Consider the following 55749-nt stretch of genomic DNA (forward strand, 5'->3'; position numbering starts at 1 on the left):
CCCCAACCTGCTCGCCCAGCTCACTGGCCAGCCGCTCGGCCGCAGCCCGCGCAGCCAGGCGCCGAGGCTCGAGCATGAGGATGGTCTGCCCGGCCAGCCACGGTTCGTGCAGCAGCGCCAGTGGTACGCGGGTGGTCTTGCCAGCGCCGGGCGGCGCTTCAAGCACCACTTCGTGACGGTTATCCAGAGCCTGGCGCAGGGCGGGCAAGGCAGCATCAATGGGTAATGAAATCATGGTGGTCCTCGAACAGTGTCGCGAGTATAACGGCGAACCCAGCCTGCTCTATCATGGTCTTAACATCAGGTGCAGGCGCTTCGCTTGTCCTGCTGAACACCTTCTCGGAGATTTACATGCGCATCTCGACCCGCGTCATCGGTGGCGCCCTCATTGCCACCCTGCTGACTCAACTGACGGCCTGCGGCACCATTTTTTACCCGGACCGGCGCGGCCAGATCGGCGGCAAGATCGACCCTGTGGTTGCTGCAATGGATGCCATCGGTATCCTGTTCTACGTGATCCCGGGGCTCATTGCCTTCGGCATCGACTTTGCCACCGGCGCCATTTACTACCCAGGTGGCCACACCGCCCAGGTCGACCCCGCCAAGCTGCAAGAAGCCGTCAGCCCAGATGGCAAGGTCGACAACCTGAAGCTGCAGGCCATTCTGGAAAGCGAACTGGGCCAGCGCCTGCCACTTAACGACCCACGGCTGATCCAGCACCGCGGCAGCATCGAACAACTGGCCAGCCTGGGCCTGGTCCCGGCAGCCTGAGCCACAAGGACACTGACCACGGATGATCACTACCCCGGCTGAACACCAGCGCCTGCTCCGCCTGGCCACGCGCGCATCACTCGCAGTGGCCGGCATCCTGGTGCTGAGCAAGGCGCTGGCCTGGTGGCTGAGCGGGTCGGTGAGCCTGCTGGCCGGGCTGACCGACTCGGCACTGGACGCCGTGGCCTCGTTCCTCAACCTGCTGGCGGTGCACTACGCCCTGCGCCCGGCCGACGACGATCACCGGTTCGGCCATGGCAAGGCCGAGGCCTTGGCCGGTATGGCTCAGGCGCTGTTCATCGGTGGCAGTGCGGTGCTGATCGGTGTGCAGGCGGTCGAGCGCCTGTACACCCCGCAACCGCTGGGTGATACCTCCATCGGTATCGCGGTGATGCTGCTGTCGCTGGTGCTGACGGTCGCCCTGCTGGCGCTGCAGTACAAGGTCATCCGGCTCACCGGCTCCACTGCGGTACGGGCAGATTCCCTGCACTACCGTTCTGACTTGTTGCTCAACGGCAGCATTCTGCTGGCCCTGTTGCTGACGCGTTTTGGCTGGCCGCAGCTGGATGCGCTGTTCGGCCTGGGCATCGCCTTTTACATCCTCTGGAGTGCGTTGCAGATTGCCCGCGAAAGTACGGCGATCCTGATGGACAAGGCCTTACCCGGCGATGTTGGCGAGGACATGACCGCGCTGGTGCTGGCCGTTGCAGGCGTGAAAGGCGTGCATGACCTGCGCACGCGCGTGTCGGGCAACCAGTGGTTTGTGCAACTGCACCTGGAACTGCCGGGGCAACTGCCGCTGCATGAGGCGCATAGCTTGTGCGTGGAAGCCTCGCGGGTGATCCGCCAGCGTTACCCACAGGCAGACGTGATGGTGCACGCCGACCCGGTATGAGGTAACCACCCCATGCCCCACCCCTTGTAGGAGCGGGTTCACCCGCGAAAGGGCCGGGGCTGCTAGCCAATTTCCACCCGCCGATCACCGTTGCCGCCGCTACCGTATTCGCGGGTAAACCCGCTCCTACAGGGGTTCCGTGCAGGGTTCAGTTGATGCTGTAACCCCGACCACTGAAACAGGCCCCCAGCGCCCGCTGGTAGTGGCTGAGCACAGTGGCCGCCGGTGCGTACGTCGCCGTCGCCGGGTCGAAGCCCGATTGGCTCACCGCCCAGCGATGGCACTGGTAGCGGTCCTGCTCCTGCTGTTCCTGACCCTGGCCATACATCGGATAGGCCACCACGTCATACCCGCCATTTGCCGGGGCCACCGGCACGGGCGACGGCACGCCGACCGGCGGGTTGACCACCACATATTCCTGGCTGTCTGCCAGGTACTGGTAATAGGTATCGGCCACCAGAAAGAACAGCGCACCACCCAACCACACTTCCCGCGCATAAGGCGGCAGATAACTGACCCGCACGCCGTACGGCGGGGTCACCACGATGTAACTGCCCCCGTGCGGGCGGTACCAGTAACCCCCGGAGTAGAAATAGTCAGCGCCCCGGTAGGGTACTTTCCAGTAGCGCTCAGGAAAATGATCCACCGTGTGCCCTGGGCGATACTGCGGCCCAGGCCCCCAGCCATTGCCATGGCCATCCGGGCGCCCCTGCCAGTCGCCACCGGGCCGTTGCCCCGGGCCACCGGTTTGCCAGTGGTGATCTTCACCGTGGCGGCGGGGGATGTCCTGGTAATACCCCTGGCGCGGCGGTTGGGTCTGGCGCACTTCGTCGCGCGAGTTGAGCGAGCGCCCCGGTCCACCCTCACCTTGCACCTGCTGGCCACGTTCACCGTGCCCCTCGCCGGGCCCTTCAGCCAAGGCCCCAAGGCTGATGCTCAAACCCAGTAAACCAACACCTGCCAACTGCCAGATGCGCGACGTCATGGTGTTCCTCTCGGTAGAAAAAACTGCAACCAACGCCAGTCTACCGTGCCCACCCCACAGGCCAATTAAAATTCCCGATATGAAAAAAGGGAGGCCACAGGGCCTCCCTTCAGGAATTGTCGTCCGTGCTCGGCACTTGTGGCGCCGGCTCACCTCACACCGTCTTCTGGAGGGTGTGTAGCCCGGGGGCCTGCAGATCCTGTTGGATGGCTGGCCGCGACCGCCCGCCTAGGGCGCGTCGCCGTGGACTGATGTCCGGGCAGTGATTCTGGTGATAAAGATACCGGACGGGTTGCGACAGAGGATTGCGAAGATTGCTCAGATAAATAGCACTTGCGCAATTTTTCACCCTGGATTGATAATTCGCAGCAATCCGAACAGAAAAGGCAAATGCCATGAGCAAACTTGACCGCTACGACCTGAGCATCCTCGCCGAATTGCAGCGCGATGCGCGCATTTCCAACCAGGAACTGGCCGAACGCATCGGCCTGTCGCCATCGCCATGCTCGCGTCGGGTCAAGCAACTGGAGGACGACGGCTACATCTCCCGCCAGGTGGCCCTGCTCGACCGCAAGAAGCTGGGCCTGAGCCTGACCGCCTATGTATTGATAGGCATGGACCGCCACACCCCGGAACGCTTTGAAACATTCGAGGCCGCCATCCGCAACCTGCCACAGGTGCTCGAATGCAGCCTGGTCACCGGCATGGATGCGGACTATCAGTTGAAAGTGGTGGTGCCGGACATGGACCACTACCAGAAACTGCTTCTAGGCAGCCTGACGCGTATCGAAGGCGTCACCAGCGTGCGTTCGAGCTTCGTGCTCAACCAGGTGTTGGCCAGCACCGAGCTGCCATTGACCCACCTACGTTAATTGCTTACCCAGCCGACGTATAATCGGACGCTCAACCCGCCTGGAGAACACCGATGGATCCCGCCGTATTCGAAGAATGGATGATGATCATTCTGGTCACCGTGTTGATCGGTTTCATGGGCTTCATCGTCTGGGACCTGGCAAAAAAGTCCAAGGCGGGCAAGTTCGGGACGCTGATCCTGTTCTTCGTGCTGGGCCTGGGGGTGCTGGCCTTCATCATCAAAAGCGTGGTGGTGGGGTTTCTGGAAGGCGTATAAAACATTTCAGGGCCATTCGCGGGCACGCCCGCTTGTATGGTTAGACTTGAAGGGGTGGTGGGACTAAATGCCCGATTCTGACTGTTACGAGCAGTACAGACCGTGGGAGACATCGCCCCACCCCTTCCACCAAAGCGCCGATAAAGAATGCATCGTTTGCAAGCGACGATAGAAGCAAGCCAGCGCCTCTTGGTGAAAGCCCCTCAAGCCGAAAAACCATAACGTGGAGAGCCGCCGATGGCAATGCAGGTAGTGAAGTCGATCATCGGAGCGGACGTTGCAAAAGCTGAATTGGTGATCCATCACGAGGAGCGTGATGAGATCATCAAGCTGAAAAACTCTAAATCTGAAATCAATAAGTGGCTCAGGCAGCAGCCACTGAACACGGCTATCGCCGTTGAAGCGACCAACATCTATCACTTGGATCTGGTCGAGCTAGCCCATGGCATGGGCTTCGATGTTTATGTCATTGATGGATTTCAACTGAGTAACTATCGCAAGAGTGTTGGCGGCCGAGTCAAAACTGACCCGTCCGATGCGCGGTTACTGTCCCGTTTTCTGAAAAACGAGGGTGAGGATCTTCGCCCTTGGACCCCGCCTCCCGCCGTCTACGGCAAGCTGCAGAGCCTTCTGCGGCGCAGGGCTGCGCTGGTATCGGCACGTACTGCAATGACGCAGAGCTGGGCTAACGAGGGCCTGTTGAAAGCGGCCTTCGAAACCTTCGTCAAGTCGATAGAACGGCTGGACTTGCTGATACAAAAGAAGATCAAAGAAGTATTGCGAGAGGCAGGGCTGCTTGAACAGGTTATTCGCTGCCAAGCCGTGGAAGGTATTGGTTTTCTCACAGCGTCAGCACTGGTAATGGCATTTATCAGAGGCGAATTCAAAAGCAGTGACGCTTACATCGCCTTCTTGGGGATGGATCTGCGAGTGAATGACTCCGGGCAAAAGAATGGACGCCGCCGCCTTACAAAGCGAGGCTGTTCGGAGATCCGTCGTTTGTTGCATAACGCAGCGATGTCGGCCAGTAGGTCAGCTACCTGGAAAGACGTGTATGAGCAGTATCGGAGCAACGGTAAAGCAACGACTCAGGCATTAGTGATCTTGGCTCGCAAGCTCGCTCGCGTCGCATTCGCCCTGATGCGAGATCAGGGCGAATACGTCACCAAAAGCCGAAAATTGGCTTGCTGAAAACCATAGAATCTCCCACAAGTTGGGCGCTGCCTTCAAGTACTGCACCGTCCCTGTGGGAGCGGGCGGGCCCGCGAACAGGCCCTGACCTGAACTAAAGCCTGGCAGGGACCTCCCGCCAGCAACCCTGCTCCAGCCCATCCAGCGCCCAGTCACCAATCCGCACGCGCACCAGGCGCAAGGTCGGCAACCCCACTGCTGCCGTCATCCGCCGCACCTGGCGGTTACGCCCTTCGCGAATCACCAGCTCCAGCCAGCTGGTCGGCACGCTCTTGCGAAACCGTACCGGCGGGTTACGCGGCCACAGTTCGGGTTCTTCCAGGCGCCGCGCCTCAGCCGGCAAGGTCGGCCCATCGTTCAGCTCCACGCCATCACGCAAGCGCTGCAACTGCTCGTCACTCGGTTCACCCTCCACCTGCACCCAGTAAGTCTTGGCCAGCTTGTGCTTCGGATCGGCAATCCGCGCCTGCAACCCGCCATCGTTGGTCAGCAACAGCAAGCCTTCGCTGTCGCGGTCCAGCCGCCCGGCCGGGTATACGCCCGGAATGTCGATGAAGTCCTTGAGCGTCGCGCGCCCTTCACCGTCGCTGAACTGGGTCAGCACGTCGAACGGTTTGTTGAACAGGATCAGGCGCGGCTCGGCGGGTGGCGCCTTGGCCTGGCGACGCGGGCCGGCGGCAGGCCGCGCCTGAGGGCGGCGCGGCTTGTTACGGGGTGGCAGTGACATGAATCCTCAGCGGAACGGCGGCTCATCGAAGCTGCGCAGTTTACGCGAGTGCAGCGAGTTCAGCTCGGTGCGCAGCAGGTCGAGGGCGGCAATGCCGATCTTCAGGTGCTGGCTGACCGCCCGGTTATAGAAGGCGTTGGCCGAACCTGGCAGTTTGATCTCGCTGTGCAGCGGCTTGTCGGACACGCACAGCAAGGTGCCGTAAGGCACGCGCAAACGGTAGCCCTGGGCAGCAATGGTGCCGCTTTCCATGTCCACCGCCACGGCACGCGACAGGTTGATCAGCGGGCGTTCCTGAGCCCAGCGCAGCTCCCAGTTGCGGTCGTCGTAGGTCAGCACGGTGCCGGTGCGCAGGCGCTTTTTCAACTGCTCGCCACGCTCGCCAGTGACCTGCGCGGCGGCCTCCTGCAAGGCCATCTGCACTTCGGCCAGGGCCGGGATCGGGATATTCGGCGGCACGACCCGGTCGAGAATGCCGTCACGGCGCATATAGGCGTGTGCCAGCACGTAGTCGCCGATGGTCTGCGACTGCCGCAGGCCGCCGCAGTGGCCGATCATCAGCCAGCAATGCGGGCGCAGCACGGCCAGGTGGTCGGTGATGTTCTTGGCGTTGGACGGGCCCACACCAATGTTGACCAAGGTAACGCCATCGCCGTCGGCGGCGATCAGGTGGTAGGCCGGCATCTGGTAGCGGTGCCAGACCACGCTCGCCACCAGGGCCTGGGTTTCGCCATGATCCATGCCCTTTTCGATCACAACGTTACCCGGCAGCACCATACGCACGAAGCGCGGGTCGTCACGCAGTTGTTCCAGGCCATGGCTGATGAACTGGTCGACATAGCGGTGGTAGTTGGTCAGCAGGATCCACGGCTGTACATGGCGCCAGTCGCTGCCAGTGTAGTGCACCAGGCGGCGTAGCGAGAAGTCGACGCGCGCGGCATCGAACAACGCCAGTGGCATGATTTCAGCACGGTCCCAGTCGTACAGGCCATCAGCGATGTTGTCGGTGGCCGCCGACAGGTCGGTGCTGGGGAACACTCGCGCCAGCTGCGCAGCGGTAATGCCGCTACCGGCCAGCTCGTCGCCCTGGTCGACCACATAGGGGTAAGGGATGTTCTGCTCGCTGACACCGACTTCTACCGTGACGGTGTAGTCATGCATCAGCGGGCGCAGTTGCTCCAGCAGGTAGCCACGGAACGCAGCGGGCTGGGTGACGGTGACGCTGTAGGTGCCGGCAACCTGGACCTTGGCATAGGCGCGGGTGGTGGCGGCAACTTCGCCATGGCTGTAGTAGGTCAGGCGCAGCGCCGGGTAGCGGAACAGGTCGCGCTCATCGGTATCGGGCTCGGTACGGTCCTTCAGGTAACGCTTCAGGGCCTGACTCAGGGCACCTGTGGCCTGTTCATGCAAGGCCGCCAGACGGTCGACGGCCTGTTCGGGGGTATCAACGACTACAAAAGCGTGGCTCACACTGTGCTTCCTGTCTGGACATGCATGTGATCCATCTTGCCTGCCTTCTTGGTTAAATACACCCCCATTGATCGGTGTTGGGTTCATTCGCGGGCAAGCCCGCTGCTACAGGGGCCAGGCAGGCGTAGCCCTTGTGACCAATGCCATCACATCCACACCTCGCGGCAGCGCCCCGTACACCCGGCCACCACCGGCCAAGCGGCTGCCGATAAACGCATCACTGACCTCCGTATTCCCCGCCTCCAGCAGCAGCTTGGCCTGCAACGCCAGGGCAATATCCTCGGTCAGTTGCCGCGCGCGGTACTGCATGTCGCCGGTGTCGGCAAACGCCCCCTTGAGGTTGCCGATATGCGCCGCCAGGCGAGGGTCGCCATGCCCGTCACCCAGCTCGACAAACAGTGCATCGAGTACGCCCGGCTCCTTGGACAAGGCCCGCAGCACATCCAGGCACTGCACGTTGCCCGAGCCCTCCCAGGTCGAGTTGACCGGTGCCTCGCGGTACAGCCGTGGCAGAATGCTGTCTTCCACATAACCCGCGCCACCCAGGCATTCGGCGGCCTCGTTGATCATGGCCGGCGCACGTTTGCAGATCCAGTACTTGCCCACCGCCGTGACCAGCCGGGCAAAATGCGCCTGTTGCGGGTCGTCCAGTTGCTCCAGCGCCTGGCCCATGCGCAAGCTCAGGGCGAGCGCAGCCTCGCTTTCCAGGGCCAGGTCGGCCAGCACGTTCTGCATCAATGGCTGCTCGTTCAGCACCCGCCCGCCGACCTTGCGATGCGCGCAATGGTGGGCCGCCTGCGTCAACGCCTGGCGCATCAGCGCGCTGGAGCCGACCATGCAGTCAAACCGGGTCATGGCGACCATCTCGATGATGGTCGGCACGCCGCGTCCCTCTTCGCCGATCATCCACGCCAGCGCACCGCGGAACTCCACCTCGCTGGAGGCGTTGGAGCTGTTGCCCAGCTTGTTCTTCAGGCGCTGGATATAGAACTGGTTGCGGTTGTCATCGGGGCGGTGGCGCGGCAGCAGGAAGCAGCTCAGGCCTTTTTCGGTTTGCGCCAAGGTCAGGAAAGCGTCGCACATCGGCGCCGAGCAGAACCACTTGTGGCCAACCAGCTCATAAGCCTGCCCCGGGCCCGGCGCACCGACCGGATAGGCCCGGGTAGTGTTGGCGCGCACATCGGTGCCGCCCTGCTTTTCGGTCATCGCCATGCCCAGGGTGACCCCGGCCTTGTGCCGGTCGCCAACGTTGCGCGGGTCATATTCGCAGGCAAGGATTTTCGGCAGCCAGTATTCAGCCAGCTCAGGCTGCAGGCGCAATGCCGGCACGGCGGCAAACGTCATGGTCAGCGGGCAGCCGGTGCCGGCCTCGGCCTGGCTGTGCAGGTAGGTCATCGACGCCCGTGCAACATGGGCGCCAGCACGGGGCTCGGCCCATGGTAAAGAAGGTAGGCCATGTTCGACGGCGGTACGCATCAACTCATGGTAGGCCGGGTGGAACTCGACCAGATCGATGCGATGGCCATAGCGGTCGTGGCTGCTGAACTCGGGTTTGTGCGCGTTGGCCAGGAAGCCTGCCTGCATCAGCGGGCCGCCGGCCAGGGCACCATAGGCGTCGATCCGCGACTCGGCCCAGCCCGCGCCAAAACGCCTTGACCATTCTTGCAAGGGCAGGTCGAGGCGGTACAGGTTGGCACCGTCGAGCGGCGGCGGCTGGTTGGTGACTTCGTGGGTTTCAGCGTACTGGTGCAGGCTCATCGGGGGGCTCCTGGATCCGGGTAGGCTTGAGAGACCCAGTGAAGCACTGCTTGCGGGGTAGTCCAAGGGGTATTAATGACTAAACGTGTGGTTGCTGGCGTGCGCGCGCGCGTAGGTGGCGGCAACGGTGAACGGCGGGTGGATATCGGCCAGCAGACCCGGCCCTTTCGCGGGTGAACCCGCTCCTACAACGACCTGTGCTGTGTAGGAGCGGGTTTACCCGCGAATACGGTGGTGGCGGCAACGGTGAACGGTGGGTGCATATTGGCCAGCAGACCCGGCCCTTTCGCGGGTGAACCCGCTCCTACAGCGAGCGCCGCGCCTGCAGCATGTGCGGGCTCATCTGCGCCTGCGAAATCGCCATGTTCAAACTCAACTCGAAGCGGCTACCCAGCCCGCGCGTCGATTCATGCGCCAATCTGGCCCCCAGCAACTCCCCCATCTGCCGGCAAATCGACAACCCAATCCCCAAACCGCCATACCGCCGGGTCATCGAACCATCGACCTGGAAGAACCGCTGGTACAGGGTCGACTGCTCCAGATCATCGAAACCGATACCGCTGTCGCTGACGGTAAAGGTCAACGCCAGATCATCCGGCCCCACCCGTCGGCCACGCACCTGGATCATCACACCGCCCTGATGGGTGAACTTCAAACCGTTGTCCACCAGGCAACCCAGGCAGTGCGCCAGTTTCTGCCCGTCACCGAGCAACCCGTCCGGCAGGTCGGCCGGAATGTCCAGGCTCAGGTACAGGCCTTTGCCCAGCGCCTGCCCGGCATAACTGGCGCGCAAACCCTGCAACAGGGCACGCAGGCTGAACGGTGCCGGCTGCGCCCGCAGGCGGCCGGCCTGCAATTCGGACAGGGTAAGAATGGCATCGACCATATCCATCATGCCTTGGGCAGACCCCACTGCCGTGTGATGGTACTGAGCCATTTCAGCCCCCATCGGCAAGGTGTGCATCAGCTCGAGCGAGCCAATCACCCCATTCATCGGGGTGCGCAGTTCATGAGTCACGCTGGCCAGGAACTCGTCCTTCAGGCGATTGCTCCTGGCCAGCTGCAGGTTCAGTTGCTCCAGCGTACGCCCAGTGTCGCGCAAGGTCTGTGCCTGCTGCTCGCGCAGGCTGTTGATGCGGTCGGCCAGTGCCAGCGACAGCAAGGCCACTTCCAAGGCCGAACCCAGCTGGCTGGCATACATGGTGATGAACACGTTCGGCAGGTAGCCCAGTACCATCAAGGTGTTGACCAGTCCGCCAAGCAGGAACGCCGTCCAGGCGATGATGAACCAGCGCGCCACTCGCAAGCCGCGCCACCAGGCATACAGGCCGGCGCTGAAGACGCTTATGGTGAACAGCAGCGCCAGCAGCGTGGCCATGCGCAGCGCAATGCCGTACGGCATGCTCACCGCCAGTACCATGACCAGCGCCCCCCCCAGCATCAGCAGTTGCAACAGGCGATCGAAGCCACGGTTGAGGCTGCCCAATTGCAGGAAGTGCCGGGCGAACTGGCAACCGAACAGGCCGGCTGCACCAATGAACAAAGGCGTGGAGGCATTCGCCCACCAAGGGCTGTCTGGCCAGAAATAGGCTACACCGGCGCCGTTCACCGAGACTTGGTAAAGGCCAAACGAAGCGATGTAAAGGATGTAATAGAGGTAGCTGACGTCACGCACGCTGAGGTAGATGAACAGGTTGTACACCAGCATCACCAGTAAAACGCCGTAGATCATCCCCAGCACATACAGGCGCGTGGGCTGCTCTTCCAGGTAGGCTTCAGGGGACCATAACGCCAGCGGCGCTTGCACCGAACCCTGGCTGTGCAGCCGCAGGTACGCGGTGGTCACCTTGCCTGGCGGCAGTTGCAGTTCGAACAAGTAGTTGTTCTGCCGGATCTGCCGGCTGTCGTAGGGCAAGGCATCGCCGGTGCGCTGCGCCAGGCGGTACAAGCCGCTGCTGTCAGGCAGATACAGTTCGAGGTGATCCAGCGGCGGGTAGGCCAACTCCAGCAGCCATGACCGCGGCGCAGCGCTGGGCGCGGCAGTGGGGCGCAGTTCGACCTTGAGCCAGAACACCGAGGTTGAGTAACCGGCGTTCAGCACATCCTCATGGTGGGGCTGAAAGTGTTTGGCGAAACCGGGGGCACTGACCTGAGCGATGCTGGCATTGCCATCGGGGTCTTCATAAACCTGCATGGCCTTGCCCAGTGGAAGATGCCGGGTAGCGTCGTCGAAATCGACCGCTCCGGCCAGCACGGGCAGCAAACCCAGAAGCACAATCAGCAAATAGCGCATACAGCCCCAGCATGGCCTGTCCGGTCGCGTCGCGGTAGCCTCCCATCCGTTTGAGACGACGTGATCCTGCAGAACCCGTTTGTCGAGTTATCCGAGCACTCTAGCATAGCCTCACAACCTGGCAATCGGCCACATAAAAACACAAAGAAAAGGCTCTAAATCAATGCTTTCAATAGAAAACCAATCAGCAACCTGACCGATCGATCAGTAAAACTCGTTTGTCGGACGATCCGCCCAAACAGGTTTGGTGGTAAGCTCGCCGACCATGAATACCTACAGCTCCCGCCCCGTTGTCCTCTGTCTCTCCGGCCACGACCCCAGTGGCGGCGCCGGCTTGCAGGCAGATATCGAAGCCCTGATCGCCCAAGGCTGCCACGCTGCACCTGCAGTGACCGCCCTGACCGTACAGGATACCGTCAACGTTTCCGACTTCCGCGTGCTCGACCGCGAGTGGGTGCTGGCCCAGGCCAATGCCGTGTTGGCCGACTCCACGGTGGCCGCCGTCAAGTTGGGCATGCTCGGCTCGATCGAGATGGTCGACACCGTCGCCGAACTGCTGGCCGCCCACCCTCACCTGCCGCTGGTCTGCGACCCGGTGCTGCGTGCCGGTGGCGGTGGCCGCCTGGGCAAGGACGAAGTGGGCTACGCCCTGCGTGAACGGTTGCTGCCGCTGGCGACCATCGCCACGCCGAACCTGCCCGAAGCACGCATCCTCGCCGAACTGCCCGAGGGCACCGCTGACGAATGTGCCGAGAAACTGTTGCCGTTCTGTAGACACCTGCTGATTACCGGCGGTCACGGTGACGAAGACGAAATTCACAACCGCCTGTACACCCAGGAAGGCCAGCACTTCACCTGGACTTGCCAGCGCCTGCCGGGCAGCTACCATGGCTCGGGCTGCACCCTGGCCAGTGCACTGGCCGGCCGCCTGGCGCTCGGCGAGCAGCTGGAAAGCGCCGTGCGCACCGCCCTGGACTACACCTGGCGCACCCTGCGTGACGCCGAGCAACTGGGCAAGGGCCAATACGTGCCGCGCCGCCTGCCCCTGGACTTCTGTTCCTGATACGAGGCTTTCAATGAAGCTACGCGGTCTGTACGCCATCACCGACAGCCAGCTGCTCGCCGGCCGTTTCCTGTCCCATGTCGAGGCGGCCCTGGAAGGCGGCGTGTGTCTGCTGCAGTACCGCGACAAGAGCGACGATGCTGCGCGCCGCCTGCGTGAAGCCGAAGGGCTGATGAAGCTCTGCGAGCGTTACGGCACCCAGTTGCTGATCAACGACGACGCCGAACTGGCCGCCCGCCTGGGTGTCGGCGTGCACCTGGGCCAGACCGACGGCCCGCTGACCCCGGCCCGCGCACTGCTCGGCCGTCAGGCAATCATTGGCTCCACCTGCCACGCCAGCCTCGAACTGGCCGCCCAGGCTGCCAGCGAAGGCGCCAGCTACGTGGCCTTTGGCCGCTTCTTCAATTCTGTCACCAAGCCGGGCGCGCCCGCTGCCAACGTCGGCCTGCTCGAGCAGGCCCGCGCCCAGGTGAAACTGCCGATCGCCGTGATCGGCGGCATCACCCTCGACAACGCCGCCCCGTTGGTCGCCCACGGCGCCGACCTGCTGGCGGTGATCCACGGCTTGTTCGGTGCCGACAGCGCGCAGGAAGTCACCCGCCGCGCCCGCGCCTTCAACGCCTTGTTCGCATCCTGATTCGAGAGATACTTCCATGTCCCGTTCCGAAGCCCTGTTCGCCCAAGCCCAGAAGCACATCCCTGGCGGCGTCAACTCGCCAGTCCGCGCTTTCAAGAGCGTTGGCGGCACGCCGCTGTTCTTCAAGCATGCCGAAGGCGCCTATGTCGTTGACGAGGACGACAAACGCTACGTCGACTACGTCGGCTCCTGGGGCCCGATGATCCTCGGCCACGGCCACCCGGACGTGCTGGACTCGGTACGCAGGCAGCTGGAGCACGGCCTGTCCTACGGCGCGCCGACCGCCATGGAAACCGAGATGGCCGACCTGGTCTGCTCGATCGTACCGTCGATGGAAATGGTGCGCATGGTCAGCTCGGGCACTGAAGCCACCATGAGCGCCATCCGTCTGGCCCGTGGCTACACTGGCCGTGACGCCATCATCAAGTTCGAAGGCTGCTACCACGGCCACTCCGACAGCCTGCTGGTAAAAGCCGGCTCGGGCTTGCTGACCCAAGGCGTGCCAAGCTCGGCAGGCGTGCCAGCGGACTTCGCCAAGCACACCCTGACCCTGCCGTTCAACGACATCGCCGCCGTCGAGAAGACCCTGGCCGAAGTTGGCCAGACCGTGGCCTGCATCATCGTGGAGCCAGTGGCCGGCAACATGAACTGCGTACCACCGGCACCGGGTTTCCTCGAAGGCCTGCGCGAGCAATGCGACAAGCATGGCGTGGTGCTGATCTTCGACGAAGTGATGACCGGTTTCCGCGTCTCGCTCGGCGGCGCCCAGGGCCATTACGGCATCAAGCCGGACCTGTCGACCTTCGGCAAGATCGTCGGTGGCGGCATGCCGGTCGGCTGCTTCGGCGGCAAGCGTGAAATCATGGGCTGCATCGCCCCGCTCGGCCCGGTCTACCAGGCCGGCACCCTGTCGGGCAACCCGCTGGCCATGGCCGCCGGCCTGACCACCCTCAAGCTGATCAGCCGCCCAGGCTTCCACGCCGAGCTGACCGACTACACCAGCCGCATGCTTGACGGCTTGCAGCAACGCGCCGATGCCGCTGGCGTGCCATTCGTCACCACCCAGGCCGGTGCCATGTTCGGCCTGTACTTCAGCGGCGCCGACGATATCGTCACCTTCGAAGACGTGATGGCCAGCGATGCCGAGCGCTTCAAGCGCTTCTTCCACCTGATGCTCGACGGTGGCGTGTACCTGGCACCGAGCGCATTCGAAGCGGGCTTCACCTCCATCGCCCATGGCGACAAGGAGCTGCAGATCACCCTGGATGCGGCTGAGAAAGCCTTTGCTGCCCTGAAGTGATGGCCAGCCTGTACCGGCCTCTTCGTGAGCCAACCCACTCCTACACTCATGAAAGCGACACCCCCTTGTAGGAGCGGGTTCACCCGCGAAGAGGCCGGCACAGGCAATAATTACGCACACACAATCAGCTGACTTCCCCAACCAAGCAGAAATTCGAGTAAAACTTTGTAAGGTTGGCGCTGCTTATCCCATAATGTGCCACCAGAGACATTGGCCGCAGCTTTGCAGAGGTAAGTCGATCCCCATGAACCGCACCGGCCGCGCCCTGACCCTGGGCTGCCTGTTGCTTCTTCAGCCCCTGCTGGCCCTGGCGGAGGGCGGTAACTCGTTGCTGATTCCGGCGACGGGCCGCTGCACCTTGAACGTTCAGCCTGAAGACCTGGCAAACGCCCTCAAGGCCTGCGAGCAGACGGCGACTGCGGGGGATGCCCAGGCGCAATTCGAACTGGGCGAGTATTACTACACGCAAACGCCAAAAAACCTGGGCAAAGCCCTGGACTGGTTCCAGAAGGCATCGCTGCAGGGCCAAGCCGACGCCCAATACCGTCTGGGTGCCATGTTCTTCCATGGCGAAGGGGTCAAGGCCAACAACGTGCAGGCCTACATCCTGCTGAAAATGGCTGCGGTCAATGGCGCCGAAGATGCGCTGGACATGGCCGACGAAGTGACCGAGCAAATGCCCCGCGACGAACTGGAGCATGCCACCCAGGTGCTCGGCCAGATTTTCCGCAAGTACCTGCTCGAACTGCAGAACGCCGAAGGGCGCACGCCGTTCTCGCCGCTTCCCTGAAGGTCACTTTTCCGGCATTGGCATCGGGAACGGCATCACATTGCCGCCGCCCTTGGCCTCGCTGATCTTCGCCGTGCCCAGGCGCTCCACCTCATCGATGCGCACAATCGAGTGCATCGGCACGAAGCTGCGGACCACTCCGTCGAACTGGCTCTTGAGCTTCTCCTCACTCGGGTCCACGACCAGTTGCGAGCGCTCGCCGAACACGAACTCCTCGATTTCCAGAAAGCCCCACAGGTCACTCTGGTAGATCTGCTTGGCGTACATCTCGAAGACCTGACCCTGGTTCAGGAAGATCACTTTATAGATGGCGGGTTCGCGTTTGCTCATGTTTGGCCAGATAACACATGCGTAAGAAAAGACGGGGATCATACCTGCACCGCCCCCTTCGCGGGCAAGCCCCACAGGTATTGCACCCACCTTCAAACCCGTGCAGTACCTGTGGGAGCGGGCATGCCCGCGAAGAGGCCAGAACAGGCACTATATACCTTGAGCCAACCCTTGATCGTTTCAGTGCTTTCGCCACTGCCATTCAAGGGTTATTCTTGAGTTCAACTCCATCGCCGTCGAGCGGCTAAAAACGACCTTGAACGCACCCATAGAACCCCATCGTTTCATCCTCGAACCTTTCGAGGCCCACCGTTTCGCCAACTTGTGCGGCCAGTTCGACGAGCACCTGCGCCTGATCGAACAGCGCCTGGCCATCGAGATCCGCAACCGCGGCAATCAGTTCGAGCTGATCGGCGAACCCAGGACCACCTCCGCTGCCGAACAGCTGTTGCGCCGTCTCTATCGCGAGACCAAGGCCACCGACCTGTCACCGGAAACCGTGCACCTGTACCTGCAGGAGTCGGCTGTCGAGAACATCGACAACCCGGCCGTCAACGAGGTCAGCGTGTCGCTGCGCACGCGCAAAGGCAACATCCGCCCGCGCGGGCTCAACCAGCAGCGCTACGTCAAGGAAATCCTGGCCAACGACATCAATTTCGGCATCGGCCCGGCCGGTACCGGCAAGACCTACCTGGCCGTAGCCTGCGCCGTGGACGCGCTGGAACGCGAACAGGTGCGCCGCATCCTGCTGGTGCGCCCGGCGGTCGAGGCGGGTGAGAAGCTCGGTTTCCTGCCCGGCGACCTGGCACAGAAAATCGACCCGTACCTGCGCCCGCTGTACGACGCCCTGTACGAAATGCTCGGCTTCGAACACGTGGCCAAGCTGATCGAACGCCAGGTGATCGAAATCGCCCCTCTGGCCTACATGCGTGGCCGCACCCTGAACAACAGCTTCATCATCCTCGACGAAAGCCAGAACACCACGCTCGAGCAGATGAAGATGTTCCTGACCCGCATCGGTTTCGGCTCTACTGCGGTGATCACCGGTGACATAACCCAGGTCGACCTGCCCCGTGGCACCAAGTCGGGCCTGGCGCACGTCATCGAGGTGCTGAAGGACGTTCCGGGGATCAGCTTTACCCATTTCCAACCCAAGGATGTGGTTCGTCACCCACTGGTTCAGCGTATCGTCGAAGCCTACGACCGCTTCGAAGCCCGCCAGCCCAAGCCCGAGGCGCCCGGCAAAGATGCTTGAACTTGATATCCAACGGGCCACGGATGCTGCCACTCCAGAAGACGCCGCCTTGCGCCGCTGGTGCGAATTGGCGTTGCGCCAGCGCAGCGCCGACTCGGAAATGACCATTCGCCTGGTCGACGAAGCCGAAGGCCGCGAGCTGAACCACACCTACCGGCACAAGGACTACGCGACCAATGTGTTGTCGTTCCCGGCCGATGTGCCCGATGACCTGCTCGATATCCCGCTGCTGGGCGACCTGGTCATCTGTGTAGCGGTGGTCGAGCGCGAAGCGGCCGAACAAGGCAAATCGCTGGAAGCGCACTGGGCGCACCTGGTCATCCACGGTTGCCTGCACTTGCTCGGCTATGACCACATCGAGGATGAGGAAGCCGAGGAAATGGAAAGCCTGGAACGGGAATTGCTGGCAGAACTGGGTCACCCCGACCCGTATGCCGATGATGAAACCGACACAATCACACACTGATACACGAAGGATCACGAGAACCGCCATGAGCGAAGATCGATCGAGCAACGGGCAGAAGTCCTGGCTGGGTAAACTGACCCAGGCTTTTGCCCATGAGCCGAAAAACCGCCAGGAGCTGCTTGAGCTGCTGCGCGAAGCCCATCAGAACAAATTGCTGGACAGCGAAGCGCTGACCATCGTCGAAGGCGCCATTCAGGTCGCCGACCTGCAAGTTCGCGACATCATGGTGCCGCGTTCGCAGATGAACAGCATCAAGGCCGGCCAGTCGCCTCGCGAGTTCCTGCCGGCGGTGATCGACGCCGCGCACTCGCGCTACCCGGTAATCGGCGAAAGCCATGACGATGTGCTCGGGATCCTGCTCGCCAAAGACTTGCTGCCGCTGATCCTCAAGGAGAACGGCGACAGCTTCAACATCAAGGACCTGCTGCGCCCGGCCACCTTCGTGCCCGAGTCCAAGCGCCTGAACGTGCTGTTGCGTGAATTCCGCGCCAACCACAATCACATGGCCATCGTCATCGACGAATATGGCGGTGTGGCGGGCCTGGTCACCATCGAGGACGTGCTGGAGCAGATCGTCGGCGATATCGAAGACGAGCACGACGTCGAGGAAGACAGCTACATCAAACCACTGCCCAGCGGTGATTTTTTGGTCAAAGCGCTTACCCCGATCGAGAACTTCAACGAGTTCTTCGACAGCGAGTTCTCCGATGACGAGTTCGACACGGTCGGCGGCCTGGTGATGAGCGCCTTTGGCCACCTGCCCAAGCGCAACGAAACCACTGAGATCGGGTCTTACAAGTTCCGTATTCTCAACGCCGACAGCCGGCGGATACACTTGCTGCGCCTGACCCCGATCACCCGTTAAGGACAAACATGCGTTGGATCACCCGCCCCGGCTGGCCCGGTAACCTGCTGGCCCTGGCGGCCGGTGCTTCCACCCTCCTGGCCCTGGCGCCGTTCGACATCTGGCCGTTGGCGGTGCTGTCCATCGCGGTGCTCTACCTTGGCCTGCGCGAGCTCAGCCCGCGCCAGGCCATGTGGCGTGGCTGGTGGTTTGGGTTTGGCCTGTATGGCGCCGGCACCTGGTGGATCTACGTCAGCATGAACACCTACGGCGGCGCCTCGCCGCTGCTGGCAATCGTGTTGTTGCTGGCGTTCTTCGCCGCACTGGCCTGGTTCTTCGCCCTGCCCACCTGGCTGTGGGCGCGCTGGCTACGGCGCAACGAAGCACCACTGGCCGACGCCCTGTGCTTCGCCGCCCTCTGGCTACTGCAAGAGGCCTTCCGCGGCTGGTTCCTGACCGGTTTCCCCTGGCTCTACGCCGGCTATAGCCAACTGGACGGCCCGTTGGCCGGCCTTGCGCCGCTGGGCGGGGTATGGCTGATTTCCTTCACCCTCGCCCTCACCGCCGCCCTGCTGTGCAACCTGCACCGCCTGCGCACCCGCCCCTCGTTCCTGGCCGTGGCCAGCGTGCTGTTGCTGGCCCCCTGGGTGCTGGGCCTGGCGCTCAAGGGCCATGCCTGGACCATTCCGGCAGGCGATCCGCTGAAAGTGGCGGCGATCCAGGGCAACGTCGAGCAGGACCTGAAATGGGACCCTGCGCACATCGACGCGCAACTGGCGCTATACCGTGACCTGAGCTTCAGCTCCAGGCCGGTGGACCTGCTGGTGTGGCCAGAAACCGCCGTTCCGGTGCTCAAGGACCAGGCCCAGGGCTACATCGACGTGATGGGCCGCTTCGCCGCCGAGCGCCACTCGGCGCTGATCACGGGCGTGCCGGTGCGTGAAGAAGTGCACCACCAGCGCCGCTACTACAACGGCATCACCGTCACTGGCGAAGGCGACGGCACCTACCTCAAGCAGAAGCTGGTGCCATTTGGCGAGTATGTGCCGCTGCAAGACGTGCTGCGTGGGGCCATCGAGTTCTTCAACCTGCCCATGTCCGACTTCGCCCGCGGTCCGGAAGACCAGCCGCTGCTGCAGGCCAAGGGCTACCAGATTGCCCCTTACATCTGCTACGAGGTGGTCTACCCCGAGTTCGCCGCCGGCCTGGCTGCGCGTAGCGACCTGCTGCTGACCATCAGCAACGACACCTGGTTCGGCAAATCGATCGGCCCCTTGCAGCACCTGCAGATGGCGCAGATGCGCGCGCTGGAAGCCGGCCGCTGGATGATCCGTGCCACCAACAACGGCGTAACCGCGCTGATCGACCCGTTTGGCCGCATTACCACGCAGATTCCGCAGTTCCAGCAGGCCGTGCTGTATGGCGAGGTGGTGCCGATGCAGCAGCTGACGCCTTACCTGCAATGGCGCTCATGGCCGCTGGCGATTGTCTGTGCATTGCTGCTGGGCTGGGCGTTGCTGGCAGGGCGTATTGCAAAAACCGTCTGATTGGCGATACGCGACCACTGTAGGAGCGGGTTTACCCGCGAATACGGTAGTCGCGGCAACGGTGAACGGCGGGTGGAGATTGGCCAGCAGGGCAGGCCCTTTCGCGGGCAAGCCCGGTCCTACAGGGGATTATGTAAGCCGGTGAATCAGTAGAACACCCGATACCCCACCAACCCCACCACTTCATTGAACAACTGCCCGCTCTGCCACATCGCCCGGCTCTCTGGCAGCAGCCCGCCAAACGGCCGCGCATGATCGCGCCCAAGGAACCCCACCGGCGCCGGCACCACCTCGAACCCCGCCTGTTCAAAACTCCAGCGTGAGCGCTGCATGTGCCAGGCCTGGGTCACCAGCACCACCCGGCGAAACCCCAAAGGCTGCAGCACCTTGGCCGTCAGCTGAGCATTTTCCCAGGTCGTGCGGCTGGCCTCTTCGCGCCATTTCACCTCGACAGCGAAATCTTCATGCAGGCGCTCCGCCATCAGCCTCGCCTCGCTGGGCGGCGTGCCGTAATGCAACCCACCACTGGTCAACACTGGCAGGCCCGAGGCTTTGGCCAGTCGCGCGGCAAAGCGCATACGTTCCAGTGCCGTGGCCGTGGGCTGGTCACCGCCACCCCAGGCCGGGTCCCCGCGCTCGCGCCCGGCGCCCAGCACCACAATGGCATCCGCCCGGCTCGCCAGGCCGGCCCAGTCGCTCACGGCCAGCGGCGGCTCACTTTCCAGCACACGGGCGGTTTCCTGCACCACCAGCGGCAGGCTCATCAACCACAGGCCACCCAGCCCTACGCTAAAGCAAAGCGCCGCCAACCGGGGCCGCCGCGTACGCAGCCACCATGCCGCAAGCAGCAGCAAGAACAGCACGCCCGGCGGCATCAGCCATTGTTTGATGAAGAATCGGATCGGCATCGGCCACACCTCCTTGGCAGGCGTGCAGCCTAGAAGGATCGACGCCGGTCAACAAGTGCGTACCGGCGTCGATCTTGAGTTGTGTGATTCTGAAGAACCGGCGCGCGATAGCCTGCGCCTGGCGTCCTGAACGGCTAGCGATGTGGCAGCGTCCTGGATCTCGCCGTACTGGCGGGGCGTTTCTTGTCCTTGAGCCAGATGATCTTGGCCGATGTCGGCTCCGCTTGTGGGTAACTGCCGACAGGGGCATTGTGGCGCTCCGGAAGGGATTCCAGGTAGGCCTTGATCACTTCGAACTCTGCGTGGCTCAGGCCACGCAACTCAAGCTCAGCTGGCATCTCGTCGCGCAATCGCACCGCGGTCCTGGCCGTTTCCAGTGCCAGGCCAAGCCGGTCGATCAGGCGCTCGTAAAGCTCCGGTCTGATTGCGGGTAGCTGCGTCTCTCCCATCCGTTCACCTCATTGAAGGTAAGAATATCTCCCCCCACACCTGAGCTTAGCGTCGTTGCAAAAAGCAGCCGTGCGCCGCGACCAGCGGGCATTCGCAACGAAGGTTTCCCACGATGCGCGGCGCTGCTGTATGCTACGGCGTTCACTCTAAACGACACCGGAGTGCCGGACGCAGCGAGGTTCCGCTGCCTGGAACAAGGTCTCTTCTCTCTCAGCCAAAAGTAGCCATGCACGAACAATACACGCCCCGTGATATCGAAGCCGCCGCCCAGAAGTTCTGGGACGAGCAACAATCGTTCGCTGTTACCGAACAGCCAGGCAAAGACACCTACTATTGCCTATCGATGTTCCCGTACCCGAGCGGCAAGCTACACATGGGCCACGTGCGCAACTACACCATCGGTGACGTGATTGCCCGCTACCAGCGCATGCTGGGCAAGAACGTCCTGCAGCCGATGGGCTGGGACGCTTTCGGCATGCCCGCGGAAAACGCGGCGATGAAAAACAACGTCGCCCCGGCCAAGTGGACGTACGAAAACATCGACTACATGAAGACCCAGCTCAAGAGCCTGGGCCTGGCCATCGACTGGGCACGTGAAGTCACCACCTGCAAACCCGACTACTACCGTTGGGAGCAGTGGCTGTTCACCCGCCTGTTCGAAAAAGGCATCATCTACCGCAAGAACGGTACCGTGAACTGGGACCCGGCGGACCAGACCGTACTGGCCAACGAACAAGTCATCGACGGCCGTGGCTGGCGTTCGGGCGCGCTGATCGAGAAGCGCGAAATCCCGATGTACTACTTCCGCATCACCGATTACGCCGACGAGCTGCTGGAGAGCCTCGACGAGCTGCCGGGCTGGCCTGAGCAGGTCAAGACCATGCAGCGCAACTGGATCGGCAAATCGCGCGGCATGGAAGTCCAGTTCCCGTACGACAAGGCCAGCATCGGCCACGAAGGCACCCTCAAGGTCTTCACCACCCGTCCGGACACGCTGATGGGCGCCACCTATGTCGCCGTCGCCGCCGAGCACCCGCTGGCCACCCAGGCTGCGCAGGGCAACCCGGCGCTGCAGGCGTTCATCGATGAGTGCAAGAGCGGCAGCGTTGCCGAAGCCGACATGGCCACCCAGGAGAAGAAAGGCATGGCCACTTCCCTGCTGGTCGAGCACCCGCTCACCGGCGAGAAGCTGCCAGTATGGGTCGCCAACTACGTGCTGATGCACTACGGCGATGGCGCGGTAATGGCCGTGCCGGCCCACGACGAGCGCGACTTCGAGTTCGCCCACAAGTACAACCTGCCGGTCAAGGCCGTGGTGCGCACCAGCGCTGGCGATGAAGTCGGCAGCGAGTGGCAGGCCGCCTATGGTGAGCACGGCCAGCTGATCAACTCCGCAGAGTTCGACGGCCTGGACTTTGCTGGCGCCTTCGACGCCATCGAAGCGGCCCTGATCCGCAAGGAACTGGGCAAATCGCGTACGCAGTTCCGCCTGCGCGACTGGGGTATCAGCCGCCAGCGCTACTGGGGCTGCCCGATCCCGATCATCCACTGCCCGTCCTGCGGCGACGTCCCGGTGCCGGAAGACCAGCTGCCGGTCACCCTGCCGGAGAACGTGGTGCCGGACGGCGCCGGTTCGCCACTGGCGCGCATGCCTGAATTCTACGAATGCAGCTGCCCGAAATGCGGTACTCCGGCCAAGCGCGAAACCGACACCATGGACACCTTCGTCGAGTCGTCCTGGTACTTCGCCCGCTACGCCTCGCCAAACTACGACAAAGGCCTGGTCGACCCCAAAGCCGCCAACCACTGGCTGCCGGTAGATCAGTACATCGGCGGTATCGAACACGCGATCCTGCACCTGCTGTACGCGCGCTTCTTCCACAAGCTGATGCGTGACGAAGGCCTGGTCACCTCGAACGAGCCGTTCAAGAACCTGCTGACCCAGGGCATGGTGGTCGCCGAGACTTACTACCGCGTTGCCAGCAACGGCGGCAAGGACTGGTTCAACCCGGCCGATGTCGAAATCGAGCGTGATGCCAAAGCCAAGATCATTGGCGCCCGCCTGAAGACCGACGGCTTGCCGGTGGAAATCGGTGGCACCGAGAAAATGTCGAAGTCGAAAAACAACGGCGTCGACCCGCAGTCCATGATCGAAGCCTACGGCGCCGACACCTGCCGCCTGTTCATGATGTTCGCCTCGCCGCCCGACATGAGCCTGGAATGGTCCGACTCCGGCGTCGAAGGTGCCAGCCGCTTCCTGCGCCGTGTCTGGCGTCTGGCTCAGGCTCACGTCAGCCAGGGCCTGCCAGGCAAGCTGGATGTTGCCGCCCTGGACGACGCGCAAAAGGTCATCCGTCGCGCCATTCACGCTGCCATCAAGCAGGCCAGCACCGACGTGGGCCAGTTCCACAAGTTCAATACCGCCATCGCCCAGGTGATGACCGTGATGAACGTGCTGGAAAAGGCCCCGCAAGCCACCGAACAGGACCGCGCCCTGCTGCAGGAAGGCCTGGAAGCCGTCACCCTGCTGCTGGCGCCGATCACTCCGCACATCTCTCACGCGCTGTGGCAGCACCTGGGCCACGCAGGCTCGGTGATCGATGCCGCCTGGCCAAGCGTCGACGAACAGGCGCTGGTGCAGGACTCCATTACCTTGGTGGTTCAGGTCAACGGTAAACTGCGCGGCCAGGTCGAGATGCCTGCCGCTGCCAGCCGCGAAGAAGTCGAAGCCGCTGCCCGCAGCAACGAGAATGTCCTGCGCTTCATCGATGGCCTGACCATCCGCAAGGTCATCGTGGTACCGGGCAAGCTGGTCAACATCGTCGCCAACTGATGAAAACGCCCACCCGCATCGATTGCGGGTGGGCGGAACAGGCCCAAAAGGGAGCAACAACATGATCAAACGCAATTTGCTGGTAATCGGCCTGGCGGTCATGCTCAGCGCCTGCGGTTTCCAGCTGCGCGGCACCGGCGCCACCGAGCTGAGCGTGAAGGAAATGGACGTCAGCGCGCGCAATGCCTATGGCCCGACCGTGCTCCAGCTGCGTGAAGTGCTGGAACGTAGCGGCGTCAACGTGCACGCCGGCGCACCGTATCGCCTGGTGCTGACCAACGAACAGGAGCGCGAGCGCTCGGCGACCTACAACAGCGGCAACCGTACCGCCGAGTACGAGCTGACCACCAAGCTGGACTACAGCATCCTGGGCCTGAACAACCTGGAGCTGATGAGCGACAAGCTGGAGGTGCGCAAGGTCTACGTGCGTGACGGCTCGAACATCACCGGCTCCGAGCAGGAAGCCAAACGCGCCCGCGAAGAAATGCGCCGCGACCTGGTCAACGCCATGGTCGTACGTTTGCAGATGCTGTCCCCGTCCCAACTGGATGAGCTGCAGCGTAAAGCCGACGAGCGCGCCCAAGCCGAAGCTGCCGCGCTGGAGGCTGCCCGCCGCCAGCAAGCCGAGACGCCTCAGCAATCGCCACTGGAAGTACCGGGCAACTAAGCCCGCGAGGGGCGCCCTCGGGCGCCCCGTCTGTTCCCCATGAAACTCGCCCCCGCCCAACTCAACAAGCACCTGCAAGGCGCCCTGGCACCGGTCTACGTGGTCAGTGGCGACGACCCGCTGCTGTGCCAGGAAGCTGCCGACGCCATCCGCAATGCCGCGCGTCAGCAAGGTTTCGATGAACGCCAGGTATTCAGTGCCGACGCCAACTTCGACTGGGGCACCCTGCTCCAGGCCGGTGCAAGCCTGTCGCTGTTCGCCCAGCGCCGCCTGCTGGAACTGCGTCTGCCCTCGGGCAAGCCCGGTGACAAGGGTGCCGCTGCGCTGATGGAATACTGCGCCAACCCCGCCGAAGATACGCTGCTGCTGATCAGCCTGCCCAAGCTCGACAGCAGTGCGCAGAAGACCAAGTGGGGCAAGGCATTGATCGAAGGCACCCATTGCCAGTTCATCCAGATCTGGCCGGTGGATGTGCACCAGCTCCCGCAGTGGATCAACCAGCGCCTGCAACAGGCCGGCCTGTCAGCCCAGCGTGATGCCGTCGACCTGATTGCCGCGCGCGTGGAAGGCAACCTGCTGGCAGCCGCGCAGGAAATCGAAAAACTCAAGCTGCTGGCCGAAGGCAGCCAGATCACCGTGGAAACCGTGCAGGCTGCCGTCGCCGACAGTGCCCGCTTCGATGTCTTCGGCCTGGTCGATGCCATTCTCAACGGCGAGGCTGCGCATGCCCTGCGCATGCTCGAAGGCTTGCGCGGTGAAGGTGTGGAGCCGCCAGTCATCCTCTGGGCCTTGGCCCGCGAGCTGCGCCAACTGGCGGGGCTAGCCCAGCAGTTCAGCCAAGGCGTGCCATTGGACAAAGCGTTCAGCCAGGCCCGCCCGCCCATCTGGGACAAACGCCGACCGCTGGTCAGCAAGGCCCTGCAGCGCCTCTCGGCGCAGCGTTGGGCGCAACTGCTGCAGGATGCCCAGCGAATCGATGCGCAGATCAAAGGGCAGGCTGAAGGTTCGCCCTGGATTGGCCTGGCGCGGCTGTCGCTGTTGATGGCTGGCCAACGCCTGGCCCTGCCTCCCGAGTGACTGGGGCCACTGTAGGAGCGGGTTTACCCGCGAAGAGGCCGGCCCTGCTGGCCAATCTCCACGCGCCGTTCACCGTTGCCGCCGCCACCGTATTCGCGGGTAAACCCGCTCCTACGCAGATTGGTGGTGGACACACCTCGGGGGTTGGACACAGGCCGTCGTGTAGGAGCGGGTTTACCCGCGAAGAGGCCGGCCCTGCTGGCCAATTTCCACCCGCCGTTCACCGTTGCTGCCGCCACCGTATTCGCGGGTAACCCGCGAAAGGGCCGGCCCTGCTGGTCAATTTCCACCCGCCGTTCACCGTCGCAGCCGCCACCGTATTCGCGGGTAAACCCGCTCCTACGCAGATTGGTGGTGGACACAGATCGGGGGTTGGACACAGGCCGTCGTGTAGGAGCGGGTTCACCCGCGAAGAGGCCGGCCCTGCTAACCAATCTCCACCCGCCGTTCACCGTCGCAGCCGCCACCGTATTCGCGGGTAAACCCGCTCCTACGCAGATTGGTGGTGGACACACCTCGGGGGTTGGACACAGGCCGTCGTGTAGGAGCGGGTTCACCCGCGAAGAGGCCGGCCCTGCTGGCCAATATCCACCCGCTGTTCACCGTTGCCGCCGCCACCGTATTCGCGGGTAAACCCGCTCCTACGCAGATTGGTGGTGGACACAGATCGGTGGTTGGACACAGGCCGCCGTAGGAGCGGGTTTACCCGCGAAAGGGCCGGACCTGCTGGCCAATTTCAACCCGCCGTTCACCGTCGCAGCCGCCACCGTATTCGCGGGTAAACCCGCTCCTACGCAGATTGGTGGTGGACACACCTCGGGGGGTTGGACACAGGCCGTCGTGTAGGAGCGGGTTCACCCGCGAAGAGGCCGGCCCTGCTAGCCAATCTCCACGCGCCGTTCACCGTTGCCGCCGCCACCGTATTCGCGGGTGAACCCGCTCCTACACAAGGCACCAGAGCCTCGACCATATACACAATCAATTGGCCCCCACCCCTCGGGGGGCCTACAGTGCGCCCGAACCCACCCAACCCGGGAAGCCCGCCATGAGCAAAAAGCCGAAAAAGCACGGCCCCAACAAGGCCAAGTCCATCGTTGCCCAGCCACTGTTCCGCTGCCGCCAGGAACAACCGAACAAGGGCAAAGGCAGCTACCGCCGCGAAGCCTTCCAATCGAGAGATTGGGAGGCTTCCTACTTTTTGGCTGCATGAAAGCATCGCAAGCGCAGGCATGGTATGGTCGTCACCTGACCTGCAACTCTGGATCTGTGCATGCTCTTCCGTCTTATCCCCCGCTGGGAAACCCGCCAGCTGATCGCGGCCTCCAGCTTCATCCTGCTCGTGGCCTGTGCGGAAAAGCCCACCGCCGCCGACGCGCTGCCGCTGGCCCCTGCCCAACCCAATCCCGTGGTGACCGTGCCCGGCGCAACGCCCGACGTCAGCACTGACATCCAGCCCCTGCAAACCTTCGCCCAATGGCAAGCAGGCTTCCGCGAGCAGGCCCTGCAAGCCGGCATTTCGCCGAGCACCTTCGACCGCGCCTTCCTCGGTGTCACCCCCGACCTGGACGTGATCAAGGCAGACCGCAGCCAGCCGGAGTTCACCCGCCCGGTGTGGGAATACCTCGAAGGCGCCCTGTCGCCCCTGCGTGTGCGCAACGGCAAGAAGCTGCTGGAGCAGAACGCCGAGCTGCTGACTCGCCTTGAGCAACGCTATGGCGTGGACCGCCAGGTGCTGGTCGCGGTGTGGGGCATGGAAAGCAACTTCGGCCAGTTCCAGGGCAGCAAGTCGGTGATCCGCTCGCTGGCCACTTTGGCCTATGAGGGCCGCCGCCCACAGTTCGCCCAAGACCAGCTGATCGCCGCACTGCAGATCATCCAGCATGGTGACATCCAGCCTGAAGCCATGCGTGGCTCGTGGGCCGGCGCCATGGGCCAGACCCAGTTCATCCCGACCACCTACAACACCCATGCCGTGGACTTCGACGGCGATGGCCGCCGCGACATCTGGAACAGCACACCAGACGCCCTGGCCTCAACAGCGCACTACCTGCAGAGTTCGGGCTGGAAACGCGGCCAACCGTGGGGCTTCGAGGTACAGGTGCCGGCTGGTTTCGACTTCTGGCAGGCCGATGGCGCACTGCGCAAACCGGTGAGTGAATGGCTGGCGATGGGCGTGAAACTGCCAGCGGGCACCCAGCTGCCGGCAGGTAGCAACCAGCTGTCTGCCGCCCTGCTGCTGCCGGCCGGTGCACGCGGCCCGGCGTTCCTGGTGCTGGACAACTTCCGCGCCATCCTCAAGTACAACAACTCGTCGTCCTATGCCTTGGCGGTGAGCCTGCTCGGGGATCGCTTCAGCGGCTGGGGCTTCATTGCCGGCAGCTGGCCGAAAGAGGATCTGCCGCTCAGCCGCACCGAGCGCATGGAGTTGCAGAACTTGCTGAACAGCCGCGGGCATGATGCGGGTAATGCAGATGGCATTATCGGGGCCAATACCCGCAAGGCGATCCGCAATGCCCAGCAAGGGCTGGGCTGGCCGGCGGATGGCTACCCGACCCATAAGCTGCTTGAGAGCCTGCGGCAGCAGTAGGCATTTCGGGGCCGCTGCGCGGCCCCGGTAGTTTCACGCCCTGAACAGGTCCTGCTCCAGCACCAGTGTTTGCTGAACACTGTCCAGCCTCACCCGAGCCCCCAGGGGCAAACATACATTCGGGTCACAGTGCCCGCTGCGCCAGCCCGCCAGCACCGGCACACCCAGCGGTGCAAACGTATCCTCCAGCAATGGCTTCAGCGCTGCGGTGGTAATCCCGGCAAAATCGCCCACCAGTACACCTTTGATCCCCTCCAGCTTGCCTGCCAGGCGTAGCTGGGTCAGCAGCCGATCCACCCGGTACAGCGGCTCGTTGACGTCCTCGATGAACAGGATGCAGCCCTGGGTATCCAGCTCGGCAAGGGTCCCCATGGTCGCCCCCAGCATCGACAGGTTGCCCCCCAGCAACGGTCCGCTGGCCACCCCCGGCAGCACGCAGTCCAATGCGAAGCCCGCCGGGTGCGCGACCTGCTCGCCTGCCCTCACATGCCCACCCAGTTGCGCCAGCAACGACGACTCGGTCGGTGGCAACTTGGCCCCCAACAGGTCGGCATTGAGCATCCCCCCATGGAAGGTCACCAGCCCGGCATGCCGGTAGATCGCCGTATGCAACGCGGTGATGTCGCTGTAGCCGATCAGCGGCTTGGGGTTGCGCCGGATCAGTTCAAAGTCGAGCTGGTCAAGCAGGCGCATGCTGCCGTAGCCCCCACGCATGCACAGGATGGCGTCCATGGCCGGATCGGCAAACGCTGCATGCAAGTCCTGCAGGCGCTGCTGGTCCGGCCCCGCCAGGTAGCCCTGCGCCTGCAGGGCACCCGGGTAGATATGGCAACGGTAGCCGCGGTCAACGAACCACTGGCTAACCTTGTGCGCATCAAGCCGCGCCGCGCCCGCCGGGGCGACAATGGCAAAACATGCGTTGGCCGGCAGCGCGGCTGGCAGGGTGGGTTGGAAGGTTTTGGCGCAATACATCGCGGCTCCTTGCAGCGCATGGGACACAAACAAAAATGCCGATGCCGCCCTTGGGCGCGCATCGGCATCTGTGGCTCCGCTCTAGGCTAGAGCATAGCTCAGAGCTTGATCTTGGCTTCGTGGGCCTGCTGGTCGGCGTGGTACGAAGAACGCACCAGCGGGCCAGAAGCAACGTTCTTGAAGCCCATCTTGTAACCTTCCTCGGCGAACCAGGCAAAGGTGTCCGGGTGAACGAAACGCTGCACCGGCAAGTGGCTGCGCGACGGCTGCAGGTACTGGCCAAGGGTGAGCATGTCGATGTCATGCTCGCGCATGCGGTGCATCACTTCGATCACTTCCTCGTCGGTTTCGCCCAGGCCGAGCATCAGGCCCGACTTGGTCGGTACGTGCGGCACCAACTGCTTGAACTTCTGCAGCAAGTCCAGCGACCAGTCATAGTCCGAACCCGGGCGCGCGGCCTTGTACAGGCGCGGTACGGTCTCGAGGTTGTGGTTGAACACATCCGGCGGCTCTTGCGCGGTGATTTCCAGGGCAACGTCCATACGGCCACGGTAGTCCGGCACCAAGGTCTCCAACTGCACGCCCGGCGACAGCGCGCGGATTTCCCGGATGCAGTCAGCAAAGTGCTGGGCACCACCGTCACGCAGGTCGTCGCGGTCCACCGAGGTGATCACCACATACTTCAGGCGCAGGTCGGCAATGGCAACAGCCAGGTTTTTCGGCTCGTCCAGATCCAGCGGCTTCGGTCGACCGTGGCCAACGTCGCAGAACGGGCAACGACGGGTGCAGATGTCACCCATGATCATGAAGGTGGCGGTACCACCCGAGAAGCACTCGCCCAGGTTCGGGCAGGAGGCCTCTTCGCACACGCTGTGCAGTTTGTGCTTGCGCAGCAGTTGTTTGATGCGGTCTACCTCGGGCGACACCGGGATACGCACGCGAATCCAGTCGGGCTTCTTGGGTAGCTCATCGGTAGGGATGATCTTCACCGGGATGCGCGCGACTTTGTCGGCACCACGCAGCTTGACCCCAGCTTCCACCTTCTTCGGCGCTGGGCGCGGGGTGGCATCCTGGGTAGGTATCAGGTTCGGCACGGCTTCTTGCACAGTTGTCATATTCAGTCGATTCCGCCCGTGAGGGTCGTCTGCTCAGCGTAGTCGAGGTGCTTGACCAGCTGTCCGCGCAGCCTTGTCCTGACCTCGTCGAGTTCGATCGGACCTGCCAGGTCGCGCAGCTGGGTCATCGCCAGCCCCGCATAGCCGCAGGGGTTGATTCGGCGGAATGGCGCAAGGTCCATGTCCACGTTCAGGGCAAGGCCGTGAAACGAACGGCCGTTGCGAATTCGCAGGCCGAGGGAGGCGATTTTCGCTCCGTCGACATAGACACCCGGGGCATCGGGCTTGGCAGACGCCTGAACAGCATAGCTGGCGAGCAGGTCGATGAGGGCCAGCTCGATACGGCTGACCAGCTCACGCACGCCAAAGCCCAGCCGGCGCACATCCAGCAGCAGGTAGGCCACCAGCTGCCCGGGGCCATGGTAGGTGACCTGGCCGCCGCGGTCGGTTTGCACCACCGGGATGTCGCCCGGCACCAGCAGGTGCTCGGCCTTGCCGGCCTGCCCCTGGGTGAAAACCGCAGGGTGCTCGACCAGCCAGATTTCATCCTGGCTGTCCGGGCTGCGCTGCTCGGTAAAACGACGCATGGCCTCCAGCACCGGTTCATAGGGCTGCAGGCCAAGCTCGCGAAAACCGAGACAGGCGGACATCAAAGCACCATTTTCACGATGCCGGTAGCGCGCAGGGCGCTGTTGATATCGTGCAGCTGGTTCTCGCTTTCGGCAACGATGTGCAATTGCACGGTGGTGTACTTGCCTTCCTTGCTCTGGCGTTCGGCCAGGGTGGAAAGGTCGACTTTGGCGTGCTTGCTGAGAACCTCGATGACCATGTCCTTGAAACCGACAACGGTGTCACCGATGACCTTGATCGGGTAATCGTCGCAAGGGAATTCGATCTTGTGCGACTTGACGTCTGGTTCGCTCATGGCGGAAACGGCCTCGTAAGCCGTGGCAACAACAACACCCCCGCGGTAGGCGCGGGGGCATGCAGGTCACGTATCAGTTGAACAACCCGTAGAAGAATAGACGGATGCTATCCCACATACGGCGGAAGAAACCACCTTCCTCGACGCCATCAAGGGCGATCAGGTCGGCACTGTGAATCACTTTTTCGTCCAGTTTGACTTCCACTTTGCCGATCACGTCACCTTTGGCGATCGGTGCGGTGAGCTGCGGGTTCATGGTCATCGAAGCCTGCAGGCGCTTCAATTGGCCTTTAGGCATAGTCATGGTCAGGTCGTCAGCCAGGCCAGCCTTGACTTGGCTGGTAGCGCCCTTCCAAACCGGCGCCTGGGTCAGCTCGGTGCCTTTCTGGTAGAAGGTCTGGGTTTCGAAGAAGCGGAAACCGTAGGTCAGCAGCTTCTGGGTTTCGGCAGCACGCGATTGCTCGCTGTTGGTACCGAACACCACGGCGATCAGGCGCTGGCCGTCACGAACCGCCGAAGCCACCATGCAGTAGCCGGCTTCGTCGGTGTGACCGGTTTTCAGGCCATCGACGGTCTTGTCACGCCACAGCAGCAGGTTGCGGTTAGGCTGCTTGATGTTGTTCCAGAAGAACTCTTTCTGCGAGTAGATGGCGTAGTGGGCCGGGTCGACGTTGATAATCGCGCGAGCCAGGGTCGCCATGTCGTGCGCCGACGAGTAATGCTCGGGGTGCGGCAGACCGGTCGGGTTCATGAAGTGGCTGTTGGTCATGCCCAGGTCGGCAGCCGTCTTGTTCATCATGTCGGCGAAGGCGTCTTCGCTGCCGGCGATGTGCTCGGCCAAGGCGACCGAGGCGTCGTTACCGGACTGGATGATGATGCCGTGCAGCAGGTCGCTGACCGTTACCTGGCTGCCAACCTTGATGAACATGCGCGAACCGCCGGTACGCCAGGCGTTTTCGCTGACGGTAACCGGGTCGCTTTCACCGATCTGGCCGCGACGGATGTCCAGGGTGGCGATATAGGCGGTCATCAGCTTGGTCAGGCTGGCTGGCGGCAGGCGCTCGTCACCGTTGTTCTCGACCAGCACGTTGCCGCTGGACGCGTCCATGAGTACGTAGGACTTGGCTGCCAGTTGCGGTGGCGCCGGCGTCATCTGCTCCGCCGCGAAGGCGGCAGGCGTGATCAGCAGCAGTACAGGCAGGCAAAGTCGTTTGGCAAGGTTGGTGATGTTCATCCGTCTCTCGAAAATCGCTAATGGTCTGAGATGTTCCCTGGGCAAGATCATGTGCCCAGCGCCAGTCAGTCTAGTTTTATGGCCTATGGCCTGGCCCGCGAACGTGCGGCTTTATGTCGCTGCGGGCAAAAGCGGTCATTGTACATGGCCGCGACCGGCAATTCATGACAAAACCGATAGTTTGGTGTTGCCGTCTTCGCAGGCGCGCCGCTCCCACAGTCAGTCTGCTGTGACCAGCTTTGCCTGCCCCAAGTTCGCCAGGCGAATGCTGTCTTGTGCTTGCTGGATCTCGCCCTGGCTGCCGATCGGCCCCAGGCGCACGCGGTGCAGGGTCTGCTGGTTACGCACGATCGAGCTGATGAACACGGGTGCATTGACCATGGTGCTGAGCTTGGCGCGCAGCAACTCGGCAGCGTCCGGGTTGGCGAACGCGCCTACCTGCAAGAAACTGCCACCGCTACCGCCGGGCACGTTGTTGCCACCCACCTGCACGGGTACCACGGGCGCTGCGTGCTGCTGTGGCGGCGGGGTCCACTGCTCGACCCGCCCGGTACTGGCCGGTATTGCCTGGGTCTGCGCCACTTGCGGCTCCTTCAGCACCATCGGCGGTGTTTGGCCGCGCTGAGCCCACCACTGCTGCGGGTCGATACCCTCGACGCGCACATGCGCGGTGCCGATCTCGGCATAGCCGAGCTTTTTCGCGGCAGCATAGGACAAGTCGATGATTCGGTCGGAATAGAACGGGCCACGGTCGTTCACCCGAAGGATCACGCTGCGGCCGTTCGCCAGGTTGGTCACCCGCACATAGGCTGGCAGCGGCAGGGTCTTGTGCGCTGCGCTCATGCCATACAGGTCGTACAGCTCGCCGTTGGCAGTGTTCTGCCCGTGGAACTTGGTGCCGTACCACGATGCCGTACCCTCGGCGCGGTAGTTGCGCGAGTCCTGCATCGGGTAGTAGGTCTTGCCAAGCACGGTGTACGGGTTGGCCTTGTAGTTACCGGTGTGCACGGTCGGGGTGGCATCGGGGATCTTGTTCACATCCACGTCCCACCACGGTGCGCCGTCCTTGTGCGCCCGGTTGATGTCCAGGCCCGGCTGGCTACGCACGACATTACCACTGCTTTTCGGGGCCGGGCGGTTGGAAGAGCAGCTGACCAGCGCCACACCGACGGCGAGGCAGGTGAGCAGCTTGAAAGCGTTGCCAGAGATGATTGCGCGCATTACTTGACGCCCCGTACTTGAACCAGCTGTTCCGCAAGCTGATGTACCGCCATGGCATACATCACGCTGCGGTTGTAGCGAGTGATCGCGTAGAAGTTCTTCAGGCCCATCCAGTACTCGGGACCACTCTCGCCCTCGAGACGGAAGGCGGTAACCGGCAGATCATCGCGCAGCGAATCATGAACCGACCAGCCAAGCGTACGCAACTCCCCTACCGTTTTCACCGGCTCGATGCCGGTGGTCAGGCCTTCCTCGGCGCGCCCACCTTCCACCCAGGCGCGACTGACCACACCCTCGCCGGCCACCCAGCCGTGGCGCTTGAAGTAGCTGGCCACGCTGCCGATGGCATCGTCAGGGTTGTTCCAGATATTGATATGGCCGTCCCCGTCGAAGTCCACCGCGTAGTTGCGGAAGCTGCTTGGCATGAACTGCGGCAGCCCCATGGCGCCGGCGTACGAGCCCTTGAGCGTCAAGGGATCAAGCTGCTCCTCACGGGCCAGCAGCAGGAACTCTCGCAGCTCCTTGCGGAAGAACTCGGCCCGTGGCGGGTAGTCGAAGCCCAGCGTCGACAGGGCGTCGATCACCCGGTAGTTGCCGGTATTGCGGCCAAAGAAGGTTTCCACGCCGATAATCGCGACAATGTACTGCGCAGGTACCCCGTACTCCTGCTCGGCACGTGCCAATACAGCCTCGTGCTGACGCCAGAAATCCACACCGCGAGCGATACGTGCATCGGTGATGAACATCGGCCGGTAGTCCTTCCACGGTTTGACCCGCTCGGCCGGGCGCGAGATGGCGTCGAGAATCGACTGCTTGCGCTGCACCTCACGAAACACACCCATCAGTTGCTCAGGCGCAAAACCATAGTCGCGGCTCATTTCGCCAACAAACGCGGCTACCTCGGGCGAGCCGTCGTATTCGCCGGCATGGGCCAGCTGTACAGCGCCGAACAGGCCCACCGCACCGATCCAAGGCGCACAACGGGCAGCCCAGTTACGCACTGCTTGCATGAAATTGTTCACCTTATTCAAACCTGCGCGATCCATTTGCGGTGCGTATGGATCGACATCAAAACGCCAAACGCTGACAGCAGCGTCACCAACGATGTTCCGCCATAGCTGATGAAAGGTAACGGCACGCCCACCACGGGCAGAAGGCCGCTTACCATTCCGATATTGACGAACACGTATACAAAAAAAGTCATGGTCAGGCTGCCCGCAAGCAGCTTGCCGAACAGGGTCTGCGCCTGGGCGGTGATCACCAGGCCACGGCCGATCAGCAGCAGGTAGACAATCAGCAGCAGGCAGATGCCTACCAGGCCGAATTCCTCGCCGAGCACGGCGATGATGAAGTCGGTGTGGCTTTCCGGCAAAAAGTCCAGGTGCGACTGCGTGCCAAGCAGCCAGCCTTTGCCAAACACCCCGCCCGAGCCGATCGCCGCCTTGGACTGGATGATGTTCCAACCGGTGCCCAACGGGTCGCTTTCAGGGTCGAGGAAGGTCAATACCCGCTGCTTCTGGTAGTCGTGCATGACGAAGAACCACATTGCCACCGCGACGGGCACGGCTGCCGCCAGCACGCTGAGGATCCAGCGCCAGCGCAAGCCGCCCATGAACAGCACGAAGGCACCGGAGGCCAGGATCAGCAGCGCGGTCCCCAGGTCGGGCTGACGTACGATCAGCATGAACGGCACGCCGATCAGCACCAGGCTGATCGCCACGTGCTTCAAATGGGGCGGCAAGGTGCGCTTGGACAGGTACCAGGCGATGGTCGCCGGCATGATGATCTTCATGAATTCCGAGGGCTGGAAGCGGATCACCCCCGGAATGTTGATCCAGCGTGTGGCCCCCATGGCGTTGTGGCCCATCACGTCCACTACTACCAGCAACAGCACCCCGGCCAGGTAGGCCAATGGCACCCAACGCGCCATGAAGCGCGGCTCCAGCTGGGCGATGACGAACATCGACACCAGACCGATGCCAAACGAGGTGGCTTGCTTGAGCAGTAGGTCCCAGTTCTTGCCACTGGCCGAATACAGTACGAACAGGCTGCCGGCTGCAAGGGTCAGCAGAATGATCAGCAAGGGGCCGTCGATATGGATGCGTTGCAGAAAGCTCGCACGCCGACGCATCACATCCTCGCTGGAGAGCATGCGATCGAAATTGTTCATCACAGGGCCGATTCCTGGGTAACGGTGGCGGGCGCGAACTCGGGTTTGAGCCGGCCATTTTCGTCGAGCAGCCAGGCGTCCATGATCTGGCGTACCACCGGAGCGGCGACACCCGAGCCGGACTCACCGTTCTCGACCATCACCGAAACCACGATTTTCGGGGCTTCGGCTGGGGCAAACGCGACGAACAGGGCATGGTCGCGGTGGCGCTCCTGGAGTTTATTGCGATCGTACTTCTCGCCCTGCTTGATCGCCACCACCTGGGCGGTACCGCTCTTGCCGGCAATGCGGTACTGGGCTCCGGCAGCTGCCTTGCGCGCGGTACCGCGGGCGTTGTGCATCACTTGTTCCATGCCATGGGTGACCTTGGCCCAGTCGGACTTGTCACGCAGCACGATGTCTTCCATGGGGTTGTCGTCCACCGGCGGCAGGCCTTCGATGGTCTTGGCCAGGTGCGGGCGGTTCCACACACCTTTGTTGGCGATCAGTGCAGTGGCCTGAGCCAGTTGCAGCGGCGTAGCCTGCATGTAGCCCTGGCCGATGCCGAGAATCAGGGTTTCGCCAGGGAACCAGGCCTGGCGACGGGTGGCACGCTTCCATTCGCGCGACGGCATCAACCCGGCAGACTCCTCGAACATATCGAGGGAAACCCGCTGGCCGATACCGAACTTGTTCATGTAGCTGGACAAGCGATCGATGCCCATCTTGTGCGCAAGGTCATAGAAGTAGGTGTCGTTCGAGCGCATGATGGCGGTGTCCAAGTCGACCCAGCCATCACCGGAACGGTTCCAGTTACGGTATTTATGGTCGTAGTTGGGCAACTGGTAGTAGCCAGGGTCGAACACCCTGCTGCTGGCATTCACGACGCCACTGTCCAGACCGGCAATAGCCACCGCCGGCTTGATGGTCGACCCCGGCGGGTACAAGCCACGCAGCACGCGGTTGAACAGCGGCCGATCGATCGAATCGCGCAATTCGGCATAGGCCTTGAAGCTGATGCCGGTGACGAACAGGTTGGGGTCGAAGCTAGGCTGACTCACCATCGCCAGCACCTCGCCGGTTCGCGGGTCGAGCGCAACCACTGCACCACGCCGGCCTCCCAGGGCGGCTTCAGCGGCCTCCTGCAGCTTGATGTCCAGGCTCAGCACAATGTCCTTGCCCGGCTTCGGGTCGGTGCGCTTGAGCACCCGCAGCACCCGGCCACGGGCGTTGGTCTCGACTTCCTCGTAACCCACCTGACCGTGCAGGGCGGCCTCGTAGAAGCGCTCGATGCCGGTCTTGCCGATATGGTGGGTACCGCTGTAGTTCACCGGGTCGAGCGTTTTCAGCTCTTTCTCGTTGATCCGCCCTACATAACCCACCGAATGGGCGAAATGCGCACCCTGCGGGTAATGCCGCACCAGCTGTGCCACCACTTCCACACCCGGCAGGCGGAACTGGTTTACCGCCACGCGGGCGATCTGCTCTTCGTTGAGCTCGAACAGGATCGGCACCGGCTCGAATGGCCGGCGGCCCTGGCGCATGCGCTTCTCGAACAGGGCACGGTCGTCAGCGGTGAGGTCCAGCACTTCGACGATGGTATCCAACACTTCCTGCCAGTTACCCGCACGTTCGCGGGTCATCGACAGGCTGAAGCTGGGCCGGTTGTCGGCAACGATCACCCCGTTGCGGTCGAAGATCAGCCCGCGGGTCGGCGGGATCGGCTGCACATGCACCCGGTTGTTCTCCGACAGCGTGGAGTGGTAGTCGTACTGGATGATCTGCAGGTAGTAGAGCCGCGCGATCAGCACGCAGACAAGCAGCATGATCGCGACTGCGCCGACCACGACGCGTTTGCGCACCAGGCGGGCGTCTTTCTCGTGGTCCTTGAGACGGATCGGCTGCGACATCGGACTGCTTACAGGCTCATTTGTGGTAAGGGTGCCCGGACAACACGGTCCAGGCGCGGTAGATCTGCTCGCCGATGAGTATCCTTACCAACGGGTGCGGCAAAGTCAGCGGCGACAGCGACCAACGTTGCTCGGCGCGCGCGCAAACCTCAGGCGCCAGGCCCTCCGGGCCGCCCACCATCAAATTCACCGTGCGCGCATCCAGGCGCCAGCGGTCCAGCTCGGTGGCCAGCTGCTCGGTACTCCATGGCTTGCCATGGACCTCGAGGGTGACAATGCGTTCCCCAGGCTGCACTTTGCTCAGCATGGCTTCGCCCTCCTGACGGATCAGGCGGGCGACGTCGGCATTCTTGCCACGGGTGTTCAGCGGGATTTCCACCAGCTCCAGCGACAGCTCGGCGGGCAGGCGCTTGGCATATTCATGCCAGCCTTCCTCGACCCACTTCGGCATGCGCGAGCCGACCGCAATCAGGCGCAGACGCACAGCGCTTTCCTTATTCGCGGTCTTTGAGCTTGTCGGAGTACTCGTGGGCATGGTCCGGGCTGTGGTGCTTGCCATCGGCGGCACGGCTTTGCTCGGCACCCTGCCACAGACGCTCAAGGTCGTAGAACTGGCGGGCAGCGGCGGTCATCATGTGCACGATGACGTCGTTCAGGTCCAGCAGCACCCAGTCGCTGTCGCCTTTGCCTTCTTCACCCAGTGGCTGGGCGCCCTTGGCCTTGACCGCTTCACGGACCTTTTCGGCCATCGCGTTGATCTGGCGGTTGGAGGTACCGGTGGCAATGATCATGTAGTCGGTCAGGCTGTGCTTCTCGCGCACGTCGATGACCTGGATGTCCTGGGCCTTGACGTCTTCCAGCGCTGCCTTGGTCACTGCGACCAGTTCTTCGCCGTAAATTTTCTGCTTGGTCATATAAAACTCGTTCAACTCGTTGGATGAGGCGCCAGAGGCACCGTCAGTTGGGCGCACGATACAGTTCGTGCGCCTCGATATAGGCCAGTACGGCGTCCGGCACCAGGAACCTCACCGATTTGCCGCTGGCCAGCAGCTGTCGGATCTGTGTAGCCGACACCGCAAGCGGCGTCTGCCAGACGAACGAAATATTTCCCGCCGGGCCGGACATGGCGGTGGGATCGCTCTCCGAGCGCGCAGCCAACAGGTTGCGCAACTCGTCAGGGGGTTCTACGTCGGCATCCGGACGTTGCAGTACCAGGATGTGACAGTGTTGCAGCAATTCTTCCCAGCGATGCCAGGCGGGCAGGCCACAGAAGGCATCCCAACCCAGCACCAGGAACAGCTGGTCGTGGCCGGACAGTTCGGCGCGGATCGATTCCAGCGTATCGATGGTGTACGACGGCTTGTCACGTTCCAGCTCGCGGGCATCGACGCTCAGGCAAGCGACGCCCTGCACCGCTTCACGGACCATCGCCAGGCGATCCTGCGCGGCCACCTGTGGCGTGTCGCGGTGCGGCGGCCGGGCATTGGGCAACAGGCGTAGCTCATCCAACCGCATGAACTCGGCCACTTCCAGCGCGCTGCGCAAGTGGCCGATATGCACGGGGTCGAAGGTACCCCCTAGAATGCCGATACGCCGGACTGCCTGGGCCTTGCTCAATTCAGCAGGACCCCTGGCCGCGCAACTGGCCATCGCCGATCACCACATACTTCTCGCAGGTCAGGCCTTCCAGGCCGACAGGGCCGCGGGCATGCAGCTTGTCGGTGGAAATACCGATTTCCGCACCCAGGCCGTACTCGAAGCCATCGGCAAAGCAGGTCGGGGTGTTGAGCATGACCGACGCCGAATCGACCTCAGCCATGAACTGACGGGCTTCACCCTGGTGTTCGCTGATGATCGAGTCGGTGTGGTGCGAGCCATAGTGGTTGATGTGCTCGATGGCCTGGTTCAGGCCGTCGACCACGCGAATCGACAGGATCGCATCGAGGTATTCCGTGTGCCAGTCGGCTTCGGTGGCCGGTTTGACGCTGATGATAGCCTGGGTACGCTCGCAACCGCGCAGCTCCACGCCCTTCTCCACGAAGCGGCGGGCCATTTCTGGCAGGAAGCGCTCAGCCACTTGTTGGTCGACCAGCAGCGTTTCCATGGCACCGCAGATGCCGTAGCGGTAGGTCTTGGCGTTGAAAGCCACATTCCAGGCCTTGTCCAGGTCGGCATGCTGGCTGACATAGATGTGGCAGATGCCGTCCAGGTGCTTGATCACCGGCACGCGGGCATCGCGGCTGATGCGCTCGATCAGGCCACGGCCTCCGCGCGGCACGATGACATCGACGAATTCCGGCATGCTGATCAGCGCGCCCACGGCTTCGCGGTCGGTGGTTTCGACCACCTGCACCACCGCCGCCGGCAGGCCGGCTTCGGCCAGGCCACGCTGAATGCAGGTGGCAATGGCGCGGTTGGAGTGGATGGCTTCGGAACCGCCACGCAGGATGGTTGCATTGCCCGACTTGAGGCACAGGCTGGCGGCATCAATGGTCACGTTCGGACGCGATTCATAGATGATCCCGATCACCCCCAGCGGGGTACGCATCTTGCCTACCTGAATGCCCGATGGACGGTAGCTCATGTCGCGGATGGCACCGACTGGGTCCGGCAGGCTGGCCACCTGACGCAAGCCGGTGATCATGCCGTCGATACGCGCCGGGGTCAGCGCCAGACGATCGAGCAGTGCGGGCTCCAGGCCACTGGCGCGGCCGACGGCCAGGTCCAGCTCGTTGGCAGCGGTGAGTTCGGCACGGGCAGCGTCCAGCGCGTCGGCGGCGGCTTGCAGGGCGCGGTTCTTCTGCGCGGTGCTGGCACGGCCAATCACTCGGGAAGCCTCACGGGCAGCGCGACCCAAACGGGTCATATAGTCAAGAACGGACTCAGTCATGGGTTCGGTGTCTTGGCGAAGGGGAAATCGGCTGATTATAACTGCCGCGCAGGTGTACGCCCAGCGGCGGGTGGCGGATGGTAGAAAATGGATGGGGCAATGTGTAGGAAAGATGTAACCGGGGTTATCGAGATTTCCATCTCCTGTTGCGGCCCTTTCGCGGGCGCGCCCGCTCCCACTGGGATTTGTGTAGGAGCGGGTTTACCCGCGAAAGGGCCGGCACTGCCCACATCACCATCCGATTCAGCCTCGATTAAGCCATTCATTGCTATCATCCCCGCCTCTCCAGCCACGAACTGCCCGCATGCCAGCCCTGCCCGACAGCTTTTTCGACCGCGACGCCCAGATCCTGGCCAAGGCCCTGCTGGGCAAGGTCATCCGTCACCGCCACGGCGACCTGTGGCTGGCCGCGCGGATCATCGAGACCGAGGCCTACTACCTTTCCGACAAAGGTAGCCACGCTTCACTCGGCTACACCGAAAAACGCAAGGCGCTATTCCTGGATGGGGGGCACATCTACATGTACTACGCCCGCGGCGGCGATTCGCTGAACTTCAGCGCCCACGGGCCGGGCAACGCAGTGCTGATCAAGTCTGCCTATCCTTGGCAGGACACCCTCTCGGGGCCCGACAGCCTGGCGCAGATGCAATTGAACAACCCCGATGCAAGCGGCAATATCCGCCCGCAAGAGCGCCTGTGCGCCGGCCAGACCCTGCTATGCCGGGCCCTGGGCCTGAAAGTGCCGCATTGGGACGCCCAGCGTTTCGACGCCGAACGCCTGTACGTCGAGGACTGCGGCAACGCCGTGCCCCGGGTGATCCAGGCCGCTCGCCTGGGCATCCCGCACGGGCGCGACGAGCACCTGCCGTACCGCTTCGTCGATGCCGAGTACGCCCGTTTCTGCACACGGAACCCGTTACGTCGCGGCCAAGTCGAAGGCCGTGATTTCTTCATTCTCGAACAAGGAAGCTGAACATGGGCCAATGGCTCGACAGCCTGACCGGCTGGCTCAGCGCCAACCCGCAGTGGCTTGGCCTGGCGATTTTCCTGGTGGCCTGCATCGAATGCCTGGCCATCGCCGGCATTATCGTGCCGGGCACCGTACTGCTGTTCGCCGTTGCGGTACTGGCCGGTAACGGCACGTTCAGCCTGGGCGAAACGCTGCTCCTCGGCTTTCTCGGCGGCCTGCTGGGCGACGCCATGTCTTACGCAGTGGGCAAGTACTTCCACCAGAACATTCGCCGGCTGCCGCTGCTACGCCACCATCCGGAATGGATCGGCAGCGCCGAAAGCTACTTCCAGCGTTATGGCATCGCCAGCCTGCTGGTAGGCCGCTTCATCGGCCCGCTGCGGCCGATGCTGCCAATGGTCGCCGGCATGTTCGACATGCCCCTGCCGCGCTTCATCGCCGTCAGCCTGCTGGCGGGCGCCGGCTGGTCGGTCGCCTACCTGCTGCCCGGCTGGGCCACCGGCGCCGCCATGCGCCTGCCCCTGCCGGAAGGCTTCTGGCTGGACGCCGGGATCATAGCCGGCGCCCTTGCGGTGCTGATCGGCCTGAGCCTCAATACCAGCCTGCGTGACCAGCGCCACGGCACCCGGCTGGTTGCCGCGCTCAGCTTCATCGCCCTGGCCGGTGTATTCCTCGGCTGGCCCTACTTCCATGAGTTCGACCAAGGCGTGATGACACTGGTCCAGGAGCATCGCAGCCAGGCCATCGACAGCACCGTGGTGCTGGTGACACGGCTAGGCGATTTCCGCACCCAGTTGTTCCTCGGCGCCCTGCTGACCGGCCTGCTGCTGCTTGCCCGTCAGTGGCGACACGCATTTTTCGCGGCGGGCGCGTTGATGGGCACGGCGATCGCCAACGGCACACTGAAATGGCTATTTGCCCGGGCCAGGCCGGAAGTACTGACCGACCCACTGACCAGCTACAGCATGCCCAGCGGGCACAGCTCGGCATCGTTCGCGTTCTTCCTGGTCATGGCCGTACTGGCGGGGCGTGGGCAGCCACCACGCATGCGCCTGACCTGGGTGATGCTGGGGTGCATTCCGGCGCTGGCGATTGCCCTGTCGCGGGTGTACCTGGGGGCGCACTGGCCAACCGATATCCTGGCCGGGGCCCTGCTGGCCTGTTGCGTGTGCGCACTCAGCCTGACATTGGTACAACGCCAGCAGACCCTGCCAGCCCTGCCGCTGCGGGTGTGGTGGCTGGTGTTGCCGGCATGCGTGGCGCTGCTGGCGTTCTTCGCCATGCATGCGCTGCCGCAGGCGTTGGCCAGGTATCAATATTGATGTCGCCTGTGCGGCCTATTCGCGGGTGAACCCGCTCCTACGCAGGGATCGCGCTTGTCGTAGGAGCGGGTTTACCCGCGAAGGGGCCGGCACAGGCAATACAGAACCATCAGGCGAACAACTCACCCTGAATCCGCTCCAGCAGCTTCTGGATCTCGCCCAGCCGCTGCTGTGGCGAATCGAGGGTCAGCAGGTCCAGTTTGTCCTCTTCCATGAACGGCAACAGGTACGCCAGCTGATTGGCCAGCGCCTGACGCCCGTCCACCGGCCGCGGCATGCCCAGCGCTTCGACCATGGGGTGCTCACCCAGAGCCACCAGCAGCGCCAATAGGTCGTCATCGGCTTCCAGCAACGGGCTGTCGGCCTGCTCCTGCAGCCATTGCACCTGGCCCACCAGCAACTGGTCCTTCTGCACCTCGGAGCTTTCCAGATTGAAGCGCCGCACGCCCTCGACGCGGATACCCAGCAAGCCGTTATCCTGCTGCACGAAGTCGCGGATCACCGCTTCACAGCCGATCGAGGCGACCACCGGCGGCGCCTTGCCGACTTGCTCGCCCTCAAGGATGCACACCACACCAAACCCTTCGCCCTGCTTCATGCAGCGCCCGATCATGTCCAGGTAGCGCGCCTCGAAAATCTGCAAATCGAGAAAGCAGCCAGGAAACAGCACGGTATTGAGCGGAAACAGCGGTAGCGTCATCACAATTCCTCAAGCCACCAGGCTGACTGCCAGCGGCAGGAACACCGCTGTAGCCACTCCCATCAGGCTCATCGCCAGCGCGGCAAAGGCGCCGCATTCGTCACTTTCCTGCAGGGCCACCGAAGTGCCCACTGCGTGTGCGGTCACGCCCAGCGACATGCCGCGCGCCTCAGGGCTGTGCACGCCGAAGCGGCTCAGCAACGCCGGGCCGAAGATCGCCCCGATCACCCCGGTAATCAACACGAACACTGCCGCCAGGGCTGCCACGCCACCAATCTGCTCAGCCACCAGCATGGCGATCGGCGAGGTGACGGACTTCGGCGCCATGGTCATCAGGATCATGTGCTCGGCACCGAACCACCAACCCAGCACCAGGCAGCAGAGCGTGGCGAACAGGCCTCCGACTACCAGCGTAGTAAATGTAGGCCAGAACAGCTGGCGGATACGCCGCAGGTTGAGATAGAGCGGCACAGCCAGGGCCACCGTAGCGGGCCCCAGCAGGATGTTCATGATTTCGGTGCTTTTGCGGTACTCGCTGTAATCGATGCCGCACAGCAGCAACACACCGATCACCAGCAGCATCGATACCAATACAGGTTGCAGGAAGATCCAGCGGGTTTTCTCGTAGGCTGCCAGCACTACCTGATAGGCCCCCAGCGTGATGCCGATACCGAACAATGGGTGATGAATGACCGCATCGAGTGCGCCCTGCCAGTCGAGCATCATGGCTGCTCCTCACGCTTGCCCTGGCGCTGGATGAGCTTTTGCATCAGCACACCGACGAACACCAGGGTCACCAGACAGGAGATCAGCAAGGCCCCGGCAATCGCCCAGAAGTCGGCGGCAATGTCCTTGGCATATACCATCACCCCGACTGCCGGCGGCACCAGCAGTAGCGGGAGATAGCGCAGCAAGCTGCTGGCGGCCTCGTTCAGCGGCTTGCCGACCTCACCGCGGGCCATGAGGAAGAGCAGCAGCAACAACAGGCCGATGATCGGCCCGGGTAAAAACGGCACGAACAGGTGATTGATCGCCGTCCCCAGCAGCTGGAACAGTACCAGCCAGGTCAAACCACGCAACAGCATAAGCATCTCCCTCGGGCATGGCCGCCATTATAAGCACGCTCGGCTGTAGACCGATATTCGCCGAAAAGCGGGCAACTTGACTGAAACGGTTCGCCGTGCTGATCTTGTACTTTCGTACCAACAGACAACCCGGAGAGTCCGCGATGCCCCATGTACCGGTTACAGAGCTTTCGCAGTACGTTGGCAAGGAGCTGGGCCACTCGGAGTGGTTGAAGATCGACCAGCAGCGCATCAACCTGTTCGCCGAGGCGACCGGCGATTTCCAGTTCATCCATGTCGACCCCGAGAAGGCGGCAAAAACCCCGTTTGGCGGCACGATCGCCCATGGTTTCCTGACCTTGTCGCTGATCCCCAAGCTGATCGAGGACATCCTCGTCCTGCCGCAAGGGCTGAAGATGGTGGTGAACTACGGGCTGGACAGCGTGCGCTTCATTCAGCCGGTCAAGGTCGACAGCCGGGTTCGGCTGAAGGTAAAGCTGGGCGAGGTGGTGGAGAAAAAGCCGGGGCAGTGGCTACTCAAGGCGATTGCCACGCTGGAGATTGAGGGTGAAGAGAAACCTGCTTATATAGCCGAGTCGCTGTCGCTCTGTTTTGTCTGATACATGCCCGGGGGGCTGCTGTGCAGCCCCCGATCCACAAATCCCCCGCACTCGCGTAAACTGCCAGCCTTCGCGCAGCCTAGGGCTGCCCCTGTCGATTTATCAAAGGTGCCCGCCATGCCCTGGCTGCAAGTACGCCTGGCCATCAGCCCGGAACAAGCCGAAACCTATGAAGATGCGCTGCTTGAAGTAGGCGCCGTCTCGGTCACGTTCATGGATGCCGAAGATCAACCGATCTTCGAACCAGACCTCAACACCACCCCGCTGTGGTCGCACACTCACCTGCTGGCGCTGTTCGAGGCCGATGCCGACCCTGAACAGGTGTTCGCCCACCTGCGCCTGCTGACCGGCGCCGAGCTGCCCGAGCACCAGGCCGAGGTGATCGAGGACCAGGACTGGGAACGCAGCTGGATGGACAACTTCCAGCCGATGCGCTTCGGCCGCCGCCTGTGGATCGTGCCCAGCTGGCACGATGCCCCGGAAAAGGACGCCGTGAACCTGCTGCTCGACCCGGGCCTGGCCTTTGGCACCGGCACCCACCCCACCACGGCCCTGTGCCTGGAATGGCTCGACGGCCAGCAGCTTGAAGGCACCCAGGTGCTGGACTTTGGCTGCGGTTCGGGCATCCTGGCCATCGCTGCGCTGCTGCTGGGCGCCCGCGAAGCGGTAGGCACCGACATCGACGTGCAGGCCATCGAGGCTTCGCGCGACAACGCCCAACGCAACGGCATTGCCGACGAGAAACTGGCGCTGTACCTGCCCGAACACATGCCGGCGATGCAGGCCGACGTGCTGGTTGCCAACATCCTCGCCGGCCCGCTGGTGTCGCTGGCGCCACAGTTGTCCGGCCTGGTTCGCCCAGGTGGCCTGCTGGCGCTTTCGGGCATCCTCGCCGAGCAAGGTGAAGACGTGGCCGCCGCTTATGCCGCCGACTTTGAACTGGACCCGATCGTCGTGCGCGACGGCTGGGTGCGCATCAGTGGTCGGCGTCGCTAAGCGGGCCTAGAATACTTTTCTGCACAGCTCCCGGATCGCCGCATGACCGACAGTTTCGTCACCCAGTGCCCGCATTGCCAGACCAGCTTTCGCGTCACCCACCACCAGTTGGGCGTGGCCCGTGGCGTGGTGCGCTGCGGTCACTGCCTGCAGGTATTCAATGCCGCCAAGCAGCTGCTGGAGCAAAACCGCGCCGCCACCACCAGCGCCCCCGTGGTGCCGGCACCGGTACCTGCAGTGCCTGTCGAGCCGCTGGCCGAACCGGCGCAAGAGCCTGCCACCAGCGTACGCGGTACCCCCCCTGACCAGGACTGGGCGCTGACTGCCCAGGCGCTGGACGAGCTCGACCTCGACAAGGAACTGGAGCGCCTGGAGCGTCGCGGCCAACCGGCCCCGACCCACCCGGCCAGCCAGGATGACAAGCTGCAGGCACGGCGCGATGAACTTCACCCGGACGAGCACGCAGAAGACCTTTTCGGCACGGCTACCGATGAGCCCTACGTGCCGCAGGAACCGGCAGAGCCTACCCCGGTGCTGCTGGAACCGGAACCTTTGGAGCTCGACCTGGAGCCTGCACCCGGCGAACGCACCGAGCCTACCCTGGGCAGCAACCTTGACCTGGACATCGATGGCGAGCCGCCCGTGCACCGTGCGGCCGAACGCGATGACCAGCCCGCATTCAGCGAACCGCTGCGTATCAGCGATGACGAAACCCCGGAAACGGGCCTGAGCGCCCGCGACGACGAGCCACTGGCGCTGCGCCTGTCGGCGCATGACGACGAGCCCGTCGAGCCGCTGCCCGGAGAGCGCCTGGAACCAGGCCTTGCCGGCAAACCCGAGCGCCCCTCGCGCAAGGAGCCGCTGGTCGATGTGGTCGACGACCCCTTGCAGCTAGGCTGGGAAAAACCCGCACCCAACTGGGGCAAGCGCCTGCTGTGGGGCTTTCTGACCCTGCTGGCTGCCGGCCTGCTCGCGTTCCAGTACGTGTGGTTCCACTTCGACGAAATGGCCCGCCAGGACCAGTATCGGCCGATTTTCCAGCAGATCTGCCCGATGGTCGGTTGCCAGGTGCCTACCCGCGTCGATATTGCACGCATCAAGAGCAGCAACCTGGTGGTACGCAGCCACCCGGACTTCAAGGGCGCGCTGATTGTCGACGCGATCATCTACAACCGCGCACCGTTCGCCCAGCCATTCCCGTTGCTGGAGCTGCGCTTCGCCGACCTCAATGGCCAACTGATCGCCAGCCGTCGCTTCAAGCCCAGCGAGTACCTGTCGGGCGAACTGGCAGGGCGTGGCGAAATGCCCAGCCAGACGCCAATCCACATTGCCCTGGACATCCTCGACCCTGGGCCGAAGGCCGTGAATTACAGCCTGAGCTTCCGTTCGCCGGAGTAGGCGACAAGCGGCCAGCAGCAAGCGACAAGACAAGAAGCCCCAACCGCGACCGCTTTTCGTCCTGTCGCCTGCTGCTTGAAGCGCAAAGGCATAAGCCGACAACTGTTCAGATTTTATCCAAATCCATCTTTATCCAGTCATCGAGAGCGGGTATCATGCCAACCCTTTTTCGAACTCCAAGATTCGGCCCCACAACAGGGATCACCTATGTCGGCGGTACGCATCGGCCAATACACACTACGTAACAACCTGATCCTCGCGCCCATGGCCGGGGTCACGGACCAGCCTTTCCGTACACTTTGCCAGCGCCTGGGCGCCGGTATGGTGGTGTCGGAAATGGTTAGCAGCGACATGAGCCTGTGGAACAGCCGCAAGTCGAGCCTGCGCCGCATCCATGAAGGTGATCCCGAGCCACGCTCGGTGCAGATCGCCGGCGGCGATGCGCAGATGATGGCTGCGGCGGCAAAGGCCAATGTCGAGGCGGGTGCCCAGATCATCGATATCAACATGGGCTGTCCGGCAAAAAAAGTCTGCAACAAAGCCGCAGGCTCTGCTTTATTGAGAGATGAAGCCTTGGTCAGCGAGATCCTCCACGCCGTGGTCAGCGCCGTGGACGTACCGGTGACCCTGAAAATCCGCACCGGATGGGACCGGGCGAACAAGAACGGCCTGAACGTGGCGAAGATCGCCGAACAGGCTGGCATCCAGGCGCTGGCGGTGCATGGCCGCACACGTGCCGACCTGTACACCGGCGAAGCCGAGTACGACACCATCGCTGCCATCAAGCAGGCGGTGTCAATCCCGGTTTTTGCCAACGGCGATATCACCTCGCCAGAAAAGGCCCGGGCGGTGCTGGAAACCACCGGGGTCGATGGCCTGTTGATTGGCCGGGCTGCCCAGGGGCGGCCATGGATCTTTCGCGAGATCGAGCATTACCTGCGCACTGGCGAACATCTGCCAGCGCCGCAACTGGACGAAGTGGAACGCATCCTGCTGGAGCATCTGGCCGCGCTGCATGCCTTCTATGGCGATGTGATGGGCGTACGTATCGCCCGCAAGCACGTTGGCTGGTACCTGGCAACACGACCCGGCGGCAAGGAGTTTCGCGCCCGGTTCAACGCTTTGGAAGACACACAAGCGCAGTGCGCCAACGTTCGCGCGTTTTTCAGCGAACGTCGACAGAGCCTTGAGACAGAGGACGGACAAGGGGTGGCCGCATGACGATGATGACCGAGACATTTGTGAGTGGAACAACGCCCGTGAGCGACAACGCCAACCTGAAACAGCACCTCAACACGCCGAGCGAAGAGGGCCAGACCCTTCGCGACAGCGTCGAGAAGGCGCTGCACAACTACTTCGCCCACCTGGAAGGCGCGACCGTGACGGACGTGTACAACCTGGTGCTCTCCGAAGTCGAGGCGCCCCTGCTCGAAAGCGTGATGAACTACGTGAAGGGCAACCAGACCAAGGCCAGCGAGATGCTCGGGCTGAACCGAGGCACCCTGCGCAAGAAGCTCAAGCAGTACGACTTGTTGTAAGCCAGAATCCCATCCAGAAAAGGCGACTCCCTGAACAGAGGCGCCTTTTTTGCTGACTCCACCGCGTTATTGGAACCCGAAATGACCGACCAGACTACCCGCCTGCCAGTCCGCCGCGCCCTGATCAGCGTCTCCGACAAGACCGGTATCCTCGAATTCGCCCGTGAGCTGCAGCAGCTCGGTGTCGAGATCCTGTCCACCGGCGGCACCTACAAGCTGCTCAAGGACAACGGCGTAAACGCGGTGGAAGTGGCCGACTACACCGGCTTCGCCGAAATGATGGATGGCCGGGTCAAAACCCTGCACCCGAAGATCCACGGCGGTATCCTTGGCCGTCGTGGCACCGACGACGCCATCATGAACGAGCACGGCATCAAGCCGATCGACCTGGTTGCGGTCAACCTGTACCCGTTCGAAGCCACCATTTCCAAGCCTGGCTGTGACCTGCCGACCGCCATCGAGAACATCGACATCGGCGGCCCGACCATGGTCCGTTCGGCAGCCAAGAACCACAAGGACGTGGCCATCGTGGTCAACGCCAGCGACTACGCCGGCATCGTCGAAGGCCTCAAGGCCGGTGGCCTGACCTATGCCCAGCGCTTCGACCTGATGCTCAAGGCGTTCGAGCACACTGCCGCCTACGACGGCATGATCGCCAACTACATGGGCACCATCGACCAGGCCAAAGACACCCTGAGCACCGAGGCGCGCAGCGAATTCCCGCGCACCTTCAACAGCCAGTTCGTCAAGGCACAGGAAATGCGTTATGGCGAGAACCCGCACCAGAGCGCGGCGTTCTATGTAGAAGCCAAGAAAGGCGAAGCCAGCATTTCCACCGCTGTCCAGCTGCAAGGCAAGGAACTGTCATTCAACAACGTGGCCGACACTGACGCCGCGCTGGAATGCGTAAAGAGCTTCGTCAAGCCGGCCTGCGTCATCGTCAAGCACGCCAACCCGTGCGGCGTGGCGGTAGTACCGGAAGACGAAGGCGGCATCCGCAAAGCCTACGACCTGGCCTACGCGACCGACACCGAATCGGCGTTCGGCGGCATCATCGCATTCAACCGTGAACTGGACGGCGAAACCGCCAAGGCCATTGTCGATCGCCAGTTCGTCGAAGTGATCATCGCCCCGAAAATCTCCCAGGCCGCCCGCGACGTGGTGGCTGCCAAACAGAACGTACGCCTGCTGGAGTGCGGCGAGTGGCCAGCCGAGCGCGCTGCCGGTTGGGACTTCAAGCGCGTCAACGGTGGCCTGCTGGTGCAAAGCCGCGATATCGGCATGATCACCGCCGATGACCTGAAGATCGTCACCAAGCGTGCCCCGACCGAGCAAGAGATCCACGACCTGGTATTCGCCTGGAAAGTGGCCAAGTTCGTCAAGTCCAACGCCATTGTCTACGCCAAGCAGCGCCAGACCATCGGCGTCGGCGCCGGCCAGATGAGCCGCGTCAACTCCGCCCGCATCGCTGCAATCAAGGCTGAGCACGCTGGCCTGCAGGTGCAGGGCGCGGTCATGGCGTCGGATGCATTCTTCCCGTTCCGTGACGGCATCGACAATGCAGCTAAAGTGGGTATCAGCGCCGTGATCCAGCCGGGTGGTTCGATGCGTGATGCTGAAGTCATCGCTGCTGCCGACGAGGCCGGCATCGCGATGGTCTTCACTGGCATGCGCCACTTCCGCCACTAATTACGCGGATCCCGAGGCAAGTCGAGATCCTGTGGGAGTGGGCTTGCCCGCGAATACGATGGTGGATTCACCGCCGCATTCGCGGGCAAGCCCGCTCCCACAGTGTTCGGCGCAAGCCACGGGATCACTTGAATCGAGGTTTTGACATGAAAGTTTTGATCATCGGCAGCGGCGGCCGTGAGCACGCCCTGGCCTGGAAAGTCGCCCAGGACCCACGCGTCGAGAAAGTCTTCGTTGCCCCGGGCAACGCCGGTACCGCCATTGAAGCCAAGTGCGAGAACGTCGCCATCGACGTGTGCGCCCTGGAGCAATTGGCCGACTTCGCCGAGAAAAACGTCGACCTGACCATCGTCGGCCCGGAAGCGCCGCTGGTTATCGGCGTGGTCGACCTGTTCCGCAGCCGCGGCCTGGACTGCTTCGGTCCAACCAAGGGCGCGGCCCAGCTGGAAGGCTCCAAGGCCTTCACCAAGGATTTCCTGGCGCGTCACAAGATCCCGACCGCCGACTACCAGAATTTCACCGAGATCGAGCCAGCGCTGGCCTACCTGCAGGAAAAAGGCGCGCCAATCGTGATCAAGGCCGACGGCCTGGCGGCAGGCAAAGGCGTGATCGTCGCCATGACGCTGGAAGAAGCCGAAGCCGCCGTGCGTGACATGCTGGCTGGCAACGCCTTCGGTGAAGCAGGTTCGCGTGTTGTGATCGAAGAGTTTCTCGACGGCGAGGAAGCCAGCTTCATCGTCATGGTCGACGGCCACAATGTGCTGCCCATGGCCACCAGCCAGGACCACAAGCGCGTCGGCGACCAGGACACCGGCCCGAACACGGGCGGCATGGGCGCCTACTCCCCTGCCCCGGTCGTTACCGCCGACGTGCACCAGCGCGTGATGGACCAGGTGATCTGGCCAACCGTGCGCGGCATGGCCGAGGAAGGCAACGTCTACACCGGCTTCCTCTACGCCGGCCTGATGATCGACAAGGCGGGCAACCCCAAGGTCATCGAGTTCAACTGCCGCTTCGGTGACCCGGAAACCCAGCCGGTCATGCTGCGCCTGGAGTCGAGCCTGGTCCTGCTGGTGGAGGCTGCATTCGCCAAGGCACTGGACAAGGTCGAAGCACAGTGGGACCCGCGCCCAAGCCTGGGCGTGGTCCTGGCAGCGGGCGGTTACCCGGGCGACTACGCCAAGGGCGACGTGATCAACGGCCTGGACGCTGCCGCCAAGATCGAAGGCAAGGTATTCCATGCCGGTACTGCGCTCAAGGATGGCAAGGTAACCACCAACGGCGGGCGCGTGCTGTGTGCCACCGCCATGGGCAGCACCGTTGCCGACGCGCAGCAGCAGGCTTATCGCCTGGCCAAGGAAGTCAGCTGGAACGGCAGCTTCTACCGTTCCGACATCGGCTATCGGGCCATCGCCCGCGAGCGCGGTGAGCACCAGCAGTAAGTACTACCGGTATGCCGTAGCGGTTTCAGCCTGCGGCATCCGGCTCGTCGACAGGGCCCGGAATGGGCCTTGCCTTCGACTTGGCGCGCCGCGCATAGTGAGTACCCGGCACATCGGCCAAGAAGGGATTTCGTAGTGCGTCGGCTTCGGATTGCCTCAGCTCTGATCGTCAGCTTGCTGACCCTGCTCTGCATGTTTCCGGCTGCGGCCGAACATGACGGTGGCTGGACCGTTCTGCTCGACGAACAGGCCAACCTGCAACTGAGCGATGTGCGCTCCGAGCGCTATCGCAACCAGTTCAGCCCACTGCCTCTCGCCGACCTTGATGCTGCCCCGGCTGGACAGGCCTTGTGGCTGCACTATCGTCTGGCACCAGGTGACCAGGAGCAACTGCTGCGGGTATTTGCCCCGGACCTTTCTGGCCTGGACCTCTACGCCCTCGAAGGCGAACAACTTCTGCGTCAGCTGCACCACGGGCGCCAGGCCGGCAATGCCAGCCCGACCCTGCGAGGCAGCGACCATGTATTGCCCCTGCCCAACAGCAGGCAACCGCTGGACATCTACTTGCGCCTGGCCTCAGAGCACCAGCTGCGTCCGGCCATCAGCCTTGAACCTGCGGCCGAGGCAGCCTCGGACCAACGCCAGCCGCTGCTGTTCGGCATGCTGTTCGGCGGCCTGATCATGCTGATCATGCACAACCTGATCCGCTTCCTCTACACCCGCTCCAGCACCACCCTGATCCTGGCGCTCTACCACGGCCTGATGCTGCTCAGCGGCCTGATCCTGCTGAACCTCAGCGGCCCCTGGTGGCATGTGTGGCACAGTGCGCAAACGCCTGCCGCCTATCTGACACTGGTCCTGGCCGGCCTGTCCGGGTTGTATTTCACCCAACATTTCTTTTCGCCGTGCAATTCGCCACGGCTTAACCGCCTGCTGCAGGGTGAGATGCTGATTGTCGGGCTCAGTGGCCTGGTGCTGCTGTTCGTCGATACCCTGCCATTGAACCTGATGACCTACGCCCTGATGGCGCTGGGCAGCGTGAGCATGCTGCTGGTCAGCAGCTACCACTGGTACAAGGGTTATGCGCCCGGACGCCTGTTCAGCCTGGCAATGGTGGTGTTCAACCTCGGAGGCCTGGTACTGCTGCCAGCCCTGCTGGGCCTGACACGCACCTCCACACCCTGGCTGCTGTGTATCCTGCTGGGCCTGACCGTGGTCAGTGGCCTGCTGCTCAACCTGGCGGTCAGTGAACGGCTGCGGCGCATAAGCGAGGAGCGTTTCAGCGCCAGCCGCGCGCTGGCCGCCAGCGATGCAGAAATCAACGCCAAAGCCGAGTTCCTGGCCAAGATCAGCCACGAAATCCGCACCCCGATGAACGGCGTGCTCGGCATGACTGAACTGCTGCTGGGCACACCGCTGTCGGTGAAGCAACGAGATTATGTGCAGACCATCCACAGCGCGGGCAACGAGCTGCTGACGCTGATCAACGAAATTCTGGACATTTCCAAGCTGGAATCCCGGCAGATCGAGCTGGATGATGTGCAGTTCGACCTTAACGCGCTGATCGAGGATTGCCTGAACATCTTCCGCGCCAAGGCCGAGCAACAGAACATCGAGCTGATCAGTTTCACCCAGCCACAAGTACCACGGGTCATCAGCGGAGACCCGACGCGCCTGCGCCAGGCCTTGTCGAGCCTGCTGGAAAACGCCCTGAAAAACACCGACCAGGGCGAGATCCTGCTGGTGGTGGCGCTGGATCAACGCGGCGAGGTGCCACGCCTGCGTATCGCCGTGCAGGACAGCGGCGAGCCGTTGCCCGCAGCCGACCGTGAAGCCTTGCTGCAGGCTGAGTTGCACAGCCACCACTTCCTTTCCAGCAACAAGCTGGGCGGCCATCTGGGGCTGGTCATCGCCAAACAGCTGATCGGTCTGATGCAGGGCGAGTTCGGCATCAAGAGCAACACCGGCATGGGCAACACCTTGTGGCTGACCTTGCCGCTGGACCCTTCCCGTCTGGAACAGCCACCGGCGGACCTCGACAGCCCGCTACGCGATGCCCGCGTGCTGGTGGTCGACGACAACGACACGTGCCGCAAGGTGCTTGTACAGCAGTGCAGCGCCTGGGGCATGAACGTCAGCGCGGTGCCGTCAGGCAAGGAGGCTCTGGCCCTTTTGCGCACCAAGGCACACCTGCGCGACTACTTCGACGCGGTGCTGCTGGACCAGAACATGCCCGGCATGACCGGCATGCAGCTGGCCGCCAAGATCAAGGAAGACCCGAGCCTGAACCACGACATCCTGGTGGTGATGCTCACCGGCATCAGCAATGCGCCGAGCAAAGTCATCGCGCGCAACGCCGGGGTCAAGCGAATACTGGCCAAACCGGTGGCCGGTTATACATTGAAGACCACCCTGGCCGAGGAGCTGGCCCAGCGCGGCCGCGAACAGGCGATGCCTGCCAGCCTGCCTGGCATCCCGCAGGCGCTGGACCTGCCAGGCGACTTCCGCGTGCTGGTCGCCGAAGACAACAGCATCTCGACCAAGGTGATCCGCAGCATGCTCGGCAAGCTCAACCTCAAGCCCGATACCGCCTGCAATGGCGAAGAGGCCTTGCAGGCGATGAAAGCGCAGCATTATGACCTGGTGTTGATGGACTGCGAGATGCCGATACTGGACGGTTTCTCGGCCACCCAGCAGTTGCGGGCCTGGGAAGCTGAAAACCAGCGCCAGCGCACGCCGGTGGTGGCACTGACAGCGCACATACTGGCCGAACACAAGGAGCGTGCGCGGCTGGCAGGCATGGACGGACACATGGCCAAACCGGTGGAGTTGTCGCAGTTGCGTGAGCTGATTCAATACTGGGCCAATCACCGGGAAGCCAAGGTGGACCCGGCACATACGTCCTGACCGATATCCAATGCTCTTGCAGGAGCGGCCTCGCGACACAAGGCCGCGCCGGCATAAACCCAAGGAACACTGCTCATGCTCTATGAGTTGTTCAGCGTCTACCTGAAAATGCTCGTGCTCTACAGCCCGTTCTTCGTGCTGTCGTGTTTCATCAGCCTGACCCGCGGCCACTCCAGCAAGGAGCGCAAGCAACTGGCCTGGAAGGTCGCGTTCGCAGCCTTGGTCGCCAGCGTGATGCTCTACCTGTTCGGGCGCGCGATATTCGGAATTTTCGGCATCACCGCCGATGCCTTCCGCATCGGTGCCGGCAGCGTGCTATTCATTTCGGCCCTGGGCATGGCCCAGGGCAAGCCGGCGGTACAGGCCGACAACGTGCAGCAGGATGTGACCATCGTACCGCTGACCATTCCGCTGACCGTTGGCCCCGGTACCATCGGTGCCCTGTTGGTGATGGGGGTGAGCCAGCCGCACTGGGATGAAAAACTGCTGGCCATCGTCAGCATTGCCCTGGCCAGTTTCACTGTCGGCCTAGTGCTTTACCTGTCCCACGGTATCGAGCGAATCCTGGGCGACCAGGGCCTGCAGATCGTCAGCCGTTTGATGGGGCTGTTCGTCTGTGCCCTGGCGGCGCAGATCATTTTTACAGGGATCAAAGGGTACCTGGTGCCTTAGATGGCATAGTCATGAATGCGCGCCAGGGATACCTTGACGACG

At 63.0% G+C, this 55749-nt stretch carries 55 protein-coding genes (2 of these 55 only partly in view); 29 read left to right on the forward strand and 26 right to left on the reverse strand.

The window, feature by feature from the left end; translation table 11 throughout:
* Positions 1-235: the start of an ATP-dependent helicase HrpB gene (gene hrpB, locus ACI7M0_RS23435; RefSeq protein WP_129933945.1), read on the reverse strand. The gene continues 2294 nt to the left of window position 1, outside the view; only the first 235 of its 2529 coding nucleotides appear in the window; it begins with the start codon at positions 233-235; its stop codon lies off the left edge, out of view.
* A gap of 116 nt (positions 236-351) precedes the next feature.
* Between hrpB and ACI7M0_RS23440 the strand changes: the two genes are divergently transcribed.
* Both ACI7M0_RS23440 and ACI7M0_RS23445 read left to right on the forward strand, forming a co-directional pair.
* Positions 352-771 carry a polyribonucleotide nucleotidyltransferase gene (locus tag ACI7M0_RS23440; protein WP_129933944.1) on the forward strand — a complete coding sequence of 140 codons (420 nt, stop codon included), beginning with the start codon at positions 352-354 and terminating at the stop codon, positions 769-771.
* Positions 772-793: 22 nt separating this feature from the next.
* Complete coding sequence (locus ACI7M0_RS23445) at positions 794-1666, forward strand: cation diffusion facilitator family transporter (RefSeq protein WP_010955399.1); 873 nt, start codon at positions 794-796, stop codon at positions 1664-1666.
* Between the two features lie 148 nt (positions 1667-1814).
* Here the strand turns inward: ACI7M0_RS23445 and ACI7M0_RS23450 are convergent, their stop codons facing one another.
* Complete coding sequence (locus tag ACI7M0_RS23450) at positions 1815-2651, reverse strand: DUF6515 family protein (protein ID WP_129933943.1); 837 nt, start codon at positions 2649-2651, stop codon at positions 1815-1817.
* 395 nt (positions 2652-3046) lie between these two features.
* Between ACI7M0_RS23450 and ACI7M0_RS23455 the strand changes: the two genes are divergently transcribed.
* From ACI7M0_RS23455 to ACI7M0_RS23465, 3 genes are all read left to right on the forward strand, one after another.
* Positions 3047-3523 (forward strand): Lrp/AsnC family transcriptional regulator, encoded by a 477-nt coding sequence (locus ACI7M0_RS23455; RefSeq protein WP_003249795.1) that lies wholly within the window; start codon positions 3047-3049, stop codon positions 3521-3523.
* A gap of 53 nt (positions 3524-3576) precedes the next feature.
* Positions 3577-3780 (forward strand): DUF2788 domain-containing protein, encoded by a 204-nt coding sequence (locus ACI7M0_RS23460; protein WP_003249787.1) that lies wholly within the window; start codon positions 3577-3579, stop codon positions 3778-3780.
* 237 nt (positions 3781-4017) lie between these two features.
* Positions 4018-4971: an IS110 family transposase gene (locus tag ACI7M0_RS23465; RefSeq protein WP_392523497.1), complete on the forward strand. Its 954-nt coding sequence runs from the start codon at positions 4018-4020 to the stop codon at positions 4969-4971.
* Positions 4972-5065: 94 nt separating this feature from the next.
* On the opposite strand, the gene ACI7M0_RS23470 is transcribed toward ACI7M0_RS23465, so the two are convergent.
* The 4 genes from ACI7M0_RS23470 to ACI7M0_RS23485 form a co-directional block, all read right to left on the reverse strand.
* Positions 5066-5698 carry a pseudouridine synthase gene (locus ACI7M0_RS23470; RefSeq protein ID WP_049586600.1) on the reverse strand — a complete coding sequence of 211 codons (633 nt, stop codon included), beginning with the start codon at positions 5696-5698 and terminating at the stop codon, positions 5066-5068.
* A gap of 6 nt (positions 5699-5704) precedes the next feature.
* Entirely contained in the window at positions 5705-7168 is a 1464-nt protein-coding gene (gene amn, locus ACI7M0_RS23475; protein ID WP_014592520.1) for an AMP nucleosidase, read from the reverse strand.
* A 105-nt stretch (positions 7169-7273) separates the two neighbouring features.
* Positions 7274-8926, reverse strand: coding sequence for an acyl-CoA dehydrogenase family protein (locus tag ACI7M0_RS23480; protein ID WP_020191494.1), 1653 nt, complete (start codon positions 8924-8926; stop codon positions 7274-7276).
* 304 nt (positions 8927-9230) lie between these two features.
* The gene (locus tag ACI7M0_RS23485; RefSeq protein WP_129934004.1) at positions 9231-11219 is read right to left on the reverse strand and encodes a hybrid sensor histidine kinase/response regulator; all 1989 of its coding nucleotides are present in this window, start codon (positions 11217-11219) and stop codon (positions 9231-9233) included.
* Between the two features lie 265 nt (positions 11220-11484).
* Here ACI7M0_RS23485 and ACI7M0_RS23490 point away from each other — a divergent pair, with 265 nt between their 5' ends.
* The 4 genes from ACI7M0_RS23490 to ACI7M0_RS23505 all read left to right on the forward strand — a co-directional run bounded on the left by ACI7M0_RS23490 (position 11485) and on the right by ACI7M0_RS23505 (position 15009).
* Entirely contained in the window at positions 11485-12282 is a 798-nt protein-coding gene (locus tag ACI7M0_RS23490; protein WP_129971907.1) for a hydroxymethylpyrimidine/phosphomethylpyrimidine kinase, read from the forward strand.
* A gap of 13 nt (positions 12283-12295) precedes the next feature.
* A complete protein-coding gene (gene thiE / locus ACI7M0_RS23495; protein WP_004576913.1) occupies positions 12296-12919 on the forward strand; it encodes a thiamine phosphate synthase in 624 nt (207 codons plus the stop codon).
* A 16-nt stretch (positions 12920-12935) separates the two neighbouring features.
* Positions 12936-14219: a glutamate-1-semialdehyde 2,1-aminomutase gene (gene hemL, locus ACI7M0_RS23500; protein ID WP_010955406.1), complete on the forward strand. Its 1284-nt coding sequence runs from the start codon at positions 12936-12938 to the stop codon at positions 14217-14219.
* A 244-nt stretch (positions 14220-14463) separates the two neighbouring features.
* Complete coding sequence (locus ACI7M0_RS23505) at positions 14464-15009, forward strand: tetratricopeptide repeat protein (RefSeq protein ID WP_004576914.1); 546 nt, start codon at positions 14464-14466, stop codon at positions 15007-15009.
* Positions 15010-15012: 3 nt separating this feature from the next.
* Here the strand turns inward: ACI7M0_RS23505 and ACI7M0_RS23510 are convergent, their stop codons facing one another.
* The gene (locus tag ACI7M0_RS23510) at positions 15013-15339 is read right to left on the reverse strand and encodes a DUF1820 family protein (RefSeq protein WP_003249769.1); all 327 of its coding nucleotides are present in this window, start codon (positions 15337-15339) and stop codon (positions 15013-15015) included.
* Positions 15340-15595: 256 nt separating this feature from the next.
* Between ACI7M0_RS23510 and ACI7M0_RS23515 the strand changes: the two genes are divergently transcribed.
* The 4 genes from ACI7M0_RS23515 to lnt are packed head-to-tail and all read left to right on the forward strand — an operon-like array spanning position 15596 to position 19451.
* Positions 15596-16594, forward strand: coding sequence for a PhoH family protein (locus tag ACI7M0_RS23515; RefSeq protein ID WP_014592526.1), 999 nt, complete (start codon positions 15596-15598; stop codon positions 16592-16594).
* Positions 16587-17060, forward strand: a complete 474-nt coding sequence (gene ybeY, locus ACI7M0_RS23520; protein ID WP_010955408.1) for an rRNA maturation RNase YbeY — start codon at positions 16587-16589, stop codon at positions 17058-17060. The genes ACI7M0_RS23515 and ybeY overlap by 8 nt, the downstream gene beginning before the upstream one ends.
* Before the next feature lie 25 nt (positions 17061-17085).
* Positions 17086-17925, forward strand: a complete 840-nt coding sequence (locus tag ACI7M0_RS23525) for an HlyC/CorC family transporter (RefSeq protein WP_003249762.1) — start codon at positions 17086-17088, stop codon at positions 17923-17925.
* 8 nt (positions 17926-17933) lie between these two features.
* The gene (lnt, locus tag ACI7M0_RS23530; protein ID WP_110160098.1) at positions 17934-19451 is read left to right on the forward strand and encodes an apolipoprotein N-acyltransferase; all 1518 of its coding nucleotides are present in this window, start codon (positions 17934-17936) and stop codon (positions 19449-19451) included.
* Positions 19452-19597: 146 nt separating this feature from the next.
* Here lnt and ACI7M0_RS23535 read toward each other — a convergent pair whose 3' ends face one another.
* Together ACI7M0_RS23535 and ACI7M0_RS23540 are read right to left on the reverse strand one after the other, a co-directional pair.
* A complete protein-coding gene (locus ACI7M0_RS23535) occupies positions 19598-20359 on the reverse strand; it encodes a YdcF family protein (protein ID WP_010955410.1) in 762 nt (253 codons plus the stop codon).
* 134 nt (positions 20360-20493) lie between these two features.
* Entirely contained in the window at positions 20494-20808 is a 315-nt protein-coding gene (locus ACI7M0_RS23540; RefSeq protein WP_129933920.1) for a hypothetical protein, read from the reverse strand.
* Between the two features lie 227 nt (positions 20809-21035).
* Between ACI7M0_RS23540 and leuS the strand changes: the two genes are divergently transcribed.
* The 5 genes from leuS to ACI7M0_RS23565 all read left to right on the forward strand — a co-directional run bounded on the left by leuS (position 21036) and on the right by ACI7M0_RS23565 (position 27973).
* Positions 21036-23642 carry a leucine--tRNA ligase gene (gene leuS / locus ACI7M0_RS23545; RefSeq protein ID WP_020193849.1) on the forward strand — a complete coding sequence of 869 codons (2607 nt, stop codon included), beginning with the start codon at positions 21036-21038 and terminating at the stop codon, positions 23640-23642.
* A 61-nt stretch (positions 23643-23703) separates the two neighbouring features.
* Positions 23704-24309 carry an LPS assembly lipoprotein LptE gene (gene lptE / locus ACI7M0_RS23550; RefSeq protein WP_020193850.1) on the forward strand — a complete coding sequence of 202 codons (606 nt, stop codon included), beginning with the start codon at positions 23704-23706 and terminating at the stop codon, positions 24307-24309.
* A 39-nt stretch (positions 24310-24348) separates the two neighbouring features.
* Positions 24349-25386, forward strand: a complete 1038-nt coding sequence (gene holA / locus ACI7M0_RS23555) for a DNA polymerase III subunit delta (RefSeq protein WP_014592530.1) — start codon at positions 24349-24351, stop codon at positions 25384-25386.
* Positions 25387-26431: 1045 nt separating this feature from the next.
* Complete coding sequence (gene arfA, locus ACI7M0_RS23560; protein ID WP_003249747.1) at positions 26432-26596, forward strand: alternative ribosome rescue factor ArfA; 165 nt, start codon at positions 26432-26434, stop codon at positions 26594-26596.
* Between the two features lie 60 nt (positions 26597-26656).
* On the forward strand, positions 26657-27973 hold the full coding sequence (locus ACI7M0_RS23565; RefSeq protein ID WP_010955414.1) for a lytic murein transglycosylase: 1317 nt from the start codon (positions 26657-26659) through the stop codon (positions 27971-27973).
* Positions 27974-28006: 33 nt separating this feature from the next.
* Here the strand turns inward: ACI7M0_RS23565 and ACI7M0_RS23570 are convergent, their stop codons facing one another.
* The 13 genes from ACI7M0_RS23570 to ACI7M0_RS23630 all read right to left on the reverse strand — a co-directional run bounded on the left by ACI7M0_RS23570 (position 28007) and on the right by ACI7M0_RS23630 (position 40389).
* A complete protein-coding gene (locus tag ACI7M0_RS23570; protein WP_020191773.1) occupies positions 28007-28945 on the reverse strand; it encodes an LD-carboxypeptidase in 939 nt (312 codons plus the stop codon).
* Positions 28946-29043: 98 nt separating this feature from the next.
* Positions 29044-30060, reverse strand: a complete 1017-nt coding sequence (gene lipA, locus ACI7M0_RS23575) for a lipoyl synthase (RefSeq protein ID WP_003249742.1) — start codon at positions 30058-30060, stop codon at positions 29044-29046.
* Between the two features lie 2 nt (positions 30061-30062).
* The gene (lipB, locus tag ACI7M0_RS23580; RefSeq protein WP_003249738.1) at positions 30063-30710 is read right to left on the reverse strand and encodes a lipoyl(octanoyl) transferase LipB; all 648 of its coding nucleotides are present in this window, start codon (positions 30708-30710) and stop codon (positions 30063-30065) included.
* Positions 30710-30985, reverse strand: a complete 276-nt coding sequence (locus ACI7M0_RS23585; RefSeq protein WP_010955417.1) for a DUF493 domain-containing protein — start codon at positions 30983-30985, stop codon at positions 30710-30712. Before ACI7M0_RS23585 ends, lipB begins: the two co-directional genes overlap by 1 nt.
* A 73-nt stretch (positions 30986-31058) precedes the next feature.
* Positions 31059-32219, reverse strand: a complete 1161-nt coding sequence (locus ACI7M0_RS23590) for a D-alanyl-D-alanine carboxypeptidase family protein (protein ID WP_010955418.1) — start codon at positions 32217-32219, stop codon at positions 31059-31061.
* A 219-nt stretch (positions 32220-32438) separates the two neighbouring features.
* Entirely contained in the window at positions 32439-33440 is a 1002-nt protein-coding gene (locus tag ACI7M0_RS23595) for a septal ring lytic transglycosylase RlpA family protein (RefSeq protein WP_064491146.1), read from the reverse strand.
* Positions 33440-34450 (reverse strand): lytic murein transglycosylase B, encoded by a 1011-nt coding sequence (gene mltB, locus ACI7M0_RS23600; RefSeq protein WP_129932654.1) that lies wholly within the window; start codon positions 34448-34450, stop codon positions 33440-33442. Before mltB ends, ACI7M0_RS23595 begins: the two co-directional genes overlap by 1 nt.
* A gap of 17 nt (positions 34451-34467) precedes the next feature.
* Positions 34468-35571: a rod shape-determining protein RodA gene (gene rodA, locus ACI7M0_RS23605; protein ID WP_003249727.1), complete on the reverse strand. Its 1104-nt coding sequence runs from the start codon at positions 35569-35571 to the stop codon at positions 34468-34470.
* 38 nt (positions 35572-35609) lie between these two features.
* A complete protein-coding gene (gene mrdA, locus ACI7M0_RS23610; protein ID WP_010955422.1) occupies positions 35610-37499 on the reverse strand; it encodes a penicillin-binding protein 2 in 1890 nt (629 codons plus the stop codon).
* 16 nt (positions 37500-37515) lie between these two features.
* Positions 37516-37983 carry a 23S rRNA (pseudouridine(1915)-N(3))-methyltransferase RlmH gene (gene rlmH, locus ACI7M0_RS23615; RefSeq protein ID WP_003249722.1) on the reverse strand — a complete coding sequence of 156 codons (468 nt, stop codon included), beginning with the start codon at positions 37981-37983 and terminating at the stop codon, positions 37516-37518.
* Between the two features lie 10 nt (positions 37984-37993).
* Positions 37994-38413, reverse strand: coding sequence for a ribosome silencing factor (rsfS, locus tag ACI7M0_RS23620; protein ID WP_009685825.1), 420 nt, complete (start codon positions 38411-38413; stop codon positions 37994-37996).
* A gap of 43 nt (positions 38414-38456) precedes the next feature.
* On the reverse strand, positions 38457-39149 hold the full coding sequence (nadD, locus tag ACI7M0_RS23625; protein WP_020191776.1) for a nicotinate-nucleotide adenylyltransferase: 693 nt from the start codon (positions 39147-39149) through the stop codon (positions 38457-38459).
* On the reverse strand, positions 39118-40389 hold the full coding sequence (locus tag ACI7M0_RS23630) for a glutamate-5-semialdehyde dehydrogenase (RefSeq protein WP_129932653.1): 1272 nt from the start codon (positions 40387-40389) through the stop codon (positions 39118-39120). The genes nadD and ACI7M0_RS23630 overlap by 32 nt, the downstream gene beginning before the upstream one ends.
* A gap of 304 nt (positions 40390-40693) precedes the next feature.
* On the opposite strand from ACI7M0_RS23630, the gene ACI7M0_RS23635 reads away from it, so the two are divergent.
* Together ACI7M0_RS23635 and ACI7M0_RS23640 are read left to right on the forward strand one after the other, a co-directional pair.
* On the forward strand, positions 40694-41362 hold the full coding sequence (locus tag ACI7M0_RS23635; RefSeq protein WP_129932652.1) for a DNA-3-methyladenine glycosylase: 669 nt from the start codon (positions 40694-40696) through the stop codon (positions 41360-41362).
* A 2-nt stretch (positions 41363-41364) separates the two neighbouring features.
* A complete protein-coding gene (locus ACI7M0_RS23640; RefSeq protein ID WP_129932651.1) occupies positions 41365-42681 on the forward strand; it encodes a bifunctional DedA family/phosphatase PAP2 family protein in 1317 nt (438 codons plus the stop codon).
* 109 nt (positions 42682-42790) lie between these two features.
* On the opposite strand, the gene ACI7M0_RS23645 is transcribed toward ACI7M0_RS23640, so the two are convergent.
* Genes ACI7M0_RS23645 through ACI7M0_RS23655 form a run of 3 tightly spaced genes read right to left on the reverse strand, consistent with a single transcriptional unit; the run spans position 42791 to position 44466 of the window.
* Positions 42791-43381: an LON peptidase substrate-binding domain-containing protein gene (locus tag ACI7M0_RS23645; RefSeq protein ID WP_129932650.1), complete on the reverse strand. Its 591-nt coding sequence runs from the start codon at positions 43379-43381 to the stop codon at positions 42791-42793.
* A gap of 9 nt (positions 43382-43390) precedes the next feature.
* Complete coding sequence (locus ACI7M0_RS23650; protein WP_004576852.1) at positions 43391-44107, reverse strand: LrgB family protein; 717 nt, start codon at positions 44105-44107, stop codon at positions 43391-43393.
* Positions 44104-44466 carry a CidA/LrgA family protein gene (locus tag ACI7M0_RS23655; protein WP_049586734.1) on the reverse strand — a complete coding sequence of 121 codons (363 nt, stop codon included), beginning with the start codon at positions 44464-44466 and terminating at the stop codon, positions 44104-44106. The genes ACI7M0_RS23650 and ACI7M0_RS23655 overlap by 4 nt, the downstream gene beginning before the upstream one ends.
* 143 nt (positions 44467-44609) lie before the next feature.
* Between ACI7M0_RS23655 and ACI7M0_RS23660 the strand changes: the two genes are divergently transcribed.
* From ACI7M0_RS23660 to ACI7M0_RS23700, 9 genes are all read left to right on the forward strand, one after another.
* The gene (locus ACI7M0_RS23660; RefSeq protein WP_010955428.1) at positions 44610-45065 is read left to right on the forward strand and encodes a MaoC family dehydratase; all 456 of its coding nucleotides are present in this window, start codon (positions 44610-44612) and stop codon (positions 45063-45065) included.
* A gap of 117 nt (positions 45066-45182) precedes the next feature.
* A complete protein-coding gene (gene prmA, locus ACI7M0_RS23665; RefSeq protein WP_003249700.1) occupies positions 45183-46061 on the forward strand; it encodes a 50S ribosomal protein L11 methyltransferase in 879 nt (292 codons plus the stop codon).
* Between the two features lie 42 nt (positions 46062-46103).
* Positions 46104-47459, forward strand: coding sequence for a DUF3426 domain-containing protein (locus ACI7M0_RS23670; RefSeq protein ID WP_129932649.1), 1356 nt, complete (start codon positions 46104-46106; stop codon positions 47457-47459).
* Positions 47460-47666: 207 nt separating this feature from the next.
* Positions 47667-48680: a tRNA dihydrouridine synthase DusB gene (gene dusB / locus ACI7M0_RS23675; RefSeq protein WP_003249695.1), complete on the forward strand. Its 1014-nt coding sequence runs from the start codon at positions 47667-47669 to the stop codon at positions 48678-48680.
* Positions 48677-48997, forward strand: a complete 321-nt coding sequence (gene fis, locus ACI7M0_RS23680; RefSeq protein ID WP_012274390.1) for a DNA-binding transcriptional regulator Fis — start codon at positions 48677-48679, stop codon at positions 48995-48997. Before dusB ends, fis begins: the two co-directional genes overlap by 4 nt.
* 81 nt (positions 48998-49078) lie before the next feature.
* Positions 49079-50686, forward strand: a complete 1608-nt coding sequence (gene purH, locus ACI7M0_RS23685; RefSeq protein WP_003249687.1) for a bifunctional phosphoribosylaminoimidazolecarboxamide formyltransferase/IMP cyclohydrolase — start codon at positions 49079-49081, stop codon at positions 50684-50686.
* A 146-nt stretch (positions 50687-50832) separates the two neighbouring features.
* Complete coding sequence (gene purD, locus ACI7M0_RS23690) at positions 50833-52128, forward strand: phosphoribosylamine--glycine ligase (protein WP_003249685.1); 1296 nt, start codon at positions 50833-50835, stop codon at positions 52126-52128.
* A 135-nt stretch (positions 52129-52263) separates the two neighbouring features.
* Complete coding sequence (locus ACI7M0_RS23695) at positions 52264-55035, forward strand: hybrid sensor histidine kinase/response regulator (RefSeq protein ID WP_129932647.1); 2772 nt, start codon at positions 52264-52266, stop codon at positions 55033-55035.
* Between the two features lie 75 nt (positions 55036-55110).
* Positions 55111-55707: a MarC family protein gene (locus ACI7M0_RS23700; protein ID WP_129932646.1), complete on the forward strand. Its 597-nt coding sequence runs from the start codon at positions 55111-55113 to the stop codon at positions 55705-55707.
* On the opposite strand, the gene ACI7M0_RS23705 is transcribed toward ACI7M0_RS23700, so the two are convergent.
* Positions 55704-55749: the 3' end of a hypothetical protein gene (locus ACI7M0_RS23705; RefSeq protein WP_012053821.1), read on the reverse strand. The gene runs 578 nt beyond the window's last position; only the last 46 of its 624 coding nucleotides appear in the window; the start codon falls outside the window, past its right edge — the gene reads right to left on this strand; its stop codon occupies positions 55704-55706. The two genes, ACI7M0_RS23700 and ACI7M0_RS23705, sit on opposite strands and share 4 nt — an antisense overlap.

Source organism: Pseudomonas sp. 10(2024), assembly GCF_045164175.1.
Classification (GTDB): Bacteria; Pseudomonadota; Gammaproteobacteria; order Pseudomonadales; family Pseudomonadaceae; genus Aquipseudomonas; species Aquipseudomonas alloputida.

Coding starts and splice junctions, on each gene's coding strand:
- ACI7M0_RS23510 (WP_003249769.1), bottom strand. CDS start 15,339: ATGAGCAAACGCGAACCCGCCATCTATAAAGTGATCTTCCTGAACCAG.
- ACI7M0_RS23630 (WP_129932653.1), bottom strand. CDS start 40,389: ATGACTGAGTCCGTTCTTGACTATATGACCCGTTTGGGTCGCGCTGCC.
- prmA (WP_003249700.1), top strand. CDS start 45,183: ATGCCCTGGCTGCAAGTACGCCTGGCCATCAGCCCGGAACAAGCCGAA.
- ACI7M0_RS23540 (WP_129933920.1), bottom strand. CDS start 20,808: ATGGGAGAGACGCAGCTACCCGCAATCAGACCGGAGCTTTACGAGCGC.
- holA (WP_014592530.1), top strand. CDS start 24,349: ATGAAACTCGCCCCCGCCCAACTCAACAAGCACCTGCAAGGCGCCCTG.
- ACI7M0_RS23650 (WP_004576852.1), bottom strand. CDS start 44,107: ATGATGCTCGACTGGCAGGGCGCACTCGATGCGGTCATTCATCACCCA.
- ACI7M0_RS23525 (WP_003249762.1), top strand. CDS start 17,086: ATGAGCGAAGATCGATCGAGCAACGGGCAGAAGTCCTGGCTGGGTAAA.
- ACI7M0_RS23635 (WP_129932652.1), top strand. CDS start 40,694: ATGCCAGCCCTGCCCGACAGCTTTTTCGACCGCGACGCCCAGATCCTG.
- lipA (WP_003249742.1), bottom strand. CDS start 30,060: ATGACAACTGTGCAAGAAGCCGTGCCGAACCTGATACCTACCCAGGAT.
- ACI7M0_RS23460 (WP_003249787.1), top strand. CDS start 3,577: ATGGATCCCGCCGTATTCGAAGAATGGATGATGATCATTCTGGTCACC.
- ACI7M0_RS23455 (WP_003249795.1), top strand. CDS start 3,047: ATGAGCAAACTTGACCGCTACGACCTGAGCATCCTCGCCGAATTGCAG.
- ACI7M0_RS23595 (WP_064491146.1), bottom strand. CDS start 33,440: ATGCGCGCAATCATCTCTGGCAACGCTTTCAAGCTGCTCACCTGCCTC.
- nadD (WP_020191776.1), bottom strand. CDS start 39,149: ATGGCCAGTTGCGCGGCCAGGGGTCCTGCTGAATTGAGCAAGGCCCAG.
- ACI7M0_RS23660 (WP_010955428.1), top strand. CDS start 44,610: ATGCCCCATGTACCGGTTACAGAGCTTTCGCAGTACGTTGGCAAGGAG.
- ACI7M0_RS23670 (WP_129932649.1), top strand. CDS start 46,104: ATGACCGACAGTTTCGTCACCCAGTGCCCGCATTGCCAGACCAGCTTT.
- dusB (WP_003249695.1), top strand. CDS start 47,667: ATGTCGGCGGTACGCATCGGCCAATACACACTACGTAACAACCTGATC.
- ACI7M0_RS23480 (WP_020191494.1), bottom strand. CDS start 8,926: ATGAGCCTGCACCAGTACGCTGAAACCCACGAAGTCACCAACCAGCCG.
- ACI7M0_RS23505 (WP_004576914.1), top strand. CDS start 14,464: ATGAACCGCACCGGCCGCGCCCTGACCCTGGGCTGCCTGTTGCTTCTT.
- mrdA (WP_010955422.1), bottom strand. CDS start 37,499: ATGTCGCAGCCGATCCGTCTCAAGGACCACGAGAAAGACGCCCGCCTG.
- ybeY (WP_010955408.1), top strand. CDS start 16,587: ATGCTTGAACTTGATATCCAACGGGCCACGGATGCTGCCACTCCAGAA.
- ACI7M0_RS23445 (WP_010955399.1), top strand. CDS start 794: ATGATCACTACCCCGGCTGAACACCAGCGCCTGCTCCGCCTGGCCACG.
- thiE (WP_004576913.1), top strand. CDS start 12,296: ATGAAGCTACGCGGTCTGTACGCCATCACCGACAGCCAGCTGCTCGCC.
- rsfS (WP_009685825.1), bottom strand. CDS start 38,413: ATGACCAAGCAGAAAATTTACGGCGAAGAACTGGTCGCAGTGACCAAG.
- ACI7M0_RS23490 (WP_129971907.1), top strand. CDS start 11,485: ATGAATACCTACAGCTCCCGCCCCGTTGTCCTCTGTCTCTCCGGCCAC.
- ACI7M0_RS23585 (WP_010955417.1), bottom strand. CDS start 30,985: ATGAGCGAACCAGACGTCAAGTCGCACAAGATCGAATTCCCTTGCGAC.
- hemL (WP_010955406.1), top strand. CDS start 12,936: ATGTCCCGTTCCGAAGCCCTGTTCGCCCAAGCCCAGAAGCACATCCCT.
- ACI7M0_RS23570 (WP_020191773.1), bottom strand. CDS start 28,945: ATGTATTGCGCCAAAACCTTCCAACCCACCCTGCCAGCCGCGCTGCCG.
- ACI7M0_RS23485 (WP_129934004.1), bottom strand. CDS start 11,219: ATGCGCTATTTGCTGATTGTGCTTCTGGGTTTGCTGCCCGTGCTGGCC.
- lnt (WP_110160098.1), top strand. CDS start 17,934: ATGCGTTGGATCACCCGCCCCGGCTGGCCCGGTAACCTGCTGGCCCTG.
- lptE (WP_020193850.1), top strand. CDS start 23,704: ATGATCAAACGCAATTTGCTGGTAATCGGCCTGGCGGTCATGCTCAGC.
- mltB (WP_129932654.1), bottom strand. CDS start 34,450: ATGCAAGCAGTGCGTAACTGGGCTGCCCGTTGTGCGCCTTGGATCGGT.
- arfA (WP_003249747.1), top strand. CDS start 26,432: ATGAGCAAAAAGCCGAAAAAGCACGGCCCCAACAAGGCCAAGTCCATC.
- ACI7M0_RS23655 (WP_049586734.1), bottom strand. CDS start 44,466: ATGCTGTTGCGTGGTTTGACCTGGCTGGTACTGTTCCAGCTGCTGGGG.
- purD (WP_003249685.1), top strand. CDS start 50,833: ATGAAAGTTTTGATCATCGGCAGCGGCGGCCGTGAGCACGCCCTGGCC.
- ACI7M0_RS23645 (WP_129932650.1), bottom strand. CDS start 43,381: ATGACGCTACCGCTGTTTCCGCTCAATACCGTGCTGTTTCCTGGCTGC.
- ACI7M0_RS23640 (WP_129932651.1), top strand. CDS start 41,365: ATGGGCCAATGGCTCGACAGCCTGACCGGCTGGCTCAGCGCCAACCCG.
- leuS (WP_020193849.1), top strand. CDS start 21,036: ATGCACGAACAATACACGCCCCGTGATATCGAAGCCGCCGCCCAGAAG.
- ACI7M0_RS23450 (WP_129933943.1), bottom strand. CDS start 2,651: ATGACGTCGCGCATCTGGCAGTTGGCAGGTGTTGGTTTACTGGGTTTG.
- fis (WP_012274390.1), top strand. CDS start 48,677: ATGACGATGATGACCGAGACATTTGTGAGTGGAACAACGCCCGTGAGC.
- ACI7M0_RS23440 (WP_129933944.1), top strand. CDS start 352: ATGCGCATCTCGACCCGCGTCATCGGTGGCGCCCTCATTGCCACCCTG.
- ACI7M0_RS23700 (WP_129932646.1), top strand. CDS start 55,111: ATGCTCTATGAGTTGTTCAGCGTCTACCTGAAAATGCTCGTGCTCTAC.
- ACI7M0_RS23535 (WP_010955410.1), bottom strand. CDS start 20,359: ATGCCGATCCGATTCTTCATCAAACAATGGCTGATGCCGCCGGGCGTG.
- ACI7M0_RS23565 (WP_010955414.1), top strand. CDS start 26,657: ATGCTCTTCCGTCTTATCCCCCGCTGGGAAACCCGCCAGCTGATCGCG.
- ACI7M0_RS23465 (WP_392523497.1), top strand. CDS start 4,018: ATGGCAATGCAGGTAGTGAAGTCGATCATCGGAGCGGACGTTGCAAAA.
- lipB (WP_003249738.1), bottom strand. CDS start 30,710: ATGTCCGCCTGTCTCGGTTTTCGCGAGCTTGGCCTGCAGCCCTATGAA.
- purH (WP_003249687.1), top strand. CDS start 49,079: ATGACCGACCAGACTACCCGCCTGCCAGTCCGCCGCGCCCTGATCAGC.
- ACI7M0_RS23470 (WP_049586600.1), bottom strand. CDS start 5,698: ATGTCACTGCCACCCCGTAACAAGCCGCGCCGCCCTCAGGCGCGGCCT.
- ACI7M0_RS23590 (WP_010955418.1), bottom strand. CDS start 32,219: ATGAACATCACCAACCTTGCCAAACGACTTTGCCTGCCTGTACTGCTG.
- rodA (WP_003249727.1), bottom strand. CDS start 35,571: ATGCGTCGGCGTGCGAGCTTTCTGCAACGCATCCATATCGACGGCCCC.